A 55736-nucleotide genomic window follows, 5' to 3' on the forward strand; every position below is an offset into this window, starting at 1 on the left:
TATGTCAGCCAGTCCGACAAAGGAGGGTTGGTGATCGGCGGTGGCCTTGACCGAGTGCCTTCATATGGCCAACGCGGCAATCTTCCGATGCAGGAAGCTGTGATGAGCGGATTGATCGAGATGGTACCGCTGTTGTCCAAAGTAAAACTCCTGCGGCAATGGGGCGGGACAGTGGATGTGTCTCCCGACAGTTCACCGATCCTGGGGCCAACGGGAATGGAAGGTCTTTATCTCAATTGCGGTTGGGGCACAGGTGGCTTCAAAGCCATTCCTGCTGGCGGTTACCTATTCGCCAGTATCCTCGCAACGGGCGGCCATCATGACATCAGCAAGCCATTTGATCTTGGTCGATTCATTACCGGCAAACTCATTGACGAGGCAGCCGGAGCCGGCATTGCGCATTAGGAGAGGTTCAATGCAAATCTTTATATGTCCTTTCTGTGGTCCCCGTGATGAAAGGGAGTTCCATTTCGAGCGAGAAGCCGGAAAGATCCGCCCCGACACAACCAAGCTTGTGTCCGATATTGGGTGGTCTGACTACCTGAATGAACAGCGCAACACTAAAGGCGCTGTCCGCGAGGTCTGGTCGCATCTTCCATGTCACGAGCTTTTTGTGATGGAGCGAAACAGCCTGACTATGGACGTAATTTATTCTACCTCCCGCAGAGGGCCGGTCACATGACTTCTTACCGCATCGATCACGGCGGACTGATTGACCGCACACGCCCACTTGTGTTCACTTTTGACGGCCGAAGTTATACTGGCTTTGACGGCGATACGCTGGCCTCTGCGCTGCTGGCAAATGGCGTGCGCATCATGGGGCGAAGTTTCAAATACCATCGACCTCGTGGGCCCTGGTCCGCTTGGGTAGATGACCCCAATGCCATTATGAACGTCAAATTGAATGGGCGAGAGTTTCCAAACTGCGCGGCGACAACAACTTATTTGGAGGACGGCATGGCCGCGCGGAGTGTAAATGCCTTTCCCTCTGCTCAGTTTGACGTAAAGGGCGGGCTTGATCTTATGCACCGTTGGCTTACCGCCGGTTTCTACTACAAAACCTTCATGTGGCCGAACTGGCATCTGTTTGAACCGGTCATCCGCAAGATGGCAGGCCTCGGTGAAATCAGCCGCGATGTGTTCGAAGACTATGTTTCTGATCAGGTCCATGATTGTTGCGACACGCTGGTGATCGGGGGCGGCGGCACTGGGTTGGCGGCAGCGCGAGAGGCTGTTGAAACAGGCGAAAACGTGATTCTGGTTGACGATCAGAAAACCGTAGGAGGTGGCCTATTCAGGACTGGCTTAATCGAAGGTCAGGCGGCGGCGGATTGGGTGGAAGCGCAAGTTGCAGCGATCGAATCCGGCGGTGGGCGGGTGATGCGCGCAACCACTGCTTTTGGTATCCACGATCACAAGTTAGTCGGACTAGCAGAACACGGGAAGTTTGGATGCCCGCCCCGACTTTGGCGATTGCGTCCAGGGCGAATAATTCTTGCTTCCGGTGCGCTCGATCGCCCAATTACATTTGCCAACAATGACCGTCCGGGTGTCATGTCGCTAGACGGAGCATGTGAGTTTCTAGCGCGTTATGGAGTTTTAGTGGGCCGAAATATAGCCACTTTATCCAACAACAGCGGTGCTGAATCTTCTGCACGCACCCTCGAGCAGGCGGGCGCAAATGTTGTCACTCTTGACCCCACAGCGGGCCATGCTTGTGCGATAGGCGGTAAGAGATTGCGTGGCGTTGAATTGAACGGTGCATTTCATTATGCGGACACGATCTTATGCTCTGGTGGACAAACACCGCTTGTTCATCTCTGGCGCCATGCTGGCGGCAAACTAGATTGGAACGACGATCTGCAGGCCTTCGTACCCGGAAAAGCACCAGAAGGAATGATTGCCGTCGGTTCAGCTAACGGTTTTTTTGACCTTCAGCACGCACTTGACGACGCGCGCGCCGTCGGTGCCGACACAGCACGACCCAATAAAAAGTCTAGCTACAAGCTAACCCCTCTTTGGCCGAAACCCGGATCGAAAGGCCGGCAATGGATCGACTTCCAGCACGACGTAACTATAAAGGATGTCGAGTTAGCGGCCCGAGAAAACTACGTCTCCGTCGAGCATCTCAAGCGTTACACTACGTTGGGTATGGCCTCCGACCAGGGAAAGACATCAAACATGTCCGGATTGGCGGCTATGGCGGCCGTGCTCGACCGCCCTATACCGGAAGTCGGCACAACCACGTTTCGCCCACCATTTGTCCCTCAACCACTTGCACTTTACGCTGGCCAGCGCAAAGCAACGCTGTTCTCACCATTAAAACGCTTGAAGTTAGAACCTGAACATCGCGCAGCCGATGCAGCGCTGGTGGAATATGGCGGATGGCTTCGCCCCGGCTGGTTTGGCTCTGGTGATCCGACAGAACATATCTTCAATGAAGTGCAGTTGGTCCGTGAAACAGCTGGAATTTTTGACGCCTCTCCGCTTGGTAAAATCGAAATTCTAGGACCAGATGCCGAAGCCTTTGTAAACTTCGCCTTTTACAACACCATTGCGACCCTTAAACCCGGCCATGTTCGATACGGATTTCTGCTCAACGAACGCGGTATTGTTATGGATGACGGGGTAGTTGCCAGACTGGGTGATAACCGATTTGTGATTTCCTGTTCGTCCGGTCATGTCGATCACGTGCGCGACCATCTTGAGGTCTGGCGCCAAGACTGTAACGATCCTGAGCGGATCTTCGTCCATGACACAACTCAACACTGGTCTACAGTAACTGTTACAGGACCTAGGGCGCGCGACATCCTGGAAAAAATTGATACAAGAATTGAACTTGCCGCCGATGCGTTCCCCCACATGACTGTTCGGGAAGGAACATTTGACGGCGCGCCAATTCGTGTCGCGCGCGTGAGTTTCACCGGCGAACTGAGTTTCGAAGTGTCAATCAGGAATACATATGCGACCGCCTTGTGGAATGCGCTGTTGAAGTCCGGCGCCTCCATTGGCGCTGGTCCTGTGGGCAGCGAAGCCATGATGATCCTGCGAGCGGAAAAAGGGTATATAATCGTTGGAAAGGACACTGATGGCCTGACCATGCCACATGACTTGGGCTTCACTGTACCGAGGCTTAAGAAGAAGGCGGCCTTTATCGGAGACCGCTCCTTGCACATGCAGGTCGGCAATGAAACCGATCGTCGCGCTCTTGTGGGATTAGAAGTGGATACTGGTTCGGCAATGTTATCGACGGGAGCTCATATTGTTGCTGATGGATCAAAACCCCGAACACTCGGTTACGTAACATCAAGCTATGATAGTCCAACGCTAAAACGTCCAATCGCGCTTGGTCTATTGGAACAAGGCGCGGAACGGATAGGAGAGAAAATAACTGTCTGGCACCTCGGCAAAACAGTTACTGCTACCGTTTGTCCACCCTGTTTTTATGACCCTGAAGGAGTGCATCTCGATGCGTGACGATCGTATGAAATGGGCGCCTGCGGGTAGGGAGCTGGCTACCTTCGAAGGGGATGGTTTTCGATTTCAATGCGTCACCATGCAGTCTCAAGCACTGGTTTCAGCCTCGGATATTCTAACCCGCATGCCAGACGCGCTGGGGTGGCCAGACGTAATTTGCGGGCAGTCTTACGTTCTTAGCCTGCGTCGGGACCGCGTTCTTGTAGTGAACGGACCGTTTGTGCAAGACGGCTGGGATAGTGAACTGTCGCAAGCGGTTTCAGACGTTACGGACGCTTTGACCGTCTTCGAAATCTCGGGACCTAATACTCTGGCGCTAATGCGTCGTGGTGCGGAGATTAGCTTTGAAGCTCCTTCTCGCTCTGCGAGCCGACTTTTGTTCGGGTTTGGAGTTTTTGCATACAGATACGAAAGCCATGACACAGTGCGAGTGCATGTAAACCATGCGCACTCAGATGCGTTTGCGCAGGCCCTACGCCAAGCAGCGACTAGAATGCAAGCCACCTTGACGTAAATGTACTTTCGATAATTTTTATCTAAATAATATCCGCAAAAAGTTTAATTTTTACTGGATTTTTTTGGGAAAAAATTTATGGACATATGTGTACTTATTGATTCCTGAATGCTGCTACAGCAACCACAAAGACCGGAGAACCCCATGACAGATCTTGCCCTTCGACAGTTGAGCCCGCTGCGCAATTCAACGAATCATTCCGACGCGCAGAGTCTCGCCTCGGAACAGGCGCGACATTTCGGTATCGATACCAACACTGAGTATGGTGAAACGCTGGTTCGACTGGCCGCTTCACTTTATGATGCAAACGTCGCCACGCATGAGCTGATGCGCGTCACGATGGACGGCCTTAAAGGCCTGGATCGGAACGATCGAATTGCTTGGTTCAATGCCAAGCGGTTCATCTGTTTCCAACTTGCTAAGATCCTCGACACGCTTCAAAATCCGATGCGGGCGACCTATCAATCTATTACGACGGATGCCCCGGGATTCGCCAGCAAAGGCCCCTACCCTATCTTCGACAACGTTGCGGCGATCTTTTCCGCCAATCCGGTTATCACCAGAACCGCGACATATCTTTTTGCATGCACCGAGTGGGTCGAAGATGCATTCACCGGTCGCGAGCCATTGCATGAAATATACTCTCGCCTGATGAACCCGACTTCAATCAGTCTGGCAAATCACATTATTGATGTGGAGTGCGGATCCGAAGCGAACCAATATATGGCCTGGAACTTCAATTCCGGAATGGCTGCGATTGATGGTGTCTTGGGCCATGTCATCGGTAGAGATGACATCATCTTGGCTTCTCGAAACATCTATGGCGGAGCCTATCAACTATTGCATGACTGGTACGCCAAGCCCTCCAACATGAATGCGGCGCTGGTATGGGTCGACGGGTTTGATGGTGCGGCTTTTGAAGAGGCAATGGACAGCGCGGCCAAAACCTACGCTAACCGGATCGCAAACGGACGCAAAGTTTACATCTATCTAGAAAGCCCCTGTAATCCTCATGGCTATGTACTTGATGTTCCAGCTATTTCTCGCGCTGCGCACGAACGTGGCTGGCAGGTAATCTGTGACTCGACTGTTGGCACACCGTTTTTGCATCCGCTGCTCAAAAATCCTGATCGGATGGAGCGCCCCGACTTCATCATGCATTCCTATACCAAAGATTTGGCAGGATTCGGCACCACCACTGCGGGCTGCGTAATCGCTCGTAACGAGGACATGTTCGTACCGAAAAATGAAAGCGTAACATGCACTTGGCCCGACGGTTCTCCCCGGACCGTTAACTGGAATGAGACTTTGTTCTGGAATGTCTTCTACATCAAGGGAGCTTTTCTGGACGCTGACAAGGCTTTCGAAGTTCTCAACGGAATGAAGACATTCGAGATGCGTGTGCTGCAAAAGGCCATCAACACAACTGTTTTGGCTCGCGCATTCGACGCCCATCCCGACATTAACGTTTCATGCCCGGTAATCGAAGACAACGACAACCACGAGATTGCGGCACGTTGTGCCTATCTTGGATTGCCGGCTGGTCTTTTCACCATCGATATGGAAGGCAAAGGTGATCGTCCCAGTGTGCCACGCGCAACGTTCAAACGGTTTTTTGACATGTTGGAACCCGCGGTGGGTATGCAGGTTAGCCTCGGTCAAACGACCACGGTCGCGCTGTGCCCTGCAATGACCACACATTCTGAGATGAGCGACGCAGCTCTTCGAGAGGCAACGATCGAACCAACGACCACCCGGATCTCCGTTGGTCTCGAAGACCCACGAGTGTTTCTAGCGCATATTCAGCGCGCGGCTGAGGTAACGATCGATCCTGAAATTCCAGGGTTCTCCTCTGGGTTCCCTGATCCTGAAGAAATCGACCGCATTTTTCGCGAAACAACGCTGTCGGTTCATCGCTCGCATCTGGAACGTCTGCCGACATACAGTGATCTCCTGTCATAGCCAAAACAAGCGCTTCACCGGGCTCGCCCGTGAAGCGCTCCAATTAATTGACCTGCCGCAGTTCAATACCTGGGAGAGAGATTGGCATGAAAGATCTTATCTCATTTTCTGCGGCAGGGACCAAATCGCAACCCTCCCATGAAGTACTGAAATTTGCGTTTCTCCTTCTTGATGGATTTTGCTCCTTGAGCTTCGCATGCGCGATTGAGCCCCTTTCTGTTGGCTGCCGAGTTGGTGGGAAAAGCCAGTTTTCGTGGCGAATTATTGGTGAACACGGTACTGGCGCAGCGGCATCTTGCAGCACACTCTACGCCGTCGACGTCGACCTACGCGGAAGAATAAGCCATGATGAAATTCTCGTCATCATTGGCGCTGTAGGAAATCAAAATTTGATTTCTGCGAGAGTAATCCAATGGCTTAAGAAACAGTCACATTCAGCAAAAGCCATATGCGGGGTCGGAACTGGGGTTCAAGCTCTTGCGGACGCAGGTTTGCTTGCTAACAGATCCGTAGCGGCACACTGGGAATGTCATCCACAATTGATTGGAAGCCACCCCAACATCAAGCTCACTCCATCGATCTACGCTGTTGATAGCAGAGTGATGACATGCGCAGGGGGTATCGCGATGCTGGACCTCATGGTTTTTTTGATCCATTCGGCTTTGGGCGCCAACCTGTCGCAGCAGCTATCGGACAAACTAGGGTGCTGGCGTTTTCGAAATAGCGATCAACGGCAACCGCGACTTGAGCCCCATCGAACCGCCGCAAAGCATCCAAGCCTGTCAATAGCTGTAAACTTAATGCTGGAAAACATTGAAAAACCTCTTTCATTAAGCAATATCGCCGAACTGGTTGGTTTGTCGCGGCGGCAATTAGAACGACTATTTAGAGCGAAGTTAAAAATTTCACCAAGAGCCTACTACTTGGAAGCCCGTCTTAAACGCGCGCGCGAGTTGGTCACACAAACTACTATGACAATTAACGAAATATGCGCAGTCACCGGTTTTGGATCGGTCGATTATTTTACCAGCCTCTACAAAAACGCTTATGACGTTTCGCCGCGCCACGACATCGGCGAGTTGGCAAACACACTAAAAAAAACTCAAATACCGGAATTCATCGAATAATTCGCTGTTTGTCCAAACTCAAGCCCGACGCAGAAAATCGCTCCGGCGAAAGCCCGAAATTGTAACATTGGTTTTATTGCAAACTTTAGTTCTGAGCGTGAGATGGATGGAAGTCTTGGCGTGCAGCTATCTCTCATGTCGAGCGCCTGTTGGAAGGCCCATCAGCGCATTGTAGGCACGTGATGGTCATCGACGGTCAACCCGGCAATTTTGTGCTGGATCAGCGGCGTCTCCGGCCATCAGGCAATTTCGCTTGGCATCGAACATTTCGGTCAGACCAGCAAGATCCGCGACATATACCGCCACTGCGAACTCATGCGAAGGCCATCGTAGTCAGGGTACATGGACTGAAGATCAGAAAACCCAAGCGACTAAATCTTTCCGCATAGCTGACATTAATGCGCTTCAAGTAATTCGTCTTCAGCCCATGTCAGGTTTGGAGCGTTTACTAACCCGTTCGTAAGAACCTCCAAATGGATCGAAACTGGCCGAGGGAGCACACCGAGCAGCCTAGCAAGCCACCACTTATCGTTCTTTGATAGTATCTACGCTGGATAACTGATCCTAAAGGCCCAGCAAAGCTTCAGGGTTTCAAATTCGAGAATACACCTCTGCTCCTAATTCCTGGGTCCTGCTTGAAATTACGCGGTCAACTAACGTTGGCAATTTAACGCATCAGAATTCAACAACCGCTCGAATACTCTTACCCTCATGCATCAGATGGAATCCGTCATTGATTTGCTCCAAAGACAATTTGTGCGTGATCATTGAATCGATTTCAATTTTGCCGTCCATGTACCAGTCTACGATTTTCGGAACATCGGTGCGCCCTGATGCGCCTCCGAATGCAGTGCCACGCCACACTCGGCCGGTAACCAATTGAAATGGGCGTGTGGCAATCTCGGCCCCCGCGGGCGCGACGCCGATAATGATACTTTCACCCCACCCTTTGTGTGCACATTCCAAGGCAGTCCGCATAACATTGACATTGCCGGTTGCATCAAATGTGTAGTCTGCGCCACCTCCAGTCAATTCAACCAGGTGTGCCGCAAGGTCTCCAAGAACTTTGCTCGGATTTACGAAGTCAGTCATTCCAAAATTCCTCGCCATTTCGACCTTACCGGTATTCAGGTCAACGCCAACGATTTGGTCGGCGCCCGCAAGTCGCAGACCCTGGATTACATTTAGACCAATCCCGCCGAGGCCAAAGACCACAGACCGGCTGCCAATTTCCACTTTCGCGGTATTGATTACCGCGCCAATTCCTGTGGTCACACCGCATCCGATATAGCAAATCTTATCAAAGGGTGCGTCCTTGCGTACTTTTGCCAAAGCAATCTCAGGAACAACGGTGTGGTTGGCAAAGGTTGAACACCCCATGTAATGATGGATGGGCGTCCCATCGAGCATCGAAAACCGTGTGGAACCGTCTGGCAGCAGCCCCTGCCCCTGCGTTGACCGGATCGCTTGGCACAGGTTGGTTTTCGGATTCAAGCAATACTCACATTCACGGCATTCAGGAGTGTAAAGCGGAATTACATGGTCCCCCACTTCGAGGCTCGTAACGCCTTCACCGATCTCCACGACCACACCGGCGCCCTCATGTCCGAGAATAGCGGGAAAGATTCCTTCGGGATCATCCCCCGAACGCGTGAATTCATCGGTGTGACACAGGCCTGTGGCTTTGATTTCAACCAGAACTTCACCCATACGCGGACTTTCGAGATTCACCTCCATGATCTCAAGCGGTTTTCCTGCCTCAACGGCTACGGCGGCTTTCGTACGCATGGTCTCCTCCTTCATCAGTTATTGTTGTGGTCGTAATCGAACACCCGTTGCTAACGTCTCAACAAGTGGAGAGGCAGCGTTCGCAAATAGTGCTTCAGATTCCATCTTTTGATCGTGGCAGGGCTAATTGGAAATCCTAAAGCATGGCGCGAACCGTCACCATTCACGCCCTTGCCATTTTCCGTGAAATCACCACGAAACACGTTCAGCGCCCCCTAATCAAGAACGGGGTTTGGAAGGTCGAACATCCGCCGGTCGCCGCATGAATGCGCAATCTTTTGGCTCCTTTTGCATTAGTCAAGGCGTGCCGAAAATTGGGCTTCGGCCACTATTGATGCGTTCGTCGTTTCCGCTTCGACTACCGTGCAATGTTGTAGCGCGGCAGAAGCTCTAAGCGCTTGCGCGGTCAGGACCGGCAATATCCGGTTTTGAATGTTTTGGGTAATTCTTGCCGACGGCCCAACGACACCGATACTGAAAATTGAGCCGAGTCGTTCTACATTGACGGGTACAGCAACGCTTGTGATACCTTCGTCGATCTCTCCATCACAAACGGCGTAACCATATCGCTGCACTTGAGCGATCTCTTTTTCGATCTTCTTTGAGTCCGTAATCGTGTTTCGGGTGAACCTAATTGGACTGGCGTCAAAAAGCTCTTCACGTACCGAAGGCTCAATAAAAGCGGCTATCGCCTTTGCCGATGAACAGGCGTGTGACGGCCGCCCCCCCAAACCCGGATATATATACGACATAGTTGGATCTGAGGGGGTTTCTATCTCAATGAGATCTACACGACCCGCTCGATACCGCGCAAAAAATGTAGTCTCACATATCTCTTTAACCACCTTTTGCATCATCGCAGAGACGGCGTTGATAACGTGACTATCCGATTTTCCGATAAGGGCAATCTTCACAAATCGAAGCCCTAGAACATATCGGTTCCCACCTTCTACTTCGTCAACGAACCCACATTCAACCAAAGACGCAACATTGCGGTAGATGGTTGGTTTGGGAAGCCCAGTCATCTCCACAAGGCGACGAACACTCACAGGAGACGACGCCCCGGAGATTGCTTCTAAAAGCTGAATAAGACGTTCTTGCATTTTATTCTCATATTATGGACTCTTTTATCGTATATTGGGTGAATCGTTTGTAAAAGCACTATTTTCGCGACCGATACTGAAATTGTGCATGTCTTCCGATCTGCCAAAAAAGATTTGCGGTAGCAATCTGTGACGAGAGTGGGCCAAAAATCTTGCCAACAGGACTTTGGCTTGCCCTCGCGACACCTAAGTCTGCACGCACCGCTCGGTTCAGTCCTGACCAATCGAACAGGCTAGAACTGACCATTGAACTGGATTAGGGAGCTGATTTTCTCTGCGATAACCATCAACTTTTCCCCTCGTTTAGCTCGGTGTTTCGCGTCAAATCGCTTAATAGCTCCAATTGCACCAACGCTAAACAACGCGCCTGCACCCCCAATCTTAATTGGTGCGGCCACACTTGAGACGCCTCGCTCAATCTCTTCCACGCATTCTGCATAACCGAGTTTCTGGACCTCCAGCAATTCGGCCTCCAACGATTGTCGATCTGCGGTGGTGTGTTTCGTAAAAGACTTGAGCTGCCCATTTAAAACCTGCTCACGAAATTCTTCGCGTGCAAATGCAGCGATAGCCTTTGAACAAGAGCATGCGTGCAGTGGTCTCTTGCCAAACCCTGGGTGGAAGTAGGATCCATTATTGTGTTCCGGTGTTTCCACATGGATGATCGAGACGTTGTTGGATCGAAGCCGTGCAAGGAAGACGGCCTCACCGAATTGTGCCGCCGCCTCTTTCATGACAGGAGAAACGACACCGGCGACACCAGCGTCAGTTTTAGCCAGTAGTGCCACCTGAACTAGGTGCGCTCCAATTACGAATCGCGATTTCTGTTCAGTTTCGTCCAAAAACCTATGTTCAGCGAAAGATTGCAGCAACCGATAGCAAGTAGGGCGCGGTATTCCAGTCATCGGTTGTAGCTCAGTTGCGGATATCGGACGCCCAGCAACAGCAAGCGTTTCCAACACTTTCATCAGGCGATCAATACTCATTGCATTCTCATTTTTTGGGATCATTTTTCATTTTTTGAGATTTTTTCTTTACAAACAACCGATTTCTCGTAGGCTAGAGCCATATTCACGATAATTTGGCAAGGTAAGAATCTTGACGGAAAAAAATGGCACCACATCAAATGACAGCATAACCTGCTGTGGCCCAGGCTACGCCTCTCCAGAGAAAGCCATTAAGGCACCGCGCGAGAAATTGCTTTATTCGATCGCAATCTATACCGGAACCGGCATCCAAAAACCGGACTATCTCGCGACAGTTGATGCTGACCCTGACAGCCCCACCTATAGCCAGGTCATACATCGACTGGAAATGCCCGGCATTGGTGATGAACTACATCACATGGGCTGGAATGCCTGTTCTAGTTGTTTTGACGATGGCAGCATGTCGCGCAAGTACTTGTTGCTGCCGGGTGTCCGGTCAAACAACATTCATGTCGTCGACACCGCAACAGATCCGCGTGCGCCGCAGCTGCATAAAGTTATCGACGGCGCGGAAATCAAAGCCAAGACCAACCTGTCGGGACCCCATACAGTGCATTGCCTGGGGTCGGAAATCATCATCTCGTTTCTCGGGGATGCCCAAGGAAATGCACCGGGAGGGTATTTACATTTAAACAAGGACTTCGAGATTGTTGGCCGCTGGGAAAACTCCATGGGTGACATCAAGTTCGGATATGATTTCTGGTACCAGCCGCGCCACAATATCATGGTATCTTCTGAATGGGCGGCGCCAAACACCTTTATGCCGGGCTTTGACTTGGAGGAAGTAGGCCATTTGAAATATGGTCGGGAGCTTCACTTCTGGGATTTTGAGAAAAAGGTGCCCGTCGAAACGTTCTATTTGGGTGAAGACGGTCTGGTACCGCTTGAGGTCAAATTTCACCACAATCCGGACAGTTCGCACGGGTTTTGCGGTGCGGCTCTGAGTTCAAACGTCATTCACTGGTGGAAGGATGATGCGGGAAAGTGGCAATGGGAAAAGATTATCGACGTAGAAAACGAACCACACCCCGAATGGCCAATTCCACTGCCAGGTGTGATGTCAGCAATCCTGGTGTCGATGGATGACAAATACCTTTATCTTAACAATTGGCTACATGGCGATATGCGGCAATATGACATTTCCGACCCGCATAACCCAGTTCTGACCGGACAGGTTTGGATGGGTGGTTTGCTGAACAAGGCACCTGTCGTCAATGGTGTTGAGATGGCTGGTGGGCCGCAGATGTTCCAGCTTAGCTTGGATGGTAAGCGGCTTTATGTCACGACTTCTCTCTTTTCCACTTGGGACAATCAGTTCTACCCGGACATTCGTACCAAAGGCGGTGTCATGGTCATGATCGACTGCGACCCGGTGAATGGCGGCATGACGCTCAATCCCGACTTTATTGTCGATTTTGGAAAAGAACCAAACGGCCCCAGCCGTTGTCACGAAACCCGCTATCCTGGCGGTGATTGCACATCGGATATCTGGGTATGAGGAATACGATATGAATCATCAGGAAGAATACCCCGCTGATTATCTGGCAGACATACTTCGCGAAGTGAATACGATCGCCATGGTTGGCGCCAGCCCCGATCCCACAAAATTTAGTTATGGTGTGCTCAGGGTCCTGAATGAACGTGGCTACAACATGAAGCCTGTAAATCCGAAAGAAGCGGGGAATGAGATCCGCGGACTGAAGGTCTATGGCTCGATCGCTGATGTCGATGAGCCGATCGATATGGTGCAGGTGTTTCGCGGCCCCGAGGCGCTGCCTGGCATAGCGCAGGAAGCCATTGATGCGGGTGCAAAAGTTCTTTGGGGTCAGATCGGCGTCTATAACGAAGATGCGGCGAAACTTGCGGAAGATGCGGGGCTGCAGGTCGTCATGAACCGCTGTCCGAAAATCGAATTGTTTCGACCTTTCTGGAAACCACGGCTCAACCAGGTGATCTGAGAGCCGAACGACAAGGACGTATCCCAGGGAATGGGTGCGGAACAATTTCTGATATTAGACGCCCGGCGGCGCACCGGGGCGAAGCGGAAGGAAGACGACATTGACGGATCAGCCAATGTACCATGTCGAACTCAGGAACAGCGGCGTTACGATATCCGTGAGTGAAGGTGAAGCGATCTACCACGCTGCCCTACGTGCTGGGGTTCAGTTGCCGATCGGGTGTGACTATGGCGGCTGTATAACATGCGCGGCGAAACTTGTTTCCGGGAAGGTGCGTCAGCCAGGGGCGACCGCATTGAACAGGCGGCAGTCGCAAGAAGGCTATATCTTGCTATGCGTAGCGCGGCCCAAAACGGATTGCGTTATCGAAGAAGGCGTAGAATCTCATGACCGTCTTTACGAAAACCCATTCACCAAGAAACTGGGGGCATGGTCGTAGGACTCCAGTTACTCTAACCGACCAAACACGTGCTCATCTGAACCTAGGAAATCAATCCAATTATCCAGCAGGACGCAGGCAGAATGAAACAGACAATTACAAATGGAATTAAGGCGCTTCTCGAAGATGCGGATCAGGTCGTTCCGCGTATTTCAGTATCGGATGCGGTGAGCCTTCTTGATAGAGAAGACCATATTTTTGTCGACCTGCGGGACCCTAGGGAAATAAAGCGAGAGGGAAAAATCCCTGGCGCTTTCTCGTGCACTCGGGGCATGCTGGAATTCTGGATAGATCCCGAAAGCCCTTATCACAAAGAGGTTTTCAATCAGGATAAGACATATGTCTTTTACTGTGCGAGTTCTTGGAGATCTGCGCTTGCGGGCAAGACGGCCATCGACATGGGTATGAATGGTGTCGTCCATATCGACGGCGGATTCTCACGGTGGAAAAAGGATGGTGCTGCGGTGGAAATCATTGACTGATGCCATAACATCATCTGGAGCCTAAATTTAACAAGTCTCGAAAAATCTAAGGAGGAAAACGATGGCGGTATTATCGAAATTTATGATTGAGCGGGATATCCCGGAAGTCGGCACTTTGGAGCGCGAACAGCTACGAGAAGCGGCCGCGAAGTCAAATGCCGCGCTGAACGAGCTAGGAAGCGATATTCAGTGGGTGGAAAGCTTCGTTGCTGCCGATAAAACCTTTTGCGTGTATCTGGCTAAAGACGAAGACACTATTGAAAAACACGCGGAAATTAGTGGATTTCCCGCCACCAAAGTTACACTTATCAGCAAGATGATCGACCCCACGACCGAAAAACCAAGCTGAGTGGGTTTGATGTATAATTTCTCCCTCTGACCCTAGTTTAAAGGCCGGCTGCAGTTCGCTGCGTGAGGGAGGATTTGTACTGATGAAAGTGTTTAGAGCAGGTCAGCGTTCGGCAGACTGTTCTTTCTCTTCAGAAATCGGTTCATCAAGCACTCTGCGATAAGCAGTGTGCCGCCCAGAAGACTTGTCGGAAGCTAATCGATTGTTCCGATGTGGCACATGGGTTTCAACGATTAGAATCCTTGAAACCGCGCGTTGATATCGGATTAGTCTAACGTGTGCTGAGTTTAGTGAAGTCCATGGCAACCAGCCTTCCGTGCGCGGCGTTTCTTTGCAGATGATCAAGATTTTTGTTGCGGCTTGACGTTATTCACCGGTGCAAAAAATGGAGAAAATCAATGGCATATTTAAAACCGGAAGTTCACAGCTATTTCGATGAAAGCACAAATGCGGCCTGTTACATTGTAAAGGACCCTTCGTCGTCGGCCTGCGCGATCATCGACTCAATTCTGGATTTTGACCTTGCTGCAGGTCGTATGCAAACCAAACATGCCGACATGTTAATAGGTGAGATCACTTCTAACGGTTGGAAAGTAAAGTGGGTGCTTGAGACACATGTTCACGCCGACCATCTATCGGCCGCACCGTATCTGGCTGCAAAGCTTGGCGGCAAGGTTGCGATCGGTGCAAATATCCAAACTGTTCAGGAAGTATTCGGAAAAATCTTTAATGCGGGTACAGAATTTGAAATGGATGGTAGCCAATTCGACCGTCTATTCGAAGACAACGATACATTTAAGCTTGGAAATATGGATGTCCGCGTACTGCATACACCGGGTCACACCCCGGCTTGCGTAACCTATGTGATTGGTGATTCCGCCTTCATCGGAGACACGATGTTTATGCCAGATTTCGGGACAGCGCGTGCAGATTTCCCCGGGGGTTCTGCGACCCAACTGTACAATTCGATCCAACGCATTCTAGCGCTACCTGACGAGACACGCCTCTTTCTGTGCCATGACTACAAAGCACCTGGCCGCAACGAGTTCTGTTGGCAGTCCACCGTACGCGAACAGAAAGCTAACAACCTTCATGTCGGTGGGGGGAAGTCGGAAGCTGAATTTGTCGAGTTTCGAACCGACCGTGACAAACAACTGGGGATGCCAAAACTCATCATTCCATCTATTCAGGTCAATATGCGCGCTGGCCAACTACCGCGGCCCGAAGATGACGGTAATGTCTATTTGAAAACCCCTCTGAATAAATTTTAGGGTCCTTGGGTAACTGCGCCGTCGCGACACCAAATTTGGAAAACGCATGAAAAGAAGCTGACCTCAATCAATGGCCAGCTTCTAATTTTGTATTGTATTTACGGATGACTTAAAATCCCATTTGATCGAGTAGACCGGCCAAGATCAGACGGACGTTATCGTCAGAGGTATTGCATTGTTTACAGTGTGGCCGATGGGAGAAGTCGTGCGAACTTTTTCATGCAAGGCATCAAGTTGCTCGGGGCTGGCATCCGAATCCAAAGCAACTTCGACGGATATGTTGTCAAATCCTGCGTGCCCGTCACGCAGTCCCATAAATGTGTGAAGGTCCAAATCACCATCCACATTGATCTTCATGTCTCTTATTTCGATACCCGCAGCTGTCGCATTGGCGGCATATCCAATCGCCAAGCAATTGCCCAGTGCTCCTAAAAGAAGCTCCGCAGGATTGGGACCATGGTCAGACCCCCCTAGCGCGTCAGGTTCATCGCAAGGGGTCGGCGAGAATTCGCGGATTTGAGTTTCGCTGTGAAACCCTTCTTTCCATTGCACTTTTGCACTCCACTTGGTGTTGGCCGCTTCCGGCTCCTGCTTAATTTTTTCAGCGAGTTCGGCAACCTTGCTGATGTCTACGCTGTTTAGATGAGTTGTGGATTTCGTCATTCTAGTCCTCCTCGGAATGTGGGTCTTTACTAGCGGGAAGGCGGCACTGAATTTCTGTATCTGATCCGGTGCAAGGCAAGAAAATGCGTGAAAGCACTGCCTAATTGCCACGATGCCAGTAGTCTGGCGCGGCTTCGTCGATATATCGCGCCAGACTATTGAATCATATTTCGATAAAAAAGTCCAATATTTGATAACACTATTGTAAACTCCACCCTTGATCGGCAAAGGATTTTGCCGATTATTCACTCACATGGCGAAGATGACCCGTTTGATGTGAAATGCTGCGGATTGAATCCGTCAAGGTAAGCACTTCACTTAAGTCTGGCTGGACTTTGCGTTTAGGAGCATTAGCGAATTTCTTTGGGATATAGGGTTTTTGCTCGTTATCGCGCCTTGAGCCCTCGTTTTTCGATCCGACAAGAACTTGCTTTCTTGATCTTGACTAGGTCGCCGCCGCCGCGCGTGATCCACGGGTTCGGGTATATTTGACTTCAATCTGGCGCCTCTCGATCTTGGCTAACGAAGCGCGCCTTAATTGTTCCACGCTGTTGAAAATATGGCTTGAAATAAGTCGACTTCTTATCATTATATGATAGAATATCTCATAAATTAATACATTAGTGCAAGATGCAGCTTGACCGTTTGAACGTCCATCTCGAAGCCATTGCTGCCCTTGGGCGATGGGTGATGTGGCGTCGGCCGCGGGCCCAGCAGGGTCGCTTTGTTGACGAGGTCGGGTATCCGAAATCAGCATACGCAAGTTTCGAAAAAACTTAATGGCGTAACTCAACCGCTCGCATCTGATCAATAGCTCCAATGATGCGAAGCGAGGAAAACACAATGAGAGGATGAAATGAAAATAAGACCAGATCCAACTTTTCACGCGTCACCCAAACTGGCTATGGAGGCGCCCGTAGAAAACTTTGCGTTTACCGTGATGCTTGGCAAGGATGCCAGTCAACATGACGGCTTGGCCGTTGTTGATCTGCGCGCGGATTCGGAGGCTTATGGTGAAATCGTCCATACTGTGATGACGCCTACCACTGGCGATGAATTCCATCACTTTGGCTGGAACGCGTGTTCATCGGCGCTGTCGCCACTGTCAGGTCACGCCTTTATGGAAAGGCGTTATTTGATCGTTCCTGGTATCCGATCCAGTCGAATTTACATCTTCGATGTGAAAGAGCCGTTGAAAGCCAAGATTCACAAGGTCATCGAACCAGAAGAGGTATTCGAAAAGACTGGGTATTCGCGCCCACACACAATTCATTGCGGACCGGAAGGCATTTACGTCTCTACTTTGGGTGGCGGAGGAGCTGATGGGACTGACGGCCCTCCCGGTATCTTCATCATGGATTGCGAGACTTTCGAGATCATCGGACGCTATGAAATGGACCGAGGCAAACAAGATAAACACTATGACTTTTGGTGGAATTTACCGCAAGACTATATGGTCAGTTCCGAATGGGGCCTGCCGCCACAATTTGAAGGCGGCGTTGTACCTGAGGACCTTTTGTCCAACAAATACGGCCATTCCATTCACTTCTGGGATTTGCGCGCGCGCAAAAACGTCCAAACGATGGATTTTGGAGAGCAGTATCAGATGGCGCTCGAGATCCGCCCCGCGCATGATCCGACCAAGTCATACGGATTCTGCGGTGTCGTGGTCGATACGGCCAATCTGCAAGGCGCAATCTTTACGTGGTGGAGGGACAAGGATGGTAAGTGGAAATCTAAAAAGACCATCACGATTGACCCACGTCCAGAGGACCCGGAGAACCTTCCGGAGCTCTTAAAGGGTTTTAGCGCTGTGCCGCCGTTGGTGACAGATATAGACCTAAGCCTCGATGACAAATACTTATACGTGGCTTGTTGGGGACTGGGAGAAATGCACCAGTATGATGTATCTGACCCGATGAACCCGGTGCTCAACGGCAAGATAGAACTGGGCGGCATTGCGCGGGAAACAAAGCACGCCAACGGCAAAGCGTTTGTCTACGGACCTCAGATGGTCGAGATTAGTCGAGACGGGAAGCGCGTATACTGGACCAATTCGCTTTATTCTTCTTGGGATGACCAGTTCTACCCGCATCAAGAGGGTGGTCAGATGGTAATGGCGACTGTCGGCGAGGATGGCCGCTTTAAACTTGATCCCGATTTTTACATTAATTTCCCAGAAGGGCATCGGGCGCATCAAATCCGTTTGGAAGGCGGGGATTGCTCCACTGACAGCTTCTGCTATCCGTCGGCATAAGCAATGGAAGACCTGTCTCTGACGGCCCTTTGGTGGGCCGTCATTTTTTCCGGGCTATATCACGGGATCAACCCGGGTATGGGGTGGCCGCTGGCGGTGTCCGCTGCACTCATGGAACGAAAACACGGCGCCATGCCGAAGGCGTTGGTCATGCTTGCACTTGGGCACTTTATTGCAATGATCAGCATTTTGTTGCCCTTCACACTAATGATTTTCTTGGTGGAGCGTGAAATAGAAATCCGAGTTGGTGCGGGTGCCCTTGTGATCATGATGGGTATCTACCTTCTGATCAACCGCGGGCATCCAAGGATACTTGCACGTGTGCATCCTGCACGACTAGTTCTTTGGTCCTTTCTTGCGGCGATGGCACATGGTGCTGGGCTAATGCTGGTGCCTATCTATCTGGGAATTTGCGGCCATTTAGAACCCGGCAGTGTCTCAGCGACAGGCCATGCCGCCGCTCAATCGCTGATGAGCAATAATATCACTGCCGCCTTCATGGTGGCCACGGCGCACACTTTGGCAATGACGGGGGCTGGCGCCGCGGTCGCGGTAATTGCATACTATTGGTTCGGACTAAAATTTATCGTCAGGAGTTGGTTCAACCTCGACATCCTCTGGGCCATTAGCCTGACACTCGTTGGAACATTCGGCATTTATTCCGCCTATTCAGGGCATTGATGTGAGGAAACACTATGGAAATTATCTCTGAGACAACCATGTTCGGTGGCCACCAACTCACCGTGGAACATGAAAGTCAGGCGACGCGAACACCGATGCGCGTGGCAGTTTTTCCTCTCTCAGACGAAGCCATGTCCCACAGTGGTTTATTTATCCGGTCTCACATGCACCGAGGATAACGCCACCCAAAAAGCCGGCGCGCAGCGCGTGGCTGCTGAGCTGGGATTGATTTTTGTGGTTCCTGACACCAGCCCGCGTGGCGACTTCGTGGCCGATGATGAAGCCTACGAGCTAGGACAGGGAGCGGGGTTTTATGTCAATGCAACTCAATCGCCCTGGGCACCGCATTTTTCAATGTATGACTATATTACGAAGGATTTGGTCGAACTGATGGCAGGTGATTTAGATGTCGACGTTGGGCAACTTGGCATTACGGGACACTCTATGGGCGGACACGGAGCGTTGACGATCGGGTTGCGCCACCCGGAACTATTCAAATCGATTTCAGCATTCTCTCCGATCGTATCACCCATGAACTGCTCTTGGGGAGAAAAAGCACTGACCGCGTATCTTGGAAAAGACCCCACCAAATGGGCCGCACACGACGCGTGCGAATTGGTCAAATCTCACGGGTTTGAAGGGACCATTCTGATTGATCAGGGTGAAGCGGATAACTTTTTGGGAGAACAGCTCAAAACCCACCTGTTCATTGAGGCCTGCGCAGAGGCCGGTGTTTCCGCGAACATTCGCATTCATCCGGGCTATGATCATTCCTATTTCTTTATTGCGAGTTTCATTGACGACCACTTACGCCATCATCACGCAGCATTGACTATGCGATAGAAAAACAGCCGCCCGATGCTGAAAGGTATCTGTACGACATGCTGTCATCGAATACACAGTTTCGGACAATCGCCGTCTAGGCGCTAATTTACAAATTTGCTATTTGATTAAACCTAATTTGGTGATTGCAGTATCGATGGCTTCGCGCGCCTTCGGGCTCGCCGGAAAAAGTGGGCTACGCAACTCATTGGCAGCCAGTCCCATGCGACTTAGCGCGTATTTGACGCCAGCCGGATTAGGGTCCAAAAACAGGGCTTCATGCAGGGGCATCAAGCGATCTTGAATTCGCAATGCCGTGCCAAAATCGCCAATCAAGCAAGCTTCTTGAAATGTGGCGCAAAGCTTCGGTGCTACGTTGGCTGTCACCGAAATGCATCCTCGGCCGCCATGTGCCATATATCCCAATGCTGTTCCGTCCTCGCCTGAAAAGAGCTCGAAATCCAAACCACAGACCATTCGTTCTTGGGAAGGGCGGGCCAAGTTCATCGTTGCATCCTTAACACCCGTTATGGTGGGACAATCGCGGAAGAGTTTAGCCATGGTTTCAACCGAGACGTCGACTACACTTCGAGGCGGAATGTTGTAAATGGTAATGGGCAAATGCGTGCTTTCCGCGACAGCTTTGAAGTGCCGGTAGAGACCTTCTTGATTGGGTTTGTTGTAGTAGGGAGTTACCACCAACAAGCCATCAGCGCCGGCCTCTTGCGCGTGACGGGCATAATCCATTGATTCTGCCGTAGTGTTGCTGCCCGCACTTGCCATAACGGGCACCCGGTCGGCTGCTGCCTCAATGACGATCTCCGTTACCTTCTTGTGCTCAGCGGTGGAAAGTGTCGGGCTTTCGCCGGTTGTGCCACAGGCAACCAACCCATGGCTGCCCTCGTCGATCTGCCAATCCACCAATCGCCTCAGCGCTGTCTCATCAATCACCCCATCGACGAACGGGGTGATAAGCGCAGTAATGGAACCTTTGAACATTGACCTTCCTTCAATAGAGCCAACGGCGATCGGTATCGAAATTAGCTTCGAATCAAACGTTCATTTGACCGATGCACCGTCGCAACATCTGCAGATCGCCGGCAACAATGATGAAATTGTATCTTTGCATGCCCAATATCACGCTAGGCAAATACCAAGTCGTCAAATACCGACATAAATCCATAGTATTGGGCGTTAACACTGAACCGATTTACAGGACGTATCGAGGCTCAAGCATTGTTATCAAACCCCTACGTCACAGAAAGTCTACAGTTATTTCTACCGGTTTTCGGCTTAATCCTCGTGTCGAGAGTGGTGCCCGCATCTAGGCATTCAGATACGAACCCTAATACCGTTAAAGAAAAGTTTCTCAGAAAGCCCAGAGTCTCTTGTATAGCATAATCTGCATGAAGTCAGCTCCGCCGATGTTCAACTCGACCAGAATACGCCCAATGAATCATGTCCGTCACGTGATGTTGGGTTCGGGAACCCGATTGTCGGTGAGCTTTTCGCTATAGTAGACGACGAGGAGAACGTAGATTTGCAAAAAGTTCTCAAGGGCGTCGAAATATGGTGCGCCCAATTGGAACATGCTACGCGCCGAACCTGGCTCCAAAACCTGGATAGAAAGCGGAATCTCTGGAATATTGAACGTTATCATTCTCGGCTCGCTTGGCTTCGGACTGCACGCATTGCGATACTACCTCAGTCTCATTCCAAGAATGCATGGCTGGTTTGTCGAACCTGCACTTCTAATGTCACAGAGCTTCGGCTACCTACGCCACAGGAAAAACCTCACCTCTTGGGAATAGGGAAAGACAAATGTCAAACAACCTGAAAATCGTAGCGGAAGCCTCCGTCTTGATCGCAATTACTATCTCAGCGGTAGCCGCTAACGTAGTATTTATGGTTATGTAAATCTGAACTCGGACAAATTGCTGGTATTTTTGCCAGCATGGTTGCCCAACGAATTCTAAAAAGAAAGCCGCGCAATGTAAACTTCGCGCGGCTTTTGCTAATGTATACAAATGAAGCAAATTGCTCTCAAAAATTTCGCTGAATAACTGAAACTGGTTGTATTTCGAAATCCGGTTAAAACACTCGTCGATCTGCTGTGTGCATTACAACACTCGACCCTCTACCCCTCCTTTTTTATCAATGGCCTGTCGAAAAATGGCAGCAATTTGCCTACGTCAGCCAGCTTCGATTGTGGCTTTACTTTAGCGAATAGCCAGTTGGATTTCGTGCGCACTCTTTCTTCGAGTGAACTTAGTGGGAACCCGATTCTTGAAAATTTTTGCTGCTTGAGAACGGTTGAACCATTTATCTTAAACTACTTCCGCACAGTGTTTCTAAACTAACAGGCCTCGAGAAAGGCGATTTAAATTGAATATTTCCAATGCGTTACGCTGAAAAAAACCAAGTGCGAGAAAAAATTTAAAACCTGTGAGTCTATCCGTGATCGATCACCGAAACTAACTCTTGCGCACTTACCATATATAAGTCTACTTTTAACAATAGGGTAGCCTATGGATAATGCTGCTAAAAAAACTACACCAACTGGAGGAAAAAATGACTTTCACTTCTCGTCTCATGATGATGACCACGGTTGCAGCGCTCACAGCGACTGCCGCCTCAGCCGAGCGCCTACGTATCGCCGGCACCGTGCCTACGGAACATTTTGGAAACGCAGTACTTGAGCAAATGGCTAAGGACATTGAGGACGCGGGCGTCGGCCTTGACGTCAAGTATTTTCCAGCTGGCCAACTGGGTACCGGCGAGGAGCTGCTCGAAAGTGCCATTCGTGGGGAAGTACAGATGGTGCATGCGACTGTCTACGCGCAGAAAGATCCGAGGCTTGAGATCAACAGTCTTCCTTTCATGGTGACCACCAAGGACGAGCTTGATGCGGTCTATGGCGACCCAAATTCCGAATACAACAAGATCCTGGAAGAGATTCTGACCTCCTTTGGCATTCAGCCGCTCGGAACGATCGGGGAAGGCCTCATCGGGATGATCGCAACCGAGCGCCCGGCCAACCCGACGAATATTGACAATCAAGGCATGAATGTCCGTGCATGGTCGTCACAAATCGCCAAGCAAACGATGGAAGAGCTCGGATACAATGTGACGACGCTCAGCTGGGCGGAAGTCTTTCCTGCCGTGCAAGCTGGCACTATCGATGGCGCAATTTGCTGCACGCCTGAATGGGCCTATACCACTTTTGCAGCCAGCGGAGTTGGTAGCACATACGTACCATACAACGCCTTCATCGAAAGCACGATGATCTACGCCAACAAGCGTTTCTACGACGGGCTGACTGACGAGCAACGCGCGGTTATCGAAAAGGAATCCGCTGAAGCCGCAGCTGAAATCAGCCAACTCGCCTGGGAACGGAGTCAAGGCTTCGTCGATCAGCTGAAAGAAGCTGACTGGGAAGTTGTCGAGTTCACCCAGGGAGAGCGCGACGCCATCAAGGCACATATCCAGGCGACGGTTTGGCCGAATGTAGCGGACGTTGTCGGACAGGACATTATTGATCGCCTGACCGCAAACTGAAGCCTCGCGAAGTGGGTCGCTCTCCCCGGCCCACTTCGCCAAAACTGGAGTGGTCCCTGTGATTCAACTTGCCGACCAACTGCCCCCAAAAATCGGGGCAACCGTGAAGAACTTGCTCAAGATAAAATCAGCCTTTCTGATTCTATCAACGTTTATTCTTGCGCTCACATTTTTCCTTGTCGTTGTGTTTCGTTACATACTCGAAAGCGATCTATTTGCTTACGAAGAATGGCTTCTGCCAATGTGTTTTTGGCTTTTCTTCTTGGGCAGTGCCATCGGCACCTACGACGATACGCAGATCAAGGCGGACATTCTTGAGGAGTGGTTCAAGAATCCCCGCACCATTTGGATGCGTCGGGTCACCCTGACATCGATCGAATTGGTCGTCACAGTCTTCCTTGTGTACTGGGCTGCCCTAATGCTGCGCGATGAGATTGCGTCGTACCCACAATGGCAAACAACGATTGCACTCCGAATTCCCTTCTTTGTCCCGCGTCTGGGTATCTTTGTCGGTCTCGTGTTCATGGCGCTCTACAGCGCGCTCCACCTCTATGTCCTTCTGAAACTCGGTGTTGATGGCTTTGCCAAACAACTAGAGGCCGATGCAGAAACCAAGCGCGTTGAAGGGGAGGCAGAGCAATGATTATCGCGATCTCCGTTTTGCTAATCTGTGTTCTGCTCTTTGCAGGCATTTCCGTACCGTTGGCCTTTGGCGGCGTGTTGATCTTTCTGGCATATACTGGCGGTCATGATGTCTCCGGCTTTATGCCGACCGGACACTGGAAGCTGAATACGGTTGTGATCCTCGTGATCCCGCTCTTCATCCTTGCAGGCGATATCATGAAGAACGGCCGGATTGCCGCTCCGATCGTTGATTTGGCTGAAATGCTTTTGGGACGCATCCGCGGTGGTCTCTCGGGGGCTTCCGTTGTTGCAAGTGCGATGTTCGGTGCCATCTCTGGCAGCGGCGCTGCCACATTGACGTGTATCGGCGCTGTAATGATGCCGCATCTCCGCAGGGCGAAATATCCGGAAGGCTTCTCTGCAGCGCTGCTGGTTGCCGCCAGCCCGCTTGGCCTGCTCATTCCGCCAAGTTCTGCCCAGTTGATCTACGCCTGGTTGACACAACAATCCGTTCTCAAATGCTTTCTGGCAACGGTTCTGCCAGGCATCATCGTGGCCTCGCTGCTCGTGATCATCAACCTCATCATGATGCGAAAACAGACAGACATTGTTCTGCCAGAAGATCAGGAAAATTTCGTCAAGGCCGTCAGCATGAAAACCTTTGCGGCCTTCCCGGCGCTGATGATGCCGATCATCATTCTGGGCGGTATCTATGGCGGTATCATGACGCCAACTGAGGCGGCCGGTGTTGCCGTGATCTACGCGATCCCGATCGGTTTCTTCGTCTACAAGGGACTGAACTGGAAGGTTTTCATGGAGACCTTAAAGGAATCTTCCGTGACGATTGGCGTGGTCATGGTGATGATCTTCATGGTGCTGATCGTCAGCCGTTTCCTGATCTTCGAAGACATCCCCGGATTGGCGCAGGACTTGATCTTCTCGATTTCGGACAACCCGATAGTCGTGCTTTTGATGATCAACCTCACAATGATCCTCATTGGTATGATCATGGATGACTTCAGCGGTCTTATCTTGAGCGCTACCCTGCTCTTGCCGATTGCCACGAGCGTTGGCGTCGATCCAATCCATTTCGCTGCGATCCTTGGTGTGAACCTTGGCATGGGCAATATCACACCGCCCACTGCGCCGCTGCTGTTTCTGGGCGCGCGCGTGACGGGCGCACCAGTGCAGAAGATGCTCGGGCCAACCATGATCTTCATTATCTTCGCATGGTTGCCGACGCTTGCGCTCACGACCTTTGTTCCTGGAGTGGCACTCTGGCTTCCTGAGCTCTTGCTTGGCTAGTGAGTTAAGGAACCTGTCTCTGCTTTGGTGTATTGAAAGAAAGCGCTTGAAAGGCCACAAAGGCTGGGCTCCGCTCTGGCGGAGCCCAGCCCTACGAACCGAATTTGATGTGGCGATCGCCGGGGGCGGCGGCGATGGCTTGGCGCCGGGAACATTGGACTGGACCCAATGTTTGATCCGCACTGGAAAGGTTGGCGTCGCGTCGTGATTGCGCAAATCAGCCGCTTTTGCCGGAGATTGCAGTCTGCATACCGAATATGCCGGCCGCACTGATCGTAAGCAATTGGTGGATCTGGGTATCGCCGAAGATGAAGATCTACTTCCAATTGGCGGTCATATAACCTTTTTTCAGGTGTTTTCACGACAGAGTTGACCTATCGACACGTGACCAATGGAAAAGACAGCGCTAGTGTTGAACACTTGAAGGCGAGCTAATGAGTAGTAAGAGGATTAGGACCGAATTTGAGCGCCAAGAAAAGAGCACCAAAATCGGGCTCGGTTTCTGCCGAGGACTGGATCGCAGCGTCACGCAAAATGTTGATTGCACGCGGTATCTCATCCGTAAAAGTTGAGCCGTTGGCGCGACAATTGGGAGTGACACCAGGAAGCTTCTACTGGCACTTCAAGAATCGCGAGGCATTGTATCGTGCCTTGTTAAAAGATTGGCTCGCATCCAACGTTCACCCCTTTATTGAAGCGCTCGATGAAGCGGCTGATGACCCTCAGGCCCAATACCTGGCACTTGCAAATGTCTGGGTCTTGAGCCCCCAATTCGATGCATCTCTCGATGTAGCCGTCCGGGAGTGGGGTAAAACATCGAAATTGGCAGCACGCACCATGCGCTTTATCGATCATAAGCGGATTTCTTTGTACCAATGGGTAATCGAGGGCTTCGGACATGACACCATGTCTGCATTGGTGAGAGCACGCACGATGTATTACCATCAGATTGGATACTACACGATGCGGGTGGAAGAAGATCCGGAGATGCGCCTCCTCCAAATTCCCTATTACGCAGAGGTAGTTGCAGGCGACAGCTGGTTGAAAAAGCTAAAAACTGCAGACGAGATCAAGGACGCCCTGGTTAACTTTCCGCGCCGTGAAAGCTTGTCCGATCGAATGGCACGTCGACGGGTATCTGGGCCAGGCTAAGCCTCGATATCCGGAAAAATATGAGCATGCTTAACGACACCGTAGACAAAACTAGTGTCGATTGACCTGATGTGCCCGATCTTATGCAGTCGTTGCCTAATGAAACGCTCGTAGTCTTCGAGATCCGATACAACAACCCGCAACAGATAGTCCGCTGCTCCCGTCATGACATAGCAATCCAGAACTTCCGGGATATTGCGTACTTCTGCCTCGAATTGGCTCACTATGTCCTCGTTGTGACCGTCGAGTGCAACACGGACAAAAATTGTAATTGGCAATCCATAAGCTGCGGCGTCCACGTCCACGCTGTATCCGCGGATCACCTTCTCTTTTTCCAGGTTGCGCAGTCTGCGAAGGCAAGGCGACGGCGACAGGTTCACGCTTTCTGCTAGGTCCAGATTCGTCATCCGGCCATTCTTTTGCAGCGCTCGGATCATTTTGCGATCTGTCGCATCTATTCTGGCAGTTTTTGGCATCATATTCCAATTCAGTCACTCATTGAGGCTAACTTAGCAATCAAATGCCCGATGATCCATCTTATTCTACTCAAAAGGGTATAGGAGTGTCGACAATGAAAAACGGCAAAACTGGCTTCTCCACGCGTGCAATCCATTACGGTTATGACGCAGCGGACCATCAGGGATCGCTGAATCCACCTATCTATCTGACATCAACATTTACTTTCGACACAGCAGAAGCAGGCGGTGCAATGTTCGCCGGCGAACAAGAGGGGCACTTCTACAGCCGCATCTCGAACCCAACCCTCGAGCAGCTCGAAAACCGCATCGCCAATCTGGAAGGCGCTGAAGCAGGTGTTGCGATGGCCTCGGGTATGGGCGCAATCAGTTCCGTGTTCTGGACTTTTGTCGAAGCTGGCGACGAGGTGATTATCGACAAGACACTCTATGGATGCACCTTCGCGTTCCTCAGTCACGGCCTGACTAAGTTCAACGTGACGGTGAAACCAGTCGACATGACCGATCCGGCAAACCTTGATGCTGTGATCACAGATCGCACCAAAATCGTTTACTTTGAGACGCCAGCCAATCCAAACAATCGCCTCGTGGATATTGCAGCAGTCTCGCAGATCGCTCACAAAGCTGGTGCAAGAGTGATCGTAGACAATACATATGCGACGCCCGTTTTGTCCCGCCCAATCGAACACGGCGCGGACATCGTTTTGCACTCAGCGACCAAATATCTGGGTGGTCACGGAGACCTTGTTGCAGGACTTGTCGCCGGATCAGCCGAAGACATGAAACAAGTCCGTTTGGTCGGATTGAAGGATATGACCGGTTCAGTGATGTCGCCCTTCACGGCTATGCTTATATTGCGCGGTCTAAAAACCCTTGAGCTACGCGTCGAAAGACACTGTCAATCAGCCAGGAAAGTTGCGGAGGTACTGGAAGCGCATCCAGCGGTCTTGAGCGTATCCTATCCCGGGCTCGACAGCTTCCCACAAGCCGATTTGGCCAGGCGACAGATGTCGGATTTTGGCGGCATGATCCCGTTCAAGGTCAAAGGTGGCAAAGAAGGTGGTATTGCCATGATGAACCGCTTGAGTCTGATACAGCGCGCCGTCAGCCTTGGCGACGCAGAAAGCCTGATACAGCATCCAGCCAGCATGACACATTCCACCTACACCCCCGAGGAACGGGCTGAACACGGCATCGCCGAAGGTTTGGTGCGTCTGTCGGTCGGCTTGGAAACCGCGGGCGACATTATCGACGATTTGATGGCGGCATTGTCTCAGCACAACGCAATAGCGGCCTAACCAACGCATCGACGGGAGACCAAAATGTCAAATAAGCCACTCTATGGTGACGCCACCAGCAAACCTTCCACACGGAATGTCGGCGGCTGGATTAAGGATCTTGATCGCTCACGGCGGGCAGGCCCATACCTTGCTGCGCATCCAATGGACAACATGGGCATGTCCACCAAGGCCGTGCATGCTGGTACACATGATGATCCACGTACAGGTGCCGTAGGCACGCCAATATACCAAACTTCGACCTTTATTCTCCACGAAGAGACCTATGGTTCGATCGAAGAAGGATTTGGACGGGATCGGTTTATCTACACGCGCTACGGCAACCCGTCTCAATGGGCGGTGCAGGAGAAGCTCGCAACGCTCGAAGGGGCTGAAAGTGCACTTGTGTTTAGTTCAGGCATGGCTGCGATTTCAGCGGCGGTGTTGGCGCTGGTTGACAAAGGAGCGCATGTTGTAGCGGCAAGCGATCTATATGGAGGCACCTACAACCTCTTCAATCAGGAATTTCCGTCACTGGGCATGTCAGCCACCCTGGTGGACAGTTACGATATCGACGCAATAGAAGCTGCCATTCAACCAAATACACAGCTCCTCTATTTCGAAACCATCACCAACCCTGTGCTAAAAGTGGTGGACATTCCTGCCCTCGTGGACATCGCGCGCAGACATAACTTGCGTCTAGTCGTAGATTCGACTTTTGCACCTCCGCCGGTAATGAAGCCGTTGGAGCTGGGTGTTGATCTGGTTGTTCATTCGGCATCGAAGTACCTCAACGGCCATTCCGACCTCATTGCAGGTGTTGTTTGCGGCCCACGTAAGCTTGTGGACATGATCTGGCCACGCTTACTCAACTACGGTGGCCAGCTCGATCCACATGCTGCATTTTTGCTGGAGCGTGGCTTGAAGACTCTAGACATCCGCATGCGTGCGCACGAGCAAAGCGCAATGGCGCTGGCGACCTTTCTTGAAACGCATCCCAGTGTTGACAATGTACTCTATCCAATGCTGCCAAGCCATCCTGACCACATCAGAGCCAAGGAACTGATGAAAATGGGTACCGGCAACGTGACCTTCTTCGTCAAAGGCGGGGATCAGGCTGCGTTGCGCTTGCTGGATCATCTGCACCTGCCCAAACAGGCCACCAGTCTCGGCGGCATCGAGAGCCTTATCAGCCTACCCTTTAACTCATCACAGGCCACCATGACCGCACGACAGCGCGCCGATATCGGCATCCACCCCGGCTGTGTCCGGCTGTCCGTTGGGATCGAAGATGCCAATGACCTGATCGCAGATTTCGACCACGCCCTGAACGCCATCACAGACATGAAAGGTGCCGCATAATGCGTAACAACATCCCCACTGCCGCCCTCAGCGAATTTGTAAACGAAGTCTCGGGCAACCCCGAAGAGGGATTGATGAGCTATGGCATAGAAATCGACTGGGAAAGCGGCACCCGTGCACGTACCTCCACCAAGCCGATGCTGGTGGGTCCGCATAAGGTCAGCCGCTCTTTCACTTGGAAAGCGGATGAACCGCGCCAGCTTATGGGCAACAACCACGGCCCCAACCCGCAAGAACTTCTTCTGTCAGGCCTTGGTTCTTGCATGATGGTGGCCTTTGTGGCCGGTGCGACTGCCGAAGGCATTCAGCTGGAATCGGTCAAGATCGACTTCGACGGTACGCTGGATCTACGTGGCTTCATGGGTCTGGGCACGAACGCCACGGTCGGCTTTCCCGAAATCAACTACGTAATCAATGTGGTTGGTGACGGTACACCGGAGCAGTTCGAAGAGTTGCATCGCAAGGCCATTGCGCACAGCCCGAATGCACAGACGATTGTAAACCCTGTCTCGCTGACGGGTGAAATTGTCAGCAAACAAATTGATGATTAACTCCGCCAACGGGAGACACGCCATGACATCTCAGCGTCAGCACCTCAAGACCGTCGAGCAGCTTCTGCTGTGGCATTCACACTGGATGATCCACCACGCCAATCACATCCGTCCCAAGGCCGATGGAATTAAAGTCGGCGGTCACCAGGCAAGCTCGGCATCGATTGTGTCGATCATGACTGCGCTTTACTTTTCTACTCTCCGGCCGGAAGACAGAGTTGCAGTCAAACCGCACGCCTCTCCGATCTTCCACGCAGCTCAATATCTATTTGGCAATCAGACACGCGAAAAGATGGAGAATTTCCGCGGTTACGGCGGTGTGCAAAGCTATCCATCGCGCACAAAAGACATTGACGATGTGGATTTCTCCACGGGATCTGTTGGGCTTGGCGTGGCAATCACTTCTTTTGCATCGATCATCCAAGATTACATTGCCGCTAAAGACTGGGGTGCCGGCGCACCTATGGGTCGGATGGTCGCTTTGATTGGCGATGCCGAATTAGATGAAGGTAACATCTACGAGGCTCTGCAAGAGGGTTGGAAAAACGATCTGCGCAACACCTGGTGGGTGATCGATTACAACCGACAATCTTTGGACGGAATCGTTCGCGAGGGTCTCTTTGAACGGATTGAGAAGATCTTTGACGCCTTCGGTTGGGACGTGGTGCGCGTAAAGCATGGGGCACTGCAACGAGCTGCTTTTGACGAACCAGGTGGAAACAAATTGCGCGACTGGATCGACGCCTGTCCAAACCAGGAATACTCCGCTCTCACCTTTATGGGCGGTGCCGTATGGCGCAAACGGCTGATGGATGATCTGGGTGATCAGGGCGATGTCACTGCCATGATTGATCGGCGCAGTAATAGTGAATTGGCCGCCTTGATGGAAAACCTTGGTGGGAACTGCGTTGAGACTATGGCTGACACGTTTGACGCCATTGATCATGACCGCCCCACTTGTTTTCTCGCCTACACGGTCAAAGGTTGGGGCACGCCGATTGCGGGTCATAAAGACAACCATGGTGGATTGATGAATAAGACCCAGTTCGCTGAGTGGCAGGCGCATATGGGTATTGAAGAAGGACAGGAATGGGAACGGTTTGCGGGTGTCGACGATGTGCCCGCGCTTGAGAAATTTCTTTCGGATGTTCCATTCTTTGCGGACGGTCCCCGCCGCTTTTCTGACGCGAAAATTGATGTTCCTCAGATCGAGATAAACGCTGACCGCGAAATCTCTACGCAAACGGCGTTTGGCAAAATCCTCGATGATCTGTCTAAGGGTGACAGCGATCTTGCAACGCGGATTGTCACCACGTCGCCGGATGTAACGGGTACAACCAGCCTTGGACCATGGGTGAACCGCCGCAAACTGTTCGCGCGGGCCGAACAAGCAGATGCATTCATCGAGCACCGCATCCCTTCAACCGCCAAATGGACCTTCACGCCAGAGGGCCAACATATTGAGCTTGGCATCGCCGAAATGAACCTGTTCTTATTGCTGGGAGCGGCCGGCCTGTCGCATTCGATTTTTGGCAAACGCCTCATCCCCATAGGCACAGTTTATGATCCGTTTGTGTGCCGCGGCCTCGATGCGCTTAACTACGCGTGTTATCAGGATGCACGTTTCATGATCGTAGGCACGCCTTCCGGTGTCACATTGGCCCCCGAAGGCGGGGCGCACCAATCCATTGGCACTCCCCTAATCGGGATGAGCCAGGATGGTCTGGCGGCTTTTGAACCGGCTTTTGCCGATGAACTGGCTGTCATCATGGAATGGGCGTTTGATTACATGCAGCGTGAAGGTGAGGGTGACCCGGACGAACGCACCTGGCTGAGGGATGAAACCGGAGGGAGCATCTATCTGCGCCTGACAACCAGCCCAATTGAACAACCTGGAAAACGCCATGACGATGCCTTCCGCCAGGGCGCTATTGACGGGGCGTATTGGCTGCGAAAGCCGGGGCCGAATTGTGACGTTGTGATTGCTTATCAAGGGGCCGTCGCCTCAGAAGCGATCCGCGCCGCAGGCATTATCGGTGAGGGGCGCCGTGACGTCGGTGTGCTTGCCGTCACCTCTGCTGACAGGCTCAACGCCGGATGGACGGCGGCGCAACGCGCCCGGTCTCGCGGTGTGACTGGTGCCCAATCTCACATCGAAACGCTCATGCAAGCCTTACCGCCCCATTGCAAGATCATCACAGCTATTGACGGACACCCAGCAACTCTGGCCTGGCTTGGCGGCGTTGAGGGACATCAGACGATCTCACTCGGGGTAGAGCATTTCGGCCAAACCGGAACCATCGGTGATCTCTACAAGCATCATGGTCTTGATGCGGCATCCATCGTGGAGAAAGTGCAAGGGCTCACGGATGGCCGACATATCCGCGTCCCGGCAGCGGTTTGAACGCATGCAAGTCGCCGCTGCAGCCGAATGGCAGTTAGCTTGGAAAATGGGCCGTGCTCTGCGCTAGGCCCATTTTCTGATGGAACAGACAGATGGCTGAAATCCAATCCCTCTTTTGGGCATGAACTTAGCCCAGCAAAAACGGACAGGACTAAGAAGTTGATCTAGCTTAAGGTCGCTCGGATGTCGCCTGCGATCTTCGTTTCGACGACCTGGTAGAAGCGTTCTGTGAATGCATCGAGATCATAGATAGAATCGATTTGTCCAAAGACAGTGTCCTCTTCGTCGATCAGAAGGATTGTTGGATAGGATTGAATACCTAGCATCGCAGATTCGTTGTAGCTAGCGGCCACTTCTGGTGTCTCTTCTGTAGCAGCAATGATCGCCGCAGTATCAAGTCCAGGAAACCCGTGGGCGTCGCAGATTTCGTCATAGGTGGCCGCGAGATTGAGATCCTTGCCATTCAGAAAATGCGCATCCTGCAAGATATGCGCAAACTCAAGCGCTCGACCCGGCGCCAGTTTTTTCATCTGCAGGATCGCAAGACTTGGCGGCGCAGAAATGCTCAATGGCGCATCTTCTTGCTGCAACATGTCCCGGAACGGCTGACCGATAGCGCGACCAGTCACAGCTGTCATTTTGACCTCAGCTTGGGCAACATAACCTGCCATGTCTGCATAGCTTCCGACCCGGTCACCTTTGATCAGACCGCCCGGGATGACATCGATCTCTATGTCTGGATGAGCTGCAACAAATGCATCGAGCGTCGGTGTGAACCCAAAGCACCATCCGCAGAGTGTGTCGTGACCATAGATGATTTTAACTTTTTTCATGAGCCTAACCTCCGATTTTTTTACGCTCAAGCCCTGCCGTCCATGACTTCGGCGACAGACTTGATTTTTGGAAAACCGTTCAACGCTTCAAGCCGGGTAATCCAGGTCTGTACGTTCGGATATTCGGCAAGCGAAACCCCTGCCTCTTCAACGGCGGCTATGTACCCATAGTTGGCAACATCCGCGATCGTCGGGCCCGTGCCTACGAGCCAATCGTTCTCTGCCAGATGGGGCTCAAAGAGCGTTTTCATGAGCGAATGTGTCTTCTCAACTGCTTGATCGTAGTCGACAGGCGCCCCAAAGAACTTGGAGATGCGCGCGCCACATGGACCCTCAAAAACCTCCTTCACGCTGGTTGCAAGCCATTCCTGAACCTTGGCCGCAAGCTCTGGATCATTGGGAAGCCAGGACCGGGCAGGATCATATTGCAGTGCGAGATAGGTCAGGATCGCGGTTGAATCGCGCAATATCACGTCGCCGTCCTGAAGGGTCGGCACCTGCCCGAGCGGGTTGAGCTTCAAATACTCAGGTTGCTTGTGCGCCCCGCTTTGCAGATCAACGGTGACATTTTCATAGTCCAAGCCCAGAAGCGACAGCATTGCGCTCGCCCGATGTGCGTGCCCGGAGACGGGATGATCATAGAGTTTCATGTCTTTGTCCTTAGGATTTGAAATGTGTTATGTGGTCCGACACCCATTGGGAGAAGGCTGTCAGTTTGAGGCCGAAACGGCCTTCGACTGCGGGTGCATCAGTGACAAAGCCCGGCTGGAACTGATCGGGATTGGCCTGAATGCCGCCGTACATACCGGCGATCATACTGGCGACATGGGGGCTGCCCATCTGTGCCAGATGTGCTTCAAACTCGGCTGCGGGCATTGTTTCAAACGCCAGCTCGGTACCAAGCGTTTCCCCCATGATCCGGGCAAGATCGTCGCCATCAAGGGCCTGGGGGCCGCCCAGGGTCAGCAACTCATTTGGTAGCTCGGTCTGGAGGGCCTTGTCAGCCACCCGACCGAAATCGGCCGCAGCGCCCCACTGCATCTTGAAGCTTGCCGGTGTTGGATAAGGCAATTTGCCTTGCGCAAGACCGGCGGTGGTCCAGGGACCCAGAAGGTTTTCCATGTAAGTGACGGGGGTCAGACCAAGGAACGAAAACCCGCCCTCCTGCAGGGCCCTTAGCAATACAGCCCCGGGGTCGGTCGTGGAAGAAGGGTCCATGATCGGACCGCCGGTGTTCCAGACGATTTTCTTGACGCCCGTTGCCCGCGCTGCTCTGAGGGCATTCATGCCATAGGCATTTCGGTCATCGTCTGGATCGGTGATCAGGGGCACATGCAAAAAGAGCGCATCCCGCTTGTCACTTGCCTCGATCAATGCGTCTTGATCCGCCATGTCGCCGATAACAGCGTCGACACCCGCGGCTCTCCACCGCTCGGCTCCGGCCTCGGATCGGGTGAAGACACGGACGTCATGCCCGCCATCGACCAGCGCCTGCGTTCCGGCGGCCATCTGCGCGCCGTTTGCGCCATATGCAAGTATTCTAAGGGCCATGGGATTATTCCTTTTCTGGTGTGAGGTCCGGATTTACGTGAGAGTGTTCTACAAAGCGCCACCGCAGCGGCGTGGCCTCGGCGGTGCGGCGAACGCCGCTGATTTGGATGCACAATAGGCGCAGAGCACCGGGGGTTTGGGCAACCTCGTAAGCGTCTTCGATCAGAGAGGTCTCGCCGTGCAGATGCAGCTGGTCACCGGTTTCAAAGTCGACGAAAAGCAGGCCCGCATCGGGGTTCAAAAGCAGGTTGCCGAAAGTGTTGAACAGGTTGTTGCCCCGGTAGTCGGGTATGGTGATCTGCGACGGGCCGTCCACCGAGACAAAGCCCGGCTGCCCGCCGCGATGATTGACGTCGACCCCTTCATAGGGGGCGCCTGATCCATCCTGCACGTAGGACGCGATCCAGAATGTGTCCGCCGCTTTGATGAGGGCCGTATCGTCTGCATTGAGCCTATCGCGCGTTTCGATCTTGCCTCCGGCAGTTGGAAGCTCCCGCTCTGAAATCTCGCGCAGGCTGATGTACTTGGGGCAATTGCCATAGCTTTGCACCACGGTGATCGTGACCGAACCATCGTCTATGGCCGTTACCTTGCCATGCATTCGGTTGCGCCGCTGATTGGACAGATCAAGCCCGACAACACCAACCGCCTGCCCCAAATCCAATGCCTCGAATGCGGGTTTTCCCACACGGTCGCCCGTTTGGATCACCAGCGTTTTGGGATCAGGTGAAGACGCAAGCCCCACTGGGCCAGTCACGATGGAGGCATGGGGCAAGCCTTTCGCATCCACCGTGCCTAGAAAAATGTATTCAAGCCCCTCAAAAAACGCCCGATGTTGATCCGGCATGAAGTCATTCATCAGGTGGCGGGTCATCACCGCGATTTTCTCGCGATCACCGGTTTGCTCTTGCAAACGCAATTCGCCTTCATGGAAATGCTGAAGTGTCATGGGAGGCTCCGTAGGGTGAGGGGTTACGCAAGGTTTGGCGGGCCGTTCGGGCAATCGATCAGATAGCCCCAGCCGCCGTTTTCCAGCTTCTTGGCCACTTCCGTGGATTGGCCTTCTGCCATGATAGTGCCGTCCGGTGCGACGACGCTCCAATTTGCACGTAGCAAGGCGATATCGCCGATGATGACTTCGCTGAACACGTCGCTCTTGATTTCGGGCCGCAGGTCCATGAAACCCTCAAACGCGGCGCGTGCGCCAGCAATTCCGGTGGCTGGCGGCTGATCGGGCGGAAAGAACACCTGACAGTCTGGGTGGAACATGGAGGCGATGCCGTCGAGGTCACCTTCTTGCAGATAAGCACTGACGCAATGGGCAATCTCGCGGGGTTGGTGGGCAATACGTTTGGTCATGGTGTTCACTTTCATTTGGTGTGTGTGGAGGGTGGCAAGTTTAGAAATCAAAGGAGCCAGCGGCTCTCACGTTCTCTGGCAGCCAGGTTTCTTGGATGTGGAGCCAAGTGACCGGCGTCGTCATTTCCATCAGAACCGTTGTGATCCGGGCGTTGTTGGCATGGGCGGAGATAGTCGCGCCGGTTTGCCACTCGGAGTAAGTTGCCAGAACGAGGTTCTCGCGCTCATAGCGCACATCCACGTCCCGGATCTGAATGCGGAAATTTGGGTTCGATCCGTAGCCGCGTGCAAAACCCTCTTTCAGAACGGCCCCGGTCATCACTTGTCCTTCTGGCGGAATGAAATGCACGTCCTCATGCAGGCGCGACAGGAAGCGCGGTTCAAGCTGGTCGCGATCTACGGTGCCGTTGAACCATTCGGTGAAGAAATCATGCAGGTCGACGATCTCTTTTGTAACGATTTCCAAGGTTGTCATCAGTACAGCTCCGGTTAAGGCGTGAAAATTCTGGCCGCGCCAAAACAGCGCGACCAAGGGAGGGCTTAGGCAGGACCGTTGTTGTCCAGATCAAGGAACATCTTCCACGCACCGCTCTCGTCGCGTTTATAGCCAAGCACCAAACGGCCTTCTGGCTTTTTGACTTCGCCGGTGTCGCGCATTTTCATGGTGCCGTAGAAGCGACCCGACACGATGGCCGTGTCGCCGTAAAATTGCAGGTCTTCGATGTCATAGCCGGAGGTGATTTCGGCGGCAGCAATGCGTGGGTTGTACTTGTCACGGATGGCTTGGGTTCCGACGGTTACCGGCTGGCGCTCGTTTACGGTCATAACATCGGGGTGGCATGAGGCGACCATCCGTTCGATGTCGCCGCCGTCAAGGCCGCTGTTCCATTCATTGATTACTGCTTCAATTTCTTCCCGTTCGGTCATGGTCTTACTCCGATGTTTTAGGTTGGTGGGTTGTGAAAAACTGACCGACAATCATTTCGTCGATCTGGCCAAGGAAAGCCTTGGTCGCCGGACGCTCGGCAAATTGGGGCGTCACGCGTTTGGCAGTTTCATGATCCGGGAAGGTGAAAATGTCGGCGCAGAGCGTGTCATGTGACTGGTCGGTCGTGACCAGTGTTTCCCAGGATGTGACGCCTTCAAGTGCGACAAAGTCTGCCCGTGCTGCTTCGCGGGTGGCATCAACACCATCGCCCTCTTTCATCTTCAGGATGAAAATCTCGGTGATCTTGGACATTTCGTTTTCCTTGTTATTGCGGCTTGTCATAAAGCTAAGCGATTGCTATCGTAAGGATAACCATGCAATTTCCTAACACAGTGATCGAAAAAGCGAACAATGAGCAGAAGCAGTTTTGGAGATATCCGCGTCTTTGTTGAAGTCGCCCGCCGAGGTGGCTTTCGTGCTGCTGCAGAACACCTTCACCAGGCGCCGGCGTCCGTCAGTGAAGCCATCCAACGGTTTGAGGACCGGCTTGGTGTGCGCCTCTTTGAGCGATCAACGCGGTCGGTCGCTTTGACGCCAATTGGAGAGCAGTTCTATGCACGCAGCTTACCGGCCATTGCAGAGCTGGAAGGGGCAATCAGCGATCTTGACGATCAAAAGGATGAAGTGACCGGCACGCTGCGCCTGTCTGCCCCCTACAGCGCCGGGCCGTTTTTTCTGGATGATCTGGTGGCCCGCTTTGCAGCCACCTACTCCGCGGTCGATATTGAGCTGATCTATGACGACAAAAAAGTTGATCTTCTGACCTCAGGTATTGATGCCGCCATCCGGTCCAACACATTGCTTGGTCCTGATACACATGCAGTTGCCGTGGGCCCTGAACTTTCAATGGCGATCGTTGCCTCAAAGGACTATCTTGCCGCCAAAGGTACACCAAAAGAGCCGCGCGATATTCTGGAGTATGATGCGATATGCTATGCGTTCGGCGTCGGTGGTCACCATGCGCCGTGGGGTTTCGTCGGACCTGACGGGCCGTTTACCATGCAACCCAAGCCCAGATTGGTCGCAAACGATATGCGATCCTTGTTGCACTATGCCCGCCATGGGCTTGGTCTCGCCTACGTCTACGCCGAGATCGCCGCGCCATATGTCAAGAATGACGAGTTGCTTGAAGTGCTGGCTGCACACCTGACTACCCTGCCCCGATACTCGCTCAACTATCGCAGTAAGCGCCATATGACGCGACGCCTCAGAGCTTTCGTGGACATGGCGAAAGAAAGAGAAACCGTTCACTAGGACGCAGACAAAACAATTTGAGCAGTGATGTCTGGAGAGACGAACCTTTATGCGCTTATCAAATCCATGTCCGCGGTGTTTCAAGACGGGTTGTATGTCGTTGCCTCAATTCCGCCGGATTATCCTGTGCCCGATGTAACACCATCATATGCGAGCAGCAGCCGGCACATACATTTGGGCCGCAAGCTCAAAAGACCGCATCAACTTCGATTTCAACCAGCATGTCTGGGTGCGATAACTCTGTCACGCCCACCATAGTCTCACACGGGCGTATTGCGCCGAACACTTCTTTGTGGGCGCGGCAAACATCATCTTGATTGCTAGAAAGATTGACGACGAACATACGAGTACGGACGACGTCTCCAAGACTTGCTCCCAAAGCCTCTAAAGATGTCTCGATTGTTCCAAATATTTCACGTGTCTGAGCGTAAGCTTTGCCCACATGCAGGACCTGAGATTCCTGATTGGTGGATGTAGTACCCCCAATACATATGATAGATTTTGCATCATCAATACGCACTCCGCGTGAATAACCACACAAAACTTCATAGGTCCGGTCCGTGCTATAGTTCTCCCTTTTTGCCATCTTATCCTTTCCTTTCCAGCTAGTTTCTTGAATCGACGTCCGGTGGATATTGCAAGGCAGTGGACATAATGGTCCAAACTTTACTTAGCCTTGGTTTTAATCAATCCAACTCACTTGAACTGGTTTAGGAAAGGTCGGCTGAGGTTTTGTCCTCCAGAATTCTCAGCGTTGGCAGCTCTGTGTCAGTTGTCCTGTCGAAGCCGTTGCATGCATGCTGCACAAGCGATCAGTGTTCGTTTTGGGGAAGCCGTAGGTAACAGCACCAACCGTGCTCGCAATGCATGAAGTGTGCGTCGAGTCCGGGCTATGAACCGGATGATATGACACATCGGTAGCCCTGGCGAGGTAGGAAGAAAACCCCGCCAAGGCCAATTAGGTTTCGCACAGGGAGCACTAACCTAATTCCCTCCTAATCAGCCTTCAAACCACCAACGGCTGCCGGCACGGAAGCTGTCCATGGCCCAGCTGGCGGCGACCTGGCCGATGTTCTGGACGTTCTTGCGGCGTCCGAACACGTAGTTCGGGAAGTACGGGATCAATGTGCCGCCATCATCGCGTAGGATCATGCCCATTTCACGGTAGATCTCCGCACGCTTAGTATCGTCCAACTCACCCTTACCCATGAGTAATAACTCGTTGAAACGGCCGTTATCCCAGAAGCTCTCGTTCCACGGCGCACCGGCCTTATAGGTGAGCGTGTACATCACATCGGGCGTTGGACGCGCGCCCCAATTTGACATCATCCAGGGTTTCTTCAGCCAAACGTCAGACCAGTATCCATCGTTGGGCTCACGGATTGGTTTGATGTCAATTCCCGCGGCCTTGGCATGTTCAGAGTAGAGAACCAGCAAGTCGACCGCACCTGTGGTGATCGAGTCTGCGGTTCTGACTTCGAGTGATTGTCCTTCCATGCCTGCCTTTTTCCAAAGCGCAGCAGCCTGATCGGGATCATATTCCCGTTGCGGGATATCGTCCGGGAAATATGGCATCGCCGCATTGTGGTGAAAATCATTGCCGACCGTCGCCGCGCCAAAGGCGATCTTTTCTACGATGTCTTCGCGGTTCATCGCCAGCTTAAGCGCCATCCGCACATCCGGGTTATCGAACGGTGCCTTGTTGGTGTGCATCGGCATGGTGATGCAGGAGGCAGAGGGAACATTGTCAACGATGATGTCCTGGTTCCGGCTTAACAACCCCATTGTTTTGTTTTCCAGCAGACTGCAAGCATCAACATCGCCGGTGATCAGCGCGGTTTGGCGTGCGTTTGGATCGTTGATGATCTTGATCTCGATGGCATCAAAGTACGCCCCTTCGCCGTGCCATCCTTCATGACGTTCCAGATACGCTCCAACTCCCGGTTCAAAACTTTTGAGCACATATGGTCCACAGCCATCACCAGACTCCCAATCAATCGTCCCATCCGCTTTCGCAGGCAGGATGGGCAGGTGATAGTCAGGCATGATCCACGGCAGATCCGCGTTCGGTGCGTCCAGCTTGAAGGTGACCGAGTGGTCGCCATTATCCACAATATCGACAATGCTAGTCAGCAACGAGTTCGCGGCGGACGGGTTGCCGTCACCCCGGTGGTAATTGATAGACGCGATGACATCGGTGGCTGTTACCTTGCCTCCGGAATGGAAGGTCGCGTTGTCATTGAGCTTGAAGCGCCACTCCTTCGCATCTGGGGTTGCGGACCATTCGGCAGCCACATCACCGCCTAGCGTCTGGTCGGGCATAATCATGGTCAGATAAGCGCGATACGTGTGGGCCATCGCGATATCCGCAAAGGACACGTATTTAGCCGGGTCATATCCGTCGGTTGAGTTACCGTCATGCTGGGCAATGCGGAACGTCCCTCCCCGCGCAGGCGCGGCTTTGGCCTCACTTGTCCATAGGGCGCTAGCGGCTGTTATTGTCAAGCCAGCGGACAGTGCGTGACTCATGAAAGAACGGCGCGAAATCTTGCGCTCGCGAGCCGCGTCTGTCAGCCGATCAATTAACATCTGATTTTTGGTCATAGCCTTGGTTTCTCCCTTGTATTTCGCTTCTCTTATTCTGAGCCCTGCAGATTTTTTGGAAGTGTCGGAAGGTCCGACGAAAACGAAGCGAGGATTGTCGTCGACCTTTTTGAATTTCCTCCGCTGTTCCAATGTCGCTGGCCCGGATTTATGTCTTTGCAGACAGAACATAACAGTCGTTACGTCTATTGCATAACTAGTGTTATGTGATATGCAGAGTCAATATGAAAAACTTGAAATCACCTTCAATCGAGTTTTCGAGAGAGTCGCCTAGATCTCGGACCAAGGAGCAAAAGGCCGATAAGCTTCGCCGCCGCGACTGGGTTATCGCCGCACGTCAGGCTCTTGTTAAAGAAGGGATATCCGGCGTCAGCCTGCGCAAACTTGCATCATCTTTGGGTGCAACAACCGGAGCGTTTTACTGGCAATACAACCGGCTTGAAGACTTGCTGGAGGATGTGCGCGAAGATTGGGTGCATCGAAACACGGATCAGATCACGAAAGCATTCGAGGAGGCAGGGCCAGAGGGTTGGCAAATGTATCTAGCCTATACACGCGCGTTGATTTTGGAAGATGCAATTGATGATAGATACGACAATGCAATTCGCGAATGGGCCCATAGCTCCAAGCGTACAGCCGAAGTCTTGCGGCACGTAGAAGAATTCAGAATTGAGCAACTACGCAATATGTTTGTTGCCTTGGGTTTCAAAGGCAAATCCGCGCTGATTAGAGCGCGCGTGATGTATTTCCATCAGACTGGATACTACGCGATGCAGATCGTTGAGACTAAAGAGGAGCGCTTGGAAAACGTTCCTTACTACGCAGAAATTTTGGTAGACCGGCTTGATATGCTGGGGCTAAAGGGAATTTCGGATGTGCGTAGATATCTGGAACGGCAATCGGATGCATGCGACTAAATGAAGTACTCAGAGTTCAGTGCAAACCATAATTTCGTAGCCAGAAAAATACTGTCATTCCTACGCCAACCATGATCACGATCGCCCGTATAACGGTTACCGGTAATCTCCTGGCCAGTCTTGCGCCTACGTAGCCACCGACTGTTGCCGCAATCATCATGATGGCCGCCTCTTTCATATAGACAATTCCTGCAATCAAGAATGTCACTACCGACGCCCCAGACAAGATGAAGGACAGCGCATTCTTGAGACCGTTCATCAAGTTGATTTCGCGAAACCCCAGACCTGCAAACAACGCAAGCAAGACAATTCCCAGCCCGCCATTGAAATACCCGCCATAGGTAGCGACTGCCAATGTAGCCACTGTTTTTCCAACAGGGTTCGCGCCTTGGTCACTTCTGGTCCAAGTGCGAATTTTCTTATCGAATGCGAAGAGCAAAGTTGCAAAAAGCAAGAGCCACGGGACAATAAAGCTGAACACTGTTGACGGTGTTACGAGCAATAGCACGGCGCCTAAGACGCCTCCCAAGATCGATAAACCCAGAAGAGTGAATAGCTCTCGCCGATCAAAGGCACGAATTTCAGCAAGGAATCCAGCAGCGCCGCTCAGATACCCAGGAAACACCGCGACTGCGCTTGTCGCATTCGCAGGTATGGGAGGAACACCGACGAAGACAAGCGCCGGGAATGTAAGAAAGCTGCCTCCACCGGCGATTGCATTTAGGATGCCCGCAAAAAACGCAGCGACTGCAATAATTGTGATATCAAGCATCGCCTACCAGGTAGTCGTGCGCAGACAATGCGAAAATATCGACGAGGGCATAGAGCTCATCGAGCATGATGTGCTCATCAGGGGCCCCGAGGTTAAAGGCCATCAGACCGCACACAACGGTTGGGACACCTGCATAGCGGTATAGCCGCGCATCCGATGCCCCGACACGCATGGTTACCGCCGGTTCTTCCCCAAGAACAGTGGTGCAGTTCTGACGTACTGCTTCTATCACCGGATGGTCTGGCGCTGTCCAACTGGGTTCGTAGCGGCGAGTGATTTCAAGTTCGAGGTCTTCGGCGGCATCGCAGATGCGTGTCATCTCGGTTTCAACCTGATCGACCGTAACGCCAACCGGAAGTCGAATGTCGCAGGAAAACTCCGCCCGGTCTGCGACTAGATTTGACAACCTTCCCCCACCGATGGTGCCAAAGGTGACAGAGACGCTCTTCAAAACTTTCGTCTCACCTTCGCCCGACAAGCGTTCCGATTTCTCAGACCAATGGTCGATCATTGGCACAACGTTGTTACCGGCGGTGTCGACAGGAAATGACCGCAAGGATTTGAAGCTTTCCATGACCGCCGTCAGCTTTTCAATCGCGCTATCTCCCTTGTGGACATGCGCCGCGTGTGTCGATCTGCCTTTCGCCGTGACCTTTGCCCAGATCATCCCTTTCTCACCAAAGCGCAATATGTGCGGAGAACCTACGTCGCCACTGATCATGGCATCTCCCCTCGCATGTGATACATTTTCGAGCAGGTATTGGGTTCCAAGCACCCCCATGGTTTCCTCATCGCCGACAAAAGTGCCGACGATTTCGCCGGGAAAATCCGCACCTGTCTCGGCGAGACATTTCATGGCCAACAGACTGGCCGCGATACCACCTTTCATGTCGGAAATACCCAGCCCATAGGCTCTGTCGCCGTCTACTTCACCTTCGGGGTCTCGCGTCCATCCGGATAAATCTCCAACGGGAAACGTATCCATGTGACCGTTAAAGATTAGGCGTTTTCCAGGCCGGTTTCCGCGGAGCCGGATAACAAGGTTATGCACTGGTTCTTCGGAGACAATGCGTTCGACTTCAACGCCTGGGATCGTTGCAGCAATGGTTTCGATTTCGTCTGCCATTGCCCGAACATCTCCCTCGGGTTGCTGGCTTTTGATTTGTACCAGACGAAGTGTCAGATCAACGACCTCGTCGCGATTGTTGTTGAGCCATAACTTGATCTCGTTGCGCAAATCTCTCTTGGTTACATTCGCTTCCATTGTTACGCTTCCACTAGGTCAGTTTGCTCGATTTTCCTCAACCTACGACGCTGCATCACGACAACAGCGGCGTAGGCCAAAATACCGAATATGTAGATGATTTCCTTTGGCATGCGCCCAGACTGTTCGAGACCAACAGAGGTCACATAGTCTCCCCAGCTGATCCCGAGCTGTTCGGCAGGTCCATTAAAGGCAATGTCAGAGACACTTGTACGTCCGTCATCTTCGGTATCAAGCGATAATCCAACGGCCGCCAGAACATCCTTAGACGCTTCAGGCACCGTCGCCGTAAACAGTTTGAAACGATCGCCATATTCGGTCTCACGAGTAACGTAGAGACGCACTTTTTGTCCCGCCTCAACCGACGTTTCATTTGCCGCAACTTGAGCCAACGGAACATCGTTAAATGCTGGGCTGAAACGATCCAGTACGAAGTCTGGACGGAAAAGGCCGATCACAACGAATACGAGCAACAAGACTTCGACTAGTTTGAGACGCACAAACATCCACTGCAGCGTCAGGGACGAAAAGGCAAATATCGCCATCAACGCGACAACAAAGACCATGATACCGTGCCAGACGCTCTCAACGCCTACCAACAAAAGTTCGGGGTTGAAGATAAACACAACAGGCAAAATCGCGGTACGGATAGCGTACTTAAATGACTGAATACCCGTTTTCATCGGATCGGCACCTGAGATTGCCGAAGCCGCGAAAGCCGCCAGACAAACTGGTGGTGTCGCATCCGCCATGAGCCCAAAGTAGAACACGTAGAGGTGCACTGCAATCAACGGCAGCACAAGACCTGAGGCGTTACCAAGCTCAACCATCACACCGGCCATCAGCGATGCGACAACGATGTAGTTTGCAGTTGTCGGTAACCCCATTCCCAGAATGATGCTAACCACGGCCACCAGGAACAACAGGATGTAGATGTTGCCCTGCGATAGCGCCTCGACAATGCCGAGCATGGCGTTGTTCAAGCCGGTCGAAGATACGATGCCAACAATTATGCCCGCTGCACCAACCGCAGCCGTAACGGCGGTCATGGATTTGGCACCCGCTACGAGTGAGTAGAAGACGATGATTCCGCCAGACCGAAGTCCTTTCAGTACGGACAACCCATGTTGACGCGCTAGCATCATCTGTTGCAGCATGATGATACCCGCCATCATCATGATCGACCAGAACACGGCACTGCCCGGGCTCCATCGTTTCACCAGAAGCAGATAGACCAGCATTCCGATCGGGATGAGGAAATACGCACCTTCCTTGAACGTCTTCCTCATTGCAGGCAAATCTGATTTTGGCAGACCGACTAGCCCCATTTTCAGGCTTTCAAGGTGCGAGATGTAGAACAGAGAGAGGTAGGCGATAAAGGCCGGGATCATCGCGTGCACGATCACATCGTAATAGGAAATCCCAATAAACTCAGCGATGATAAAGGCTGATGCCCCCATGATCGGCGGCATAAGTTGACCGTTGATCGAGGCGGAAACCTCAATCGCGCCCGCCTTGTCACCAGGGAAACCGGTCTTTTTCATCACTGGTATAGTGAACGCGCCTGTGGTGACCGTGTTGGCAATTGACGATCCTGAAATCATACCGGTCAGACCAGAAGCCAGAATAGCCGCTTTGGCGGGGCCCCCTCGGTATTTGCCTACAGCAGCGAAAGACATATCAAGAAAGAACTTTCCGGCACCGGCTGTGTCCATGAAGGCACCGAAAAGGACGAACAGAAACACATAGCTCAGTGAAACAGCAATCGGGATGCCAAAAATCGCTTCACTGGTCAGCCAGTTATATCCAACCATGCGGGCAATTGAGACACCTCTATGTGAGATAATCTCGGGCATATAGGGGCCAAACAGCGAATAGATCATAAAGACGCCGCAGACGATCACGAGAGGCAAACCGACGCCTCGACGGGTGGCTTCCAGCAAAAGAAGCATTCCGATGGCTGAAATGATGACCTCTATAGGGATGCTAAATCCCAAAAAATCTAGATTGAGCAGAATACCGGCCCGAAGCACAATGCCGTCATACCCGAAATAGACGTAGAGCGCGCTTAGTCCGGCGACAATGGCCAGTACCAAACTGAACCAGGCTTTTCCGTCACGCTTTTCTTCAAATTTTGCAGGGAAAAGAAGAAAACAGAGAAACAAGCCAAACGCCAAATGCACTCCGCGCGCGGGTAAATCCACAAAAATACCCCATCCAATCGCATACGGTATCGGTGAAGCAATCCAGAGCTGGTACAAAGACCAAAGCGCCGCAACTGTGATAAACGTCTTAGGCCAGGCTCCAAAATAGTCGCTCCGCTCGACTTTCAGAGCTTCTTCGACCGCTTCTTGCTGTAATGACTTGTCGGACATGACACTTTCCCCGGTAATTTAGATCGGTCTCTGCCTTACCGACAGAGACCTTTGTGGATCGATCGGGAGGAAGAGGTTATTCGATCCAGCCTTTTTCGCGGTAGTACCGCGCGGCACCTTCATGAAGCGGGGCAGAGTTGCCATTGTTGATCATACTTTCGGGGTCGAGATTTGCGAATGCAGGATGTAAGCCGCGGAAATCGTCCAGGTTTTCAAAGACCGCGCGAACGACTTCGTACACAACATCCGGATCTACATTTTCGTGCGAGACGATCGTTGCGTAACCTCCGAATGTAGTCACGTCATCTTTCTGAGAGGAGTAGACGCCTGCTGGTATGTTGGTCGCGGCATAAAACGGACGTTCTTCAATCAACCTTTGCTCGACCTCAGTATCGAGTGTCACTATCTGCGCGCCGCAACCCTCGGTCGCCACTGCCACACCCGAGTTGGGCACACCGACCACGTAAGTGAAGGCATCGATGTTTCCGTCACAAAGGGCGTTTGAATGCTCGGAGGATGTCATTTCTGTCACCAGGCCAAAGAAGTCCCTGTCGGTCCCATATCGCTCCATCAACAATTCAGTCGTGCCGCGCTGGCCAGAACCGGGATTTCCGATGTTCAATTTCTTGCCTTCAAGATCCATCCAGGAATTGATGCCGGAATCCGCAGCGACAATCAGCTGAAACGGCTCGGGGTGCACTGAGAACACCGCTCGAAATCCTTCGTCGTTGACAACCTTGTCGGATGTTCCGTTGACGGCATAGTATTGCCAGTCAGATTGCGAAACACCAAACTCAAACTCACCCTGCGATATTTGCGCAAGGTTGTAGGTTGAGCCGTTGCTTGACGGTGCCGCGCATCGGAAACCATGCTTTCGGCCTTCCTTACGCCCTTCGGCGGCTTCCTTATGGATCATGCGGCAGATTGCGTTACCCGCCACGAAGTAAACGCCGGTCGGACCTCCCGTTCCGATCGTGATGAATTTGGTTTCAGCTTGTGCGGGCTCAGACACCCCAAGCGTCACCAGAGCAGCGATTAATGCTGTAGCCAGAAGATTTTTCATTCTTTCCTCCCACGAGTTTCGTTCTGATACGCGGGAAAATTACGGTCAGCAGGCAATCAAATCTAATAATTTTAGTTGGATTAAATATAACTAATTGTTATGATTTAAGATATGCAAATTCGAGAAATTGAATGCTTTCAAGCGATTATGACCGCCGGAACCATGACGCGGGCTTCGCAAATGTTGGGAATTTCGCAACCAGCGGTCAGCAATACGATCGCTACACTGGAACATCGATTGGGTTTCCAGCTGTTTTTACGCAAGTCAGGACGTCTGCAGCCGACACCAGAAGCGCTGATCTTTTACGAGGATGCTCAAAGGCTGCTGGAGGCGGTCGTCCGGGCAAATGAAGCCGCAACGCGGTTGCGGCAAGGAGAGACAGGCCATCTGACCATTTCTGCCTTCCCTGGCGTTTCACTCAAATTTTTGCCGAGGCTCATCAACCGGTTTTTGGAAACCCGTGAAAACGTGAAAGTCCGGCTACTCTCGAGAAGTTCACACGTGGTCATTGAACAGCTTCCCAGCCAGATGTTTGATATCGCAATTGCGGAGAAACCATCACAGTTTGCCGGTGTCGATGCAGAAGAATTTACCTATGTCTGCCATTGTATCGTGGCGCGAAATCACCCATTGGCTAAGCATAAACTCCTTACACCGAGAGACTTGGATCACGTACCTTTTGTAGCGCTGTTTCGCGATCACATGACGACCTATCAGATCGCCAGGGCTTTCACAGAAGCGAAAGCACAATGGAATGTTGTCCTGGAAGCTCAGTACTTTGCATCGCTGATTGAATTCGTAAGGTCTGGTAACGCCGTAGCACTCGTTGATCCGATCAACAGTCAGGGGTTTGATGACGGATTGGTCGGGATTCCATTTGAGCCGTCAATCCAGTATCAGATCGGCGTTCTGACGCCCCAGGACAAACCCACGTCTAAAGTCACCGCAGCATTTCTGGATTTGTTGACAACGGAGTTGTCGAAGCATTTAGCGGATCAATGAAGCTTCTGTCATTACGGGAAACTTTATTGATTTATCGTTTTCCCAATATAAATTTAACCGCAGTGGTGCCCGGAGGTCCGCTACACCATCAAATCCGGATATGTGTCGCGTCGCAGCGAATTCGAAATTTGTCCCCCCCTGCCCTTCCGACTCAAGTTCAATAAGAGGTGAGAATTCCAGAAACGGCCATTTGCTTTATGTGCGGCAAAATTGCGGTTAAGCCCAAAGTGACAAATGCTGGGCCGGGAACGCATATCCGATCAATCGCGTTCGTTGTCGGCGAAGCTTGCATTCGCTACCGGCTCAGAAAAAGTATCAACGAGTGACGAGACTAGAGCGCGCGATTGGCTGCAGCCTGCCAGTCCGATGGAGCAGACGAAGAAGATATTCCGATCAGTGCCTTGATCACAGATGGATGCGACGGCTTCGTTGCTCAAGCCACGGGTATGGATCCGTTCCAGGAGAAGTAGACCGTCGATCTCTCCTGAACGAACCAGCTCCGGATCGTTCGCCTTGATCGGGCGCGTGACATGCGATAGAAGGTCCACGCAACATTTTGGCCAATTTGCAGGCAGGTACTGACTGAGTTTTTCACTAACACCGATCTGCAATTTCCTGTTCGTCAGTGCTGGCGCAACTGCTTCGGTTGACTTGGAAATGATCCGAAAGGCGCGACTTAGTTCAGGCAAGTAAGCACTGCCTACTTCTGTCAGCAAAAGACCACGCGGGAGCCGCCTGAAGAGATTGACACCCAATGTACCTTCCAAGTTTTTGACCTGCTGGCTCACTGCACCAGGAGTTACACCAAGCTCGCGTGCAGCGGTCTTGAAACTGAGATGGCGAGCGGATGCCTCGAAAGCACGCAAACCATTCAGTGGTGGTAATCGGTGGCTCATTCGCTTTCCTTGAAAGTCAGCATTGTTAATGGCTTAGAATTTCTAATTCATGACGTCAAGAAATCTGGTTTGATTGGTGGCAGTGCGAAGCTTACGAAGGGTGAAAAACTCATTCATTTTAGGATTATACGATGGAGTTGAGTCACTCGCTCTTACCTTACATGATCGCAAACTGTGCTGTGGTTGTGGCGTCCCTTGTGCAAACATCCACAGGTATGGGATTTGCCATGATCGCGGCCCCCTTGCTGGCACTGGTCAGTCTGGAATTCGTCCCGGGGCCGATGTTGTTTGTAAACCTGTTTCTATCGCTTTTCATGCTCGGCGATGGACATTCTTATGTGGTCAGACGCGAAGTAGTGACGTTGTTTCCGACGATATTAATCGGGACACTTGTAGGTGCTGCGATATTGACCCGCATTCCCAGTGACTCGCTTGCCATCCTGTTTGCCATCCTGATCTTGCTGGCGGTGGCGATTTCTCTCTTCGCCAAGGCGCAACCATTAACAACGCGCAACCTGTCGATTTGCGGCATGGCCGTCGGAGCGATGGGGTCGACGTCAGGCATCCCCGGCGCGCCGCTCGTCATCATGTATCAGAACGAGCAATTGGAAAAAACACGGCCGACAATGGCGCTTGTCTTCACCTTCTCCTATATCACTTCGCTTGTTGCGTTGACCTATGCCGGAGCCTTTAACTTCAAATTGGCGATGGACGGCCTGATGCTCTTGCCAGGATTGTTGATAGGTTTCGGCATTGGAAAATATACCCGGCGATACGTGACGCGAGCCATGGGACGCATCCTGATGCTATCCATAGCGTCAATCGGAGCCATTCTACTCTTGATCAAGTCTGCGACAGGGTAGTCCAGTTGGAAAAGCCGTCATTGGAATCTCTGGAGCGAAAGCTAACCTCGTCCGCATTGCGGCCATCCAATGAGGCTATGACCAATGTCAGCATAGAAGATCGTCGTCCAAATTTGTTTTCCAGTACTGTCTTCATTCATTTCGCTAGCTGCTAACTAGTGCTTTTTCATATTGCGCCGATTGGTCTGTTGACCGCAGGCCGCTGCGACGCACACGAAATTCGGCTGATGCAATACTCCTCTGCATTTCGGGGTGTTGGGGTGCATGGCATTCAGCGCGATCCTGGATGGTTCGGTTGATCCAGAACCACCCAAGCCGGCTTGGGTAACGTAGTATCTTCGGCAAGTATCAGCTACTAGATGTAGAAAATCCTTGCGCGAATCTGCCTCTTGAGACAATAGTCACGGAAAAGAGGCGATAAACGTCAGTTTCCGTGAACACGACACGGAGATGAGAGGGCAGATGAACAAGGTATTCGCGCAGGACGACCTGAATGCTGTGATCCGGCAGCATTCGGAATGGCTGGCAAGCCAGCTGCATACGCAGCGTGAAAGCCTATTTCCCCCCGATGCCGAAAAGACCATGCGCACATTCACCTCCGGTGAGGCAGCGGCGCTTCTGGGCGTAAACGATTCCTATCTGCGCAAACTGCATCTCGATGGCAAGGGCCCCTCCCCCGAACTGACGCCGGGCAACCGCCGCCATTATTCGGCGCAGGACATCCTGGCCCTGCGCGAGCTCCTGGAAAAAACCGCTCGCAAACCCGGCGATTACCTGCCGGGACGGCGTGAAGGCGACCACCTTCAGGTCATCGGCGTGATGAACTTCAAGGGCGGCTCCGGCAAAACCACGACCTCCGCCCATCTGGCGCAACGCCTGGCGCTCGGCGGCTACAGAGTCCTGGCCATCGACCTTGATCCGCAGGCCTCGCTTACCGCGCTTCACGGCGTCCAGCCCGAGTTTGATCTTGAGGATGGCGGCACGCTCTATGATGCAATTCGCTACGACGACCCCGATCCGATCCGCTCAGTCATCCGCAAGACCTATATCCCTAATCTCGACCTGATCCCCGGCAATCTCGAACTGATGGAGTTTGAACACGACACCCCCCGCGCTCTGGCGCAAGGCAATGCCGGGCTGTTCTTTTTTCGGGTGAAAGAGGCTCTAACACAGGTGGAAATGGACTATGACGTGGTGGTGATCGACTGCCCGCCGCAGCTCGGCTTCCTCACCATGTCGGCGCTTTCGGCCGCCACCGGCGTGCTGGTCACCATTCACCCCGAAATGCTCGACGTGATGTCGATGTCGCAATTCCTGCGCATGACGGCTGATCTGATGGACGTTATCGCCGAAAGCGGCGCCGACATGTCCCATGACTGGATGCGCTACGTCCTCACCCGATACGAGCCCGCCGACGCGCCGCAAAACCGCATCGTCGCCTTCCTGCGCACCATGTATGGCGACGCGGTGCTGAACGCGCCGATGCTCAAATCCACCGCTATCTCCGACGCCGGCCTGACCAAGCAGACGCTTTACGAGGTCGAACGCAGCGCCTTCACCCGCACCACCTATGACCGGGCCATCGAAAGCCTGAACGCCGTCAATGACGAAATCGCCGGATTGATTCAGCAGACCTGGGGGCGCCCATGACCAGCAGCAAGAAAAAACGCATGTCGATGCTCGACAGCCTCGCAGGTGCCGGGGCTCCCTCCCCTGCCCCGCCTTCCACGGTGACGACGCCGATGATGTCCTCGAACCGCGCGCTGCGTTCGGCCCGCGATGCGGTTGATGCCCACCACGTCTGGGAGTTGGACCCGGCCACAATCACTGATGACCGAATGGCCGACCGGCTGAATCCAGCGGACGTGCACGATTTGCGCGATGCGATCGAGGCAAACGGCCAGACCGTGCCGATCCTGGTGCGCCGTCACCCAAGTGACGCCGACCAATACCTGTTGGTCTATGGACGGCGCCGGCTCGAAGCAATCCGTGGCTCCGATAAGGTGGCAAAGGTCCGCGCGCTTGTCGCCAATCTCGACGAAGACGCGGCCCTCAGGGCGCAGATTTCCGAAAACATGGCGCGGCGCGATCTGTCCTATATCGAAAAGGCTCTGTTCGCGCAGGAACTGGTCAAATCGGGCTTCGGAACACAATCACAGGTTGCAGAGGTGCTGACCGTCACCAAATCCGCGATCTCCATGGCCCTTGCGGTCGTAGACATGGTTGGTACCGACCTGGCGCGCGCCATTGGCCCGGCCCATGGCATCGGCCGTCCGAAATGGGAGGCTCTAGGCAAGGCGATCGAGGAAACCAGCGCGGATCAGGGCAAACTCACCCGCCTCGCGAACGAGGCGCACGACAAAGCCGCCGTCGCGATGGTGGTCGAGGAAAGCGGACCGTTCGAAGATCCCTCCGTGCTGGCCTTCGAGGCCGTCGCCAAAGCCGTGGGGAAAAGTGCTCGGACCGAGGCAAAACCCCCCTCCCCTGCCCGCTCAAGCAGTTTCGCACTCAAGCTTGCAGGTCGTCGCGGCGGATCGGTCAAACGCACCGCCAAAGGCCTGTCCATCAGCCTTGAGAATGGCGCCTTTGCTGACTGGGTCGAGGCGGAGGCACAGGAGTTGATAGAAGAGCTTCACGGGCGCTGGCTACAGCGCTCGGAAGACTGAGGAAGAGCAGAAACTAAAAAAAAGGAGGCACGATCAGGCCAAAGAAAAGGTCCCGCAAAGACACCGCTCCACGAGACCCTAACTTGTTTCTCACACTCTCAAGCTAGTGCCCGGAGCCTTTTTTCGCAAGTCCAAAGTGATTCGCGGGCCGTATTTTCTTTGTCTTCGTGATGCAAAAATGGACTACACCCCCGTAACGCCGTTCAGGCGAACAGTGGATGCTGCCATTCTGAAACATCAGGCGGCAGCTCAGCAGGACCTGCCGCCCACCGGCGCCAACAAGTGGGAGGCGCTGCGCGAGCTGGCTGCTGCCCGCGTGGCCTTTGGCCTCTCGGATCGGGATATGTCGGTGCTTCAGGCGCTTGTCAGTTTTCATCCCGGCACGATCCTCGGCGGCAATGAAGACAATCTGATTGTGCATCCGTCGAACAAGGCGATCTGTGAGCGTTTGAACGGCATGCCCTGCTCGACCATGCGCCGGCATCTCGGCAACCTGGTGCAGATCGGCTTTGTCGTGCGCCGCGACAGCCCCAACGGCAAACGCTATGCCCGGCGCTATGGCGACGACAAGATTGCCTTCGGCTTCGACCTCTCACCGCTCGTCCGGCGCTTTCAGGAGGTCTGTGAGGCCGCCGAGGCCGTCCGGGCCGCCGAGGAGCGCTACAAGCGCCTGCGCGCCACTGTGAGCCTGATGAGGCGTGATCTGGCCGGCCTAGCGGAATATGGCCGTGCGCAGCGCCCTGATCTGGGGGTATGGGACCGTTTTTCAGACATTGCGGTGCTCGTGGCCCGCGATCTCCGGCGCAAACTGGATATGGCCGAGCTAAAACGGATCGAGGGAGATCTCAGTCTCGCCCTGAACGAGGCCCGCGACCGCATTGATCCATCTGAAACAGAAGAAATGAGCACCAGTGATGATGATATCGAGCAGCACTGTCAGAATTCAAATAAAGACTCTTATGATTTTGAACCTTGCTTAGAAAAAGCAGAGGGCGCTGGCGATGCGTTGGTCCCTACCCCATCAGCTACAAAAGATACCGAAAGGGATGATGAGGAAGATTTGGAGCCGCCTGATATTGGCGATGATAAGTTACCGAACATCCCGCTCGGTCTTGTCCTTGCGGCGTGCCGGGAATTCCGAACCTATTGTGAAAGCCCCGTGCGCCACTGGCACGATTTGGTAAGAGTTGCCGATATTCTCCGCCCGATGATGGGTATTTCTCCGTCGGCTTGGGACGACGCCAAGCGCCACATGGGTCCTGAGGAAGCAGCGGTTGTCGTGGTGGCGATGCTCGAAAGGTTTGCGGAGATCCAGTCGCCCGGTGGTTATTTACGATCGCTTACGGACAAAGCTGCCGTTGGAGCGTTTTCCTGCGGACCGATGGTCATGGCACTGATGCGACGCGATGCGGCCTGAGATGTTCACAGTTGTGAACTGCTTTGGTGATGGCGCTTTCAAATGGTGAATTGCTTGGTTCACAGCTGTGAACTCATGGCAGAAGTTCTAGGTCTGACCCAACCCGGAATACCATTCACCGTGATTGCCGCCATGGTTTTCCATCCCGGGTTTGGTCAGGCAGCCCCTGGGATTGATAAAACTGTCGATCCGGCGTCTTGGCGCTTCGTTCCAGTGGATGTTGAAGGCGCAGAGCTTGGGATAGAACTCCAGATGCGAATAGGGCAGGTGATCATGGATCCACCAGGCGAGAGATCGCCAGTCCGCGCCTTCGGCGTAGCGATCAGCGAATTTGGGAATGACAACGCAAGCGGCAGCGCCTTTGTGGCCGCTGCCATCCAGCATGTCCCAGATGTGATAGGCCGCATTGGTTTTGACGCTTGCGCCTTGTTTGCGCGCATTGCCGAACCCCGTCACCTTGGCCGACCGGTAGCCCGACCGAACGGCGATGCGGCCAAACTTGCTCTGTAGCGGTTCCAGCAGTTTGGTGCAGAGTTGCGTGCCCGTCTCGATCGCAAGATCCGGGGTCTCCGGGATGTTTGGGATGCCGTAGAAATTGGCGATCTCCGACATCAAGAAATCCCGCAGGTAGAAATTCGGACTCAACCGCACGCGGCCAAGCTCCTCAAGGCCTTTCATGGAGCCGGGTTTCCTCATCGCCTCAGAGCCCCGCGGCTTTGGTCAGGTTCACCCGGAACCGGTCGCGGCGGCGCTGATAGCGCCGGGTCATCTCGGCGGAGACGTGGCCGAGCTGTTTCTGGACGTAGCGTTCGTCGACTTCTGCGCTGCTGGCGAGCCCGGCGCGCAAGGAGTGTCCCGAGAAGAGGGCCAGGCGTTCCTTTTCGGGCAGCTCAGCGCGGATGCCGCTTTTCAGCACTGTGCTTTTGATGAGGCGGGCGACGTGCTTATCATTGAGCCGGGCCTCCAGCGCGCGTTTACCGTCGCGAGAGGTGCGCACGAAGACCGGGCCAAAGTCGATCTTCGCGAAATGCAGCCATTGTTCCAGTGCATGCACCGGGCAGGTCTGGTCCGACGAGCCGCGGCCGATCTCGACCTCGCGCCAGCCGGTTTTGGCATTCAGTGTGAGCAGGGCGCCGCCGTCTTTACCTTCGATGATCTCAAGCCAGCCGCCACTTTCCAGGGTGTCATCCTTGCCAACATCGAGGCTGACAATCTCGGATCGCCGCAATCCGCCGGCAAAGCCCAGAAGCAGGATCGCCCGGTCTCGCATCCCGCGTAGATCAAAGGGCAGGGTGGCCACCATGGCCAGAATATCCTCGGGCAG

Annotated in this window: 52 protein-coding genes (1 of these 52 only partly in view); 29 read left to right on the plus strand and 23 right to left on the minus strand. The window is 52.8% G+C overall.

Annotated elements, in window-relative coordinates:
• From Q1B27_RS21530 to Q1B27_RS21545, 5 genes are all read left to right on the plus strand, one after another.
• Positions 1-405, plus strand: the end of a protein-coding gene (locus Q1B27_RS21530; protein ID WP_299851002.1) for a sarcosine oxidase subunit beta family protein. It extends 849 nt beyond the left edge of the window; only the last 405 of its 1254 coding nucleotides appear in the window; its start codon lies beyond the left edge, outside the window; it ends in the stop codon at positions 403-405.
• Positions 406-415: 10 nt separating this feature from the next.
• Entirely contained in the window at positions 416-682 is a 267-nt protein-coding gene (locus tag Q1B27_RS24565; protein WP_367181379.1) for a sarcosine oxidase subunit delta, read from the plus strand.
• Positions 679-3477: a 2Fe-2S iron-sulfur cluster-binding protein gene (locus tag Q1B27_RS21535; RefSeq protein ID WP_299851006.1), complete on the plus strand. Its 2799-nt coding sequence runs from the start codon at positions 679-681 to the stop codon at positions 3475-3477. The genes Q1B27_RS24565 and Q1B27_RS21535 overlap by 4 nt, the downstream gene beginning before the upstream one ends.
• Positions 3478-4135: 658 nt before the next feature.
• On the plus strand, positions 4136-5953 hold the full coding sequence (locus tag Q1B27_RS21540) for a PLP-dependent transferase (protein WP_299851008.1): 1818 nt from the start codon (positions 4136-4138) through the stop codon (positions 5951-5953).
• Between the two features lie 86 nt (positions 5954-6039).
• On the plus strand, positions 6040-7080 hold the full coding sequence (locus tag Q1B27_RS21545) for a GlxA family transcriptional regulator (RefSeq protein ID WP_299851011.1): 1041 nt from the start codon (positions 6040-6042) through the stop codon (positions 7078-7080).
• Positions 7081-7755: 675 nt separating this feature from the next.
• Here Q1B27_RS21545 and Q1B27_RS21550 read toward each other — a convergent pair.
• From Q1B27_RS21550 to Q1B27_RS21560, 3 genes are all read right to left on the minus strand, one after another.
• Positions 7756-8868: an S-(hydroxymethyl)glutathione dehydrogenase/class III alcohol dehydrogenase gene (locus Q1B27_RS21550; RefSeq protein ID WP_299851015.1), complete on the minus strand. Its 1113-nt coding sequence runs from the start codon at positions 8866-8868 to the stop codon at positions 7756-7758.
• A gap of 293 nt (positions 8869-9161) precedes the next feature.
• On the minus strand, positions 9162-9971 hold the full coding sequence (locus Q1B27_RS21555) for an IclR family transcriptional regulator (protein ID WP_299851018.1): 810 nt from the start codon (positions 9969-9971) through the stop codon (positions 9162-9164).
• 233 nt (positions 9972-10204) lie between these two features.
• Positions 10205-10957, minus strand: a complete 753-nt coding sequence (locus tag Q1B27_RS21560) for an IclR family transcriptional regulator (protein WP_299851020.1) — start codon at positions 10955-10957, stop codon at positions 10205-10207.
• A 148-nt stretch (positions 10958-11105) separates the two neighbouring features.
• Here Q1B27_RS21560 and Q1B27_RS21565 point away from each other — a divergent pair, with 148 nt between their 5' ends.
• The 6 genes from Q1B27_RS21565 to Q1B27_RS21590 all read left to right on the plus strand — a co-directional run bounded on the left by Q1B27_RS21565 (position 11106) and on the right by Q1B27_RS21590 (position 15456).
• A complete protein-coding gene (locus Q1B27_RS21565) occupies positions 11106-12455 on the plus strand; it encodes a selenium-binding family protein (RefSeq protein ID WP_299851160.1) in 1350 nt (449 codons plus the stop codon).
• 10 nt (positions 12456-12465) lie between these two features.
• Positions 12466-12915 carry a CoA-binding protein gene (locus tag Q1B27_RS21570; protein ID WP_299851023.1) on the plus strand — a complete coding sequence of 150 codons (450 nt, stop codon included), beginning with the start codon at positions 12466-12468 and terminating at the stop codon, positions 12913-12915.
• A 115-nt stretch (positions 12916-13030) separates the two neighbouring features.
• Positions 13031-13354 carry a 2Fe-2S iron-sulfur cluster-binding protein gene (locus Q1B27_RS21575; RefSeq protein ID WP_299851163.1) on the plus strand — a complete coding sequence of 108 codons (324 nt, stop codon included), beginning with the start codon at positions 13031-13033 and terminating at the stop codon, positions 13352-13354.
• Between the two features lie 83 nt (positions 13355-13437).
• The gene (locus tag Q1B27_RS21580; protein WP_299851026.1) at positions 13438-13836 is read left to right on the plus strand and encodes a rhodanese-like domain-containing protein; all 399 of its coding nucleotides are present in this window, start codon (positions 13438-13440) and stop codon (positions 13834-13836) included.
• Positions 13837-13897: 61 nt separating this feature from the next.
• Positions 13898-14185, plus strand: coding sequence for a DUF4242 domain-containing protein (locus tag Q1B27_RS21585; RefSeq protein ID WP_299851029.1), 288 nt, complete (start codon positions 13898-13900; stop codon positions 14183-14185).
• A gap of 398 nt (positions 14186-14583) precedes the next feature.
• Entirely contained in the window at positions 14584-15456 is an 873-nt protein-coding gene (locus tag Q1B27_RS21590; protein WP_299851032.1) for an MBL fold metallo-hydrolase, read from the plus strand.
• Between the two features lie 144 nt (positions 15457-15600).
• On the opposite strand, the gene Q1B27_RS21595 is transcribed toward Q1B27_RS21590, so the two are convergent.
• Complete coding sequence (locus Q1B27_RS21595; RefSeq protein ID WP_299851035.1) at positions 15601-16119, minus strand: OsmC family protein; 519 nt, start codon at positions 16117-16119, stop codon at positions 15601-15603.
• Between the two features lie 856 nt (positions 16120-16975).
• On the opposite strand from Q1B27_RS21595, the gene Q1B27_RS21600 reads away from it, so the two are divergent.
• The 3 genes from Q1B27_RS21600 to fghA all read left to right on the plus strand — a co-directional run bounded on the left by Q1B27_RS21600 (position 16976) and on the right by fghA (position 19900).
• Positions 16976-18376: a selenium-binding protein SBP56-related protein gene (locus Q1B27_RS21600; RefSeq protein WP_299851040.1), complete on the plus strand. Its 1401-nt coding sequence runs from the start codon at positions 16976-16978 to the stop codon at positions 18374-18376.
• 3 nt (positions 18377-18379) lie between these two features.
• Positions 18380-19057: a hypothetical protein gene (locus tag Q1B27_RS21605; RefSeq protein ID WP_299851043.1), complete on the plus strand. Its 678-nt coding sequence runs from the start codon at positions 18380-18382 to the stop codon at positions 19055-19057.
• A gap of 69 nt (positions 19058-19126) precedes the next feature.
• Positions 19127-19900 carry an S-formylglutathione hydrolase gene (gene fghA, locus Q1B27_RS21610; protein WP_299851166.1) on the plus strand — a complete coding sequence of 258 codons (774 nt, stop codon included), beginning with the start codon at positions 19127-19129 and terminating at the stop codon, positions 19898-19900.
• Between the two features lie 99 nt (positions 19901-19999).
• Here the strand turns inward: fghA and dapA are convergent, their stop codons facing one another.
• Entirely contained in the window at positions 20000-20878 is an 879-nt protein-coding gene (gene dapA / locus Q1B27_RS21615) for a 4-hydroxy-tetrahydrodipicolinate synthase (protein ID WP_299851046.1), read from the minus strand.
• 1572 nt (positions 20879-22450) lie between these two features.
• Between dapA and dctP the strand changes: the two genes are divergently transcribed.
• The 4 genes from dctP to Q1B27_RS21635 all read left to right on the plus strand — a co-directional run bounded on the left by dctP (position 22451) and on the right by Q1B27_RS21635 (position 26518).
• A complete protein-coding gene (dctP, locus tag Q1B27_RS21620; protein ID WP_299851049.1) occupies positions 22451-23437 on the plus strand; it encodes a TRAP transporter substrate-binding protein DctP in 987 nt (328 codons plus the stop codon).
• 58 nt (positions 23438-23495) lie between these two features.
• A complete protein-coding gene (locus tag Q1B27_RS21625) occupies positions 23496-24080 on the plus strand; it encodes a TRAP transporter small permease (protein ID WP_299851052.1) in 585 nt (194 codons plus the stop codon).
• The gene (locus Q1B27_RS21630) at positions 24077-25366 is read left to right on the plus strand and encodes a TRAP transporter large permease (RefSeq protein ID WP_299851055.1); all 1290 of its coding nucleotides are present in this window, start codon (positions 24077-24079) and stop codon (positions 25364-25366) included. Before Q1B27_RS21625 ends, Q1B27_RS21630 begins: the two co-directional genes overlap by 4 nt.
• A 462-nt stretch (positions 25367-25828) precedes the next feature.
• On the plus strand, positions 25829-26518 hold the full coding sequence (locus tag Q1B27_RS21635) for a TetR/AcrR family transcriptional regulator (protein WP_299851058.1): 690 nt from the start codon (positions 25829-25831) through the stop codon (positions 26516-26518).
• On the opposite strand, the gene Q1B27_RS21640 is transcribed toward Q1B27_RS21635, so the two are convergent.
• Positions 26515-26994 carry an Lrp/AsnC family transcriptional regulator gene (locus Q1B27_RS21640; RefSeq protein WP_299851169.1) on the minus strand — a complete coding sequence of 160 codons (480 nt, stop codon included), beginning with the start codon at positions 26992-26994 and terminating at the stop codon, positions 26515-26517. The two genes, Q1B27_RS21635 and Q1B27_RS21640, sit on opposite strands and share 4 nt — an antisense overlap.
• Positions 26995-27089: 95 nt before the next feature.
• Between Q1B27_RS21640 and Q1B27_RS21645 the strand changes: the two genes are divergently transcribed.
• From Q1B27_RS21645 to Q1B27_RS21660, 4 genes are read left to right on the plus strand one after another with little or no spacing between them, the layout of a single operon-like run.
• On the plus strand, positions 27090-28292 hold the full coding sequence (locus Q1B27_RS21645; protein ID WP_299851061.1) for a methionine gamma-lyase: 1203 nt from the start codon (positions 27090-27092) through the stop codon (positions 28290-28292).
• A gap of 24 nt (positions 28293-28316) precedes the next feature.
• Complete coding sequence (locus tag Q1B27_RS21650) at positions 28317-29633, plus strand: PLP-dependent aspartate aminotransferase family protein (protein WP_299851064.1); 1317 nt, start codon at positions 28317-28319, stop codon at positions 29631-29633.
• Positions 29633-30184, plus strand: a complete 552-nt coding sequence (locus tag Q1B27_RS21655) for an OsmC family protein (protein WP_299851067.1) — start codon at positions 29633-29635, stop codon at positions 30182-30184. Before Q1B27_RS21650 ends, Q1B27_RS21655 begins: the two co-directional genes overlap by 1 nt.
• A gap of 22 nt (positions 30185-30206) precedes the next feature.
• Positions 30207-32588, plus strand: coding sequence for a 1-deoxy-D-xylulose-5-phosphate synthase N-terminal domain-containing protein (locus tag Q1B27_RS21660; protein ID WP_299851070.1), 2382 nt, complete (start codon positions 30207-30209; stop codon positions 32586-32588).
• A 164-nt stretch (positions 32589-32752) separates the two neighbouring features.
• On the opposite strand, the gene Q1B27_RS21665 is transcribed toward Q1B27_RS21660, so the two are convergent.
• The 8 genes from Q1B27_RS21665 to Q1B27_RS21700 all read right to left on the minus strand — a co-directional run bounded on the left by Q1B27_RS21665 (position 32753) and on the right by Q1B27_RS21700 (position 37571).
• Complete coding sequence (locus Q1B27_RS21665) at positions 32753-33421, minus strand: hypothetical protein (protein WP_299851073.1); 669 nt, start codon at positions 33419-33421, stop codon at positions 32753-32755.
• Between the two features lie 26 nt (positions 33422-33447).
• Positions 33448-34071 (minus strand): glutathione S-transferase family protein, encoded by a 624-nt coding sequence (locus Q1B27_RS21670; RefSeq protein WP_299851076.1) that lies wholly within the window; start codon positions 34069-34071, stop codon positions 33448-33450.
• A 10-nt stretch (positions 34072-34081) separates the two neighbouring features.
• Positions 34082-34972, minus strand: coding sequence for an NmrA family NAD(P)-binding protein (locus Q1B27_RS21675; RefSeq protein WP_299851080.1), 891 nt, complete (start codon positions 34970-34972; stop codon positions 34082-34084).
• 4 nt (positions 34973-34976) lie between these two features.
• Positions 34977-35921, minus strand: a complete 945-nt coding sequence (locus tag Q1B27_RS21680; RefSeq protein WP_299851083.1) for a pyridoxamine 5'-phosphate oxidase family protein — start codon at positions 35919-35921, stop codon at positions 34977-34979.
• Positions 35922-35944: 23 nt separating this feature from the next.
• Positions 35945-36331 carry a DUF4440 domain-containing protein gene (locus Q1B27_RS21685; protein WP_299851086.1) on the minus strand — a complete coding sequence of 129 codons (387 nt, stop codon included), beginning with the start codon at positions 36329-36331 and terminating at the stop codon, positions 35945-35947.
• Between the two features lie 40 nt (positions 36332-36371).
• Positions 36372-36806, minus strand: a complete 435-nt coding sequence (locus Q1B27_RS21690; RefSeq protein ID WP_299851089.1) for a hypothetical protein — start codon at positions 36804-36806, stop codon at positions 36372-36374.
• A 65-nt stretch (positions 36807-36871) separates the two neighbouring features.
• Positions 36872-37258 carry a DUF4440 domain-containing protein gene (locus Q1B27_RS21695; protein WP_299851092.1) on the minus strand — a complete coding sequence of 129 codons (387 nt, stop codon included), beginning with the start codon at positions 37256-37258 and terminating at the stop codon, positions 36872-36874.
• A gap of 4 nt (positions 37259-37262) precedes the next feature.
• Complete coding sequence (locus Q1B27_RS21700) at positions 37263-37571, minus strand: hypothetical protein (protein ID WP_299851095.1); 309 nt, start codon at positions 37569-37571, stop codon at positions 37263-37265.
• Between the two features lie 99 nt (positions 37572-37670).
• On the opposite strand from Q1B27_RS21700, the gene Q1B27_RS21705 reads away from it, so the two are divergent.
• Positions 37671-38573, plus strand: coding sequence for a LysR family transcriptional regulator (locus Q1B27_RS21705; RefSeq protein ID WP_299851098.1), 903 nt, complete (start codon positions 37671-37673; stop codon positions 38571-38573).
• 187 nt (positions 38574-38760) lie between these two features.
• Here the strand turns inward: Q1B27_RS21705 and Q1B27_RS21710 are convergent, their stop codons facing one another.
• The gene (locus tag Q1B27_RS21710; protein WP_299851101.1) at positions 38761-39159 is read right to left on the minus strand and encodes a Rid family hydrolase; all 399 of its coding nucleotides are present in this window, start codon (positions 39157-39159) and stop codon (positions 38761-38763) included.
• A 413-nt stretch (positions 39160-39572) separates the two neighbouring features.
• Positions 39573-41309 (minus strand): ABC transporter substrate-binding protein, encoded by a 1737-nt coding sequence (locus tag Q1B27_RS21715; protein ID WP_299851104.1) that lies wholly within the window; start codon positions 41307-41309, stop codon positions 39573-39575.
• A 92-nt stretch (positions 41310-41401) separates the two neighbouring features.
• On the opposite strand from Q1B27_RS21715, the gene Q1B27_RS21720 reads away from it, so the two are divergent.
• Positions 41402-42094, plus strand: a complete 693-nt coding sequence (locus tag Q1B27_RS21720) for a TetR/AcrR family transcriptional regulator (protein WP_299851107.1) — start codon at positions 41402-41404, stop codon at positions 42092-42094.
• Positions 42095-42110: 16 nt separating this feature from the next.
• On the opposite strand, the gene Q1B27_RS21725 is transcribed toward Q1B27_RS21720, so the two are convergent.
• From Q1B27_RS21725 to Q1B27_RS21740, 4 genes are all read right to left on the minus strand, one after another.
• Positions 42111-42866 (minus strand): sulfite exporter TauE/SafE family protein, encoded by a 756-nt coding sequence (locus Q1B27_RS21725; RefSeq protein WP_299851110.1) that lies wholly within the window; start codon positions 42864-42866, stop codon positions 42111-42113.
• Positions 42859-44130 (minus strand): M20/M25/M40 family metallo-hydrolase, encoded by a 1272-nt coding sequence (locus Q1B27_RS21730; protein WP_299851113.1) that lies wholly within the window; start codon positions 44128-44130, stop codon positions 42859-42861. Before Q1B27_RS21730 ends, Q1B27_RS21725 begins: the two co-directional genes overlap by 8 nt.
• Before the next feature lie 2 nt (positions 44131-44132).
• On the minus strand, positions 44133-46505 hold the full coding sequence (locus tag Q1B27_RS21735; RefSeq protein WP_299851116.1) for a TRAP transporter fused permease subunit: 2373 nt from the start codon (positions 46503-46505) through the stop codon (positions 44133-44135).
• A 76-nt stretch (positions 46506-46581) separates the two neighbouring features.
• Positions 46582-47568, minus strand: coding sequence for a TAXI family TRAP transporter solute-binding subunit (locus Q1B27_RS21740; RefSeq protein WP_299851119.1), 987 nt, complete (start codon positions 47566-47568; stop codon positions 46582-46584).
• A 111-nt stretch (positions 47569-47679) separates the two neighbouring features.
• Here Q1B27_RS21740 and Q1B27_RS21745 point away from each other — a divergent pair, with 111 nt between their 5' ends.
• Positions 47680-48570 carry a LysR substrate-binding domain-containing protein gene (locus tag Q1B27_RS21745; RefSeq protein WP_299851122.1) on the plus strand — a complete coding sequence of 297 codons (891 nt, stop codon included), beginning with the start codon at positions 47680-47682 and terminating at the stop codon, positions 48568-48570.
• 260 nt (positions 48571-48830) lie between these two features.
• Here Q1B27_RS21745 and Q1B27_RS21750 read toward each other — a convergent pair whose 3' ends face one another.
• On the minus strand, positions 48831-49466 hold the full coding sequence (locus Q1B27_RS21750) for a LysR family transcriptional regulator (RefSeq protein WP_299851124.1): 636 nt from the start codon (positions 49464-49466) through the stop codon (positions 48831-48833).
• Between the two features lie 161 nt (positions 49467-49627).
• Here Q1B27_RS21750 and Q1B27_RS21755 point away from each other — a divergent pair, with 161 nt between their 5' ends.
• From Q1B27_RS21755 to repC, 4 genes are all read left to right on the plus strand, one after another.
• The gene (locus Q1B27_RS21755) at positions 49628-50329 is read left to right on the plus strand and encodes a sulfite exporter TauE/SafE family protein (RefSeq protein ID WP_299851172.1); all 702 of its coding nucleotides are present in this window, start codon (positions 49628-49630) and stop codon (positions 50327-50329) included.
• Positions 50330-50791: 462 nt separating this feature from the next.
• Positions 50792-51979 (plus strand): plasmid partitioning protein RepA, encoded by a 1188-nt coding sequence (repA, locus tag Q1B27_RS21760; protein WP_299851127.1) that lies wholly within the window; start codon positions 50792-50794, stop codon positions 51977-51979.
• On the plus strand, positions 51976-52995 hold the full coding sequence (repB, locus tag Q1B27_RS21765) for a plasmid partitioning protein RepB (protein ID WP_299851130.1): 1020 nt from the start codon (positions 51976-51978) through the stop codon (positions 52993-52995). Before repA ends, repB begins: the two co-directional genes overlap by 4 nt.
• 178 nt (positions 52996-53173) lie before the next feature.
• On the plus strand, positions 53174-54412 hold the full coding sequence (gene repC, locus Q1B27_RS21770) for a plasmid replication protein RepC (RefSeq protein WP_299851133.1): 1239 nt from the start codon (positions 53174-53176) through the stop codon (positions 54410-54412).
• Positions 54413-54499: 87 nt separating this feature from the next.
• Here the strand turns inward: repC and Q1B27_RS21775 are convergent, their stop codons facing one another.
• Positions 54500-55090, minus strand: coding sequence for a hypothetical protein (locus tag Q1B27_RS21775; protein WP_299851136.1), 591 nt, complete (start codon positions 55088-55090; stop codon positions 54500-54502).
• A 22-nt stretch (positions 55091-55112) separates the two neighbouring features.
• Positions 55113-55736, minus strand: a 624-nt coding sequence (locus tag Q1B27_RS21780; protein WP_299851139.1) for a tyrosine-type recombinase/integrase, incomplete at its 5' end; no start/stop codon positions are given.

Source organism: uncultured Roseovarius sp., from assembly GCF_947489715.1.
Classification (GTDB): domain Bacteria; phylum Pseudomonadota; class Alphaproteobacteria; order Rhodobacterales; family Rhodobacteraceae; genus Roseovarius.

Bases quoted from the DNA above. Each gene is read 5' to 3' on its own strand.
- Q1B27_RS21570 (WP_299851023.1), top strand. From the start codon at position 12,466: ATGAATCATCAGGAAGAATACCCCGCTGATTATCTGGCAGACATACTT.
- repA (WP_299851127.1), top strand. From the start codon at position 50,792: ATGAACAAGGTATTCGCGCAGGACGACCTGAATGCTGTGATCCGGCAG.
- Q1B27_RS21595 (WP_299851035.1), bottom strand. From the start codon at position 16,119: ATGACGAAATCCACAACTCATCTAAACAGCGTAGACATCAGCAAGGTT.
- Q1B27_RS21775 (WP_299851136.1), bottom strand. From the start codon at position 55,090: ATGAAAGGCCTTGAGGAGCTTGGCCGCGTGCGGTTGAGTCCGAATTTC.
- Q1B27_RS21560 (WP_299851020.1), bottom strand. From the start codon at position 10,957: ATGAGTATTGATCGCCTGATGAAAGTGTTGGAAACGCTTGCTGTTGCT.
- Q1B27_RS21550 (WP_299851015.1), bottom strand. From the start codon at position 8,868: ATGCGTACGAAAGCCGCCGTAGCCGTTGAGGCAGGAAAACCGCTTGAG.
- Q1B27_RS21695 (WP_299851092.1), bottom strand. From the start codon at position 37,258: ATGACCGAACGGGAAGAAATTGAAGCAGTAATCAATGAATGGAACAGC.
- Q1B27_RS21750 (WP_299851124.1), bottom strand. From the start codon at position 49,466: ATGAGCCACCGATTACCACCACTGAATGGTTTGCGTGCTTTCGAGGCA.
- Q1B27_RS21685 (WP_299851086.1), bottom strand. From the start codon at position 36,331: ATGACCAAACGTATTGCCCACCAACCCCGCGAGATTGCCCATTGCGTC.
- Q1B27_RS21735 (WP_299851116.1), bottom strand. From the start codon at position 46,505: ATGTCCGACAAGTCATTACAGCAAGAAGCGGTCGAAGAAGCTCTGAAA.
- Q1B27_RS21640 (WP_299851169.1), bottom strand. From the start codon at position 26,994: ATGCCAAAAACTGCCAGAATAGATGCGACAGATCGCAAAATGATCCGA.
- Q1B27_RS21655 (WP_299851067.1), top strand. From the start codon at position 29,633: ATGCGTAACAACATCCCCACTGCCGCCCTCAGCGAATTTGTAAACGAA.
- Q1B27_RS21545 (WP_299851011.1), top strand. From the start codon at position 6,040: ATGAAAGATCTTATCTCATTTTCTGCGGCAGGGACCAAATCGCAACCC.
- Q1B27_RS21535 (WP_299851006.1), top strand. From the start codon at position 679: ATGACTTCTTACCGCATCGATCACGGCGGACTGATTGACCGCACACGC.
- Q1B27_RS21740 (WP_299851119.1), bottom strand. From the start codon at position 47,568: ATGAAAAATCTTCTGGCTACAGCATTAATCGCTGCTCTGGTGACGCTT.
- Q1B27_RS21690 (WP_299851089.1), bottom strand. From the start codon at position 36,806: ATGACAACCTTGGAAATCGTTACAAAAGAGATCGTCGACCTGCATGAT.
- Q1B27_RS21675 (WP_299851080.1), bottom strand. From the start codon at position 34,972: ATGGCCCTTAGAATACTTGCATATGGCGCAAACGGCGCGCAGATGGCC.
- Q1B27_RS21680 (WP_299851083.1), bottom strand. From the start codon at position 35,921: ATGACACTTCAGCATTTCCATGAAGGCGAATTGCGTTTGCAAGAGCAA.
- Q1B27_RS21665 (WP_299851073.1), bottom strand. From the start codon at position 33,421: ATGAAAAAAGTTAAAATCATCTATGGTCACGACACACTCTGCGGATGG.
- Q1B27_RS21670 (WP_299851076.1), bottom strand. From the start codon at position 34,071: ATGAAACTCTATGATCATCCCGTCTCCGGGCACGCACATCGGGCGAGC.
- Q1B27_RS21700 (WP_299851095.1), bottom strand. From the start codon at position 37,571: ATGTCCAAGATCACCGAGATTTTCATCCTGAAGATGAAAGAGGGCGAT.
- fghA (WP_299851166.1), top strand. From the start codon at position 19,127: ATGAAAGTCAGGCGACGCGAACACCGATGCGCGTGGCAGTTTTTCCTC.
- Q1B27_RS21540 (WP_299851008.1), top strand. From the start codon at position 4,136: ATGACAGATCTTGCCCTTCGACAGTTGAGCCCGCTGCGCAATTCAACG.
- Q1B27_RS21600 (WP_299851040.1), top strand. From the start codon at position 16,976: ATGAAAATAAGACCAGATCCAACTTTTCACGCGTCACCCAAACTGGCT.
- dapA (WP_299851046.1), bottom strand. From the start codon at position 20,878: ATGTTCAAAGGTTCCATTACTGCGCTTATCACCCCGTTCGTCGATGGG.
- Q1B27_RS21660 (WP_299851070.1), top strand. From the start codon at position 30,207: ATGACATCTCAGCGTCAGCACCTCAAGACCGTCGAGCAGCTTCTGCTG.
- Q1B27_RS21705 (WP_299851098.1), top strand. From the start codon at position 37,671: ATGAGCAGAAGCAGTTTTGGAGATATCCGCGTCTTTGTTGAAGTCGCC.
- Q1B27_RS21745 (WP_299851122.1), top strand. From the start codon at position 47,680: ATGCAAATTCGAGAAATTGAATGCTTTCAAGCGATTATGACCGCCGGA.
- repC (WP_299851133.1), top strand. From the start codon at position 53,174: ATGGACTACACCCCCGTAACGCCGTTCAGGCGAACAGTGGATGCTGCC.
- repB (WP_299851130.1), top strand. From the start codon at position 51,976: ATGACCAGCAGCAAGAAAAAACGCATGTCGATGCTCGACAGCCTCGCA.
- Q1B27_RS21720 (WP_299851107.1), top strand. From the start codon at position 41,402: ATGAAAAACTTGAAATCACCTTCAATCGAGTTTTCGAGAGAGTCGCCT.
- Q1B27_RS21725 (WP_299851110.1), bottom strand. From the start codon at position 42,866: ATGCTTGATATCACAATTATTGCAGTCGCTGCGTTTTTTGCGGGCATC.
- Q1B27_RS21730 (WP_299851113.1), bottom strand. From the start codon at position 44,130: ATGGAAGCGAATGTAACCAAGAGAGATTTGCGCAACGAGATCAAGTTA.
- Q1B27_RS21650 (WP_299851064.1), top strand. From the start codon at position 28,317: ATGTCAAATAAGCCACTCTATGGTGACGCCACCAGCAAACCTTCCACA.
- Q1B27_RS21605 (WP_299851043.1), top strand. From the start codon at position 18,380: ATGGAAGACCTGTCTCTGACGGCCCTTTGGTGGGCCGTCATTTTTTCC.
- Q1B27_RS21580 (WP_299851026.1), top strand. From the start codon at position 13,438: ATGAAACAGACAATTACAAATGGAATTAAGGCGCTTCTCGAAGATGCG.
- Q1B27_RS24565 (WP_367181379.1), top strand. From the start codon at position 416: ATGCAAATCTTTATATGTCCTTTCTGTGGTCCCCGTGATGAAAGGGAG.
- Q1B27_RS21710 (WP_299851101.1), bottom strand. From the start codon at position 39,159: ATGGCAAAAAGGGAGAACTATAGCACGGACCGGACCTATGAAGTTTTG.
- Q1B27_RS21630 (WP_299851055.1), top strand. From the start codon at position 24,077: ATGATTATCGCGATCTCCGTTTTGCTAATCTGTGTTCTGCTCTTTGCA.
- Q1B27_RS21755 (WP_299851172.1), top strand. From the start codon at position 49,628: ATGATCGCAAACTGTGCTGTGGTTGTGGCGTCCCTTGTGCAAACATCC.
- Q1B27_RS21585 (WP_299851029.1), top strand. From the start codon at position 13,898: ATGGCGGTATTATCGAAATTTATGATTGAGCGGGATATCCCGGAAGTC.
- dctP (WP_299851049.1), top strand. From the start codon at position 22,451: ATGACTTTCACTTCTCGTCTCATGATGATGACCACGGTTGCAGCGCTC.
- Q1B27_RS21575 (WP_299851163.1), top strand. From the start codon at position 13,031: ATGTACCATGTCGAACTCAGGAACAGCGGCGTTACGATATCCGTGAGT.
- Q1B27_RS21590 (WP_299851032.1), top strand. From the start codon at position 14,584: ATGGCATATTTAAAACCGGAAGTTCACAGCTATTTCGATGAAAGCACA.
- Q1B27_RS21645 (WP_299851061.1), top strand. From the start codon at position 27,090: ATGAAAAACGGCAAAACTGGCTTCTCCACGCGTGCAATCCATTACGGT.
- Q1B27_RS21555 (WP_299851018.1), bottom strand. From the start codon at position 9,971: ATGCAAGAACGTCTTATTCAGCTTTTAGAAGCAATCTCCGGGGCGTCG.